Origin of the sequence: Quyinboa sediminis (assembly GCF_042219855.1) — a bacterium.
GTDB lineage: Bacteria > Bacteroidota > Bacteroidia > Bacteroidales > UBA5342 > JBHJHP01.
This window is the reverse complement of the sequence record NZ_JBHJHP010000007.1, coordinates 1-57,671: the sequence shown is the minus strand read 5'-3', so window position 1 is coordinate 57,671 and position 57,671 is coordinate 1. Positions and strand designations below refer to the sequence as shown.

The following is a 57,671-nucleotide window of genomic DNA, read 5'->3' as shown; positions in this document are numbered from 1 at the left end:
ATCAGTTACTGCAACTGTTGTCCACCCAATACCATTCGTACGGTGGCTGAGATCAGTAATTATATGTACAGCATATCAGATGATGGCTTGTGGATTAACTTCTATGGGGGCAATGAACTACATAAGAAATTGGGTAAAAAGCAGGTTCTGGAAATTGATCAGGTAACAGATTATCCATGGAACGGAGATGTAACGCTAAACATTAGAAACGCTCCTAAAGGTCAGTTTCCTGTTCATGTAAGAATCCCGGGTTGGTGCGATAAGGCAACCATAAAAGTTAATGGTGAATCTTTGGAGAAAGAAATCATAAGTGGTACATATGTCAGTATTGACCGAAAATGGAAAAAGGGAGATAAAATTGAACTCACTTTCCCCATGGAAGTCGATTTGATTGCTGCCAATCCACTGGTGGAGGAAAACCGGAATCAGATAGCTGTAAAACGTGGACCAGTAGTGTATTGTCTGGAATCTATGGATTTACCAAAAGACGTAAATTTGTTTCAGGTTGGTATTCCGGTTAAAAACGATCTGAAGCCCGAAATGATTGAAATAGATGGGGCGAAGATCATGGCTTTGCAGGGAGACGGTGTATTGATAAACGATAGAAAGTGGGATCAAAACAATCTTTACAGGAAGGTGAAAGCAGTTGAAGAAAAGAAAGTGCCATTGAAACTGATTCCGTATTATGCCTGGGATAACCGGGGAGTAGGCGATATGTCGGTTTGGTTGCCGGTAGTATACTAAGATAAGGGCCAGGATATAGAATACAAGTTGTCCTCCTTTTTCAAAAGGAGGTGTCCGTCAATTGACGGACGGAGGATTTAGTTTTAATAAAGCTTGATGGTATTTAGTTTGTAGCGATTAGCGCTAATAGATTTGAGGTAAAAGCAAATCATGGCTTCAATTCTATATCTACAGTTGATAATTAGACAGAATACAAAAGCGGAAAAATAAAAATTATGCAATACCTGAAAACGTTTATATTACCGGTTCTACTCATTTTTATTCTGGCATCGTGCGGTAAAAAGAACCCGGTCCGGCATGAAATTTCACTGAATACTAACTGGCAAACCATTGCCAATGATACTAATATTCATGCTTACGATGGATTTGAGGCTGCCGGTTTTGAAACAGATCGTTGGATCAGGGTTGATGTTCCACACAACTGGGATGATTACGGAGGATACCGTCGTTTGATGCATGGCAACCGCCATGGATATGCCTGGTACCGAAAAACATTTACTGTAGAACATAAAAAAGACAAACAGTATTTCCTTTTCTTTGAGGGAGTTGGGTCATATGCATCTGTTTGGTTAAATGGTGTTTTCGTGGGATATCATGCCGGCGGACGAACCACATTCACCCTTGATGTAACGGATCATGTCCGTTTTGATGGTGAAAATATTCTGGCGGTTCGTGCTGATCATCCGGCAGATATACGCGATCTGCCCTGGGTTTGCGGAGGCTGTAGCCCTGAATGGGGATTTTCTGAAGGCTCACAACCCATGGGGATTTTCAGGCCGGTTTCCTTAATTATTACTGATCCGGTTCGAATTGAACCATTCGGAGTGCATATATGGAACGATACAACCATTTCAGAAGATCTGGCAAAACTGAGTCTGACAACCGAAATAAAGAATTACGGTGATAAAGAGGAACGAATAGAATTGAGATCACTCCTGCTTGACGAAGATGGCAGAGAAATCAAACGGGACATCAAGTCTGTTTTACTGAAACCGGGAGTACCTGATACTGTAACACAGTATTTTGTGAATATAGATCATCCAAAATTATGGTCCATTGATGATCCGTATCTCTATACCATTCAAAGCAGTGTCATTATCAACGGAAAGGTTGTGGATGAGATAAATACACCTTATGGCATTCACTGGACTAAGTGGGATATCAAGGGTGATAATCCTACAAATCGTTTTTACCTGAATGGTAAACCTGTATTCATCAACGGAACCGCAGAATATGAGCATATGATGGGGCAAAGTCATGCGTTTTCAAAGCAACAGATCCTGTCCCGGGTAGATCAGATCAGGGATGCCGGTTTTAATGCGTTTCGTGATGCACATCAGCCACATAACCTAAGATACCAGAGCCAGTGGGACAGCTTGGGCATATTATGGTGGCCTCAGATGAGTGCTCATATCTGGTATAATGAGCCGGGTTTTAAAGAAAACTTCAGGACGCTATTGCGTGACTGGGTGAAAGAACGCCGCAACAGTCCGAGCATTATTTTATGGGGATTGCAGAACGAATGTACCATGAGTCCGGAATTTACAAGGGAATGCACCGATATTATTCGTGAAATGGATCCTGGAGCATCAACGCAACGCCTGGTGACAACCTGTAACGGAGGAACCGGAACAGACTGGGATGTGATCCAAAACTGGTCAGGTACCTACGGTGGTGATCCCGATAATTATGACAAGGAACTATCAGAACAACTGTTGAATGGCGAATATGGTGCATGGCGAAGCATTGACTGGCATTCAGAAGGTGGTTTTGATGCACGGGGACCATTGACAGAAGACCGGATGTGGCAACTGATGGAATCGAAAATCCGGCTGGGAGAAGCAGCTTCGGACAGGGCTTGCGGTCAGTTCCACTGGTTGTTTAACTCACACGATAATCCGGGACGTACACAAGCTGGTGAGGGTTACCGTGATATTGACAGGGTAGGTCCGGTAAATTATAAGGGATCCTTTACTATCTGGGGAGAACCGCTCGATGTGTACTATATGTACAGAGCGAATTATGCACCTGAAGAAACTGACCCGATGGTTTACATTGTATCCCATACATGGCCGAACCGTTGGGAAAAACCAGGCATTAAAGATGGCATCAATGTGTTCTCTAACTGTGATGAGGTTGAACTATTTAACGGGGTCAGAAAAAATTCACTGGGTAAAAAGAGAAAAGGGCCGGTTGGAACCCATTTTACCTGGAATAATGTCAATATTCGGACCAATGTGTTATACGCAGTTGCTTATGTGGATGGGAAAGAAGTGGCATCAGACGTTGTAATACTGAACCTGTTGCCGGTAGATCCGGATTTGCAAAAGCTTTCAGGTGATACGCAACCCCTGACGGATCAGGGTAAAAATTACCTCTATCGTGTTAATTGTGGCGGACCTGATTATATAGATCAGGAAGGTAGTCTGTGGATGGCTGATGTACATAAAGACTCTACTGGCTGGGGCTCGGTTTCATGGACGGATAATTATGATAATCTTCCGGCTTTTTATGGCAGTCAGCGGCAGACATGGGATCCAATCCAGGGCACCAGTGATTGGGATTTAATCCGGACATTCAGATACGGACGTCACAGACTGGCATACGAATTTCCGGTGGATGATGGTAGCTACCGGGTGGATCTGTTTTTTGTGGAGCCCTGGTACGGCACCGGTGGTGGACTGGAATGCGAGAATTGGCGACTGTTCGACGTTGCCATTAATGATGAGGTGATGATTAAAGACCTGGATATCTGGAAAGAGTCTGGTCATGACAGGTTATTGAAAAAAACGTTGCAGGTTCATGTAGCAGGTGAGTTACTGAAGATATCATTTCCCGAAGTTAAATCGGCTCAGGCCTTAATTTCAGCGATAGCTATTTCTACTGATGACAAGGACGTAAAACCGGCACCGTCGTCAATGCGTTTGATAACAATTGAAAATGGTACAGATTGGAGATCAAATACCTGGATGAATATAGGAGACAGGGTATATTCAGATCGCGGTGTAAAGTTTGTTTCGTTGCCGTCGGTACTTTATAGTGCAGAATGGGTTCAGACTCCGGTTCATCCTGATACAAAAGGCAGCATCAGGTTCAGGGAGGATGCGGACCTGTACATTGGGTTCAGACAAGACGTTCAATGGCCTGAATGGCTTGGTGATTTTCGAAAATTGAAAGATACCATCCGGACCTCACTGAATGGAGGAACAACATATAGTGTTTACAGAAAACGCATTTTGAAAGAATCAAGCGTTGCATTGCCATCGTCCGGTTCTGAAGAAATGTACATTATTGCTGCACTTCCGGTGACTAACCTGGATGTGCCCATCGATCGACGCCCAACAGTGAAGTATGAAGCTGAAGAAGCCTCGAAGGGAGGGAAAACGGTTAATACCGTAATTCTTGATGAACCCTGCACACTGGTTCCCGGAAAAAATGATTTGATTGAATGGCGGTTCTCAGTTGGCCTGGCTTCTAAATATGGGTTGCAGTTCAGATACATGAATAAAGGGAAAGAAGATGTGCCGGTAGAAGCAGAAATTCGGGCCGCAGACGGTCGCTTAATCTGGAAGGGAGAATATGTCTTCCCCGTCGCTGATGTGAAATGGAGAGGTATGCGAACCGATACACAAACCACGATAAACGCAGGAACCTATACACTTCGTCTTAAAGCTTTAAAGCAGGGACCCCTTTATTTTGATTACCTTAGGGTTCAGTGATGGAAGGCTCTAAATGGTATGAAAACGTTTTCATATTATGATAAATGATTATCTTTGTCATAAATGAAACGGTAATTGCTGATTGACAGGATTTTATTGGTGACTTTAATATGAAAAAATATCTCTACGTGGAAGGCGGACTTTGGTCGTCTTTGTTTCTGGCAATATTTCTGATATCCGGTTTTGGTTTAAATGCACAATCCGGTGTCATTATTTCCGAGTTTATGGCGGTCAATGATAATACACTTGCTGATGAGGATGGTGACTATTCCGACTGGATAGAACTGTATAATGTAGGAGAAACTGCGGTAAGCCTTACCGGTTGGTATTTAACCGATAAAGCCGATAACCTGACCAAGTGGAAATTCCCTGTGATTACGATACAACCCGATGAATATCTCGTAGTCTTCGCATCAGAAAAGGATAAAACAGATCCGGCAGGAACACTGCATACCAATTTTAAACTCTCCGGATCGGGTGAGTTTTTAGCATTGGTGAAATCGGATGGAACAAGTATTGCATTTTCCTATGGTGAATTATATCCCGGACAACGTTCTGATGTATCGTATGGCATATATCTGGGGCAGCAAACCTTTTTCAAGGATCCGACTCCCGGTAGTGTAAACGTATTGACAGATCAGGTTCTGGCACCTGAATTCAGCGTAAAACGCGGGTTTTATGATGCCCCCTTTGAGGTTGAGCTTACTGTTGCAGATGATGCCCTACAGATTTATTATTCAACAGACGGAACACGGCCAAATAAAAATGATGGAACATTATATACAGATCCTATTCAGATTACCACAACAACACCTTTGAGTGCTGTAACCGTGAATAGTGAAAATGTAATCAGTGATGTGATCACCAACACCTATTTTTTTATAAGTGATATTGTGAAGCAACCGGCTCAGCCTGTTGGATATCCGGATCACTGGGGGCCTATGAAGTTCTCTTCGGATTTTGCTCCATCGGATTATGAAATGGATCCGGAAATTTGTGAGTCATCCGGATACAAGGATTTAATGGACGATGCCTTGTTGGATATTCCTACAATAAGTATTGTTACCAATACCCGGTATATTTTCGGTCTGGCTACCACCGTTTTTGATCATGATAAGGATGGTATTTATATGTACACCGGAAATACAAGCCTGGGAAGTATAGGTATTGATTGGGAACGTCCTGCATCTGTGGAATTTATTGACCCGAAAACGGGGCAGGAGTTCCAGATTAATTGCGGTTTGCATTTGCACGGTGGCAATAGCAGAGTTCCGGAAAACAGTCCCAAACATAGCTTTCGGATTGCCTTCAGAAGTTCTTATGGTCCTTCCAAACTGAACTTTCGTGTTTTTGATGAAGGATCAGCCACAAATGAATTTAACAACCTGGTTTTCAGAGCAGGGTACAACTATTCATGGCTGAAAAACAATCCGGCGCAACGGTTGAATGCGCAATATTTGCAGGATCCTTTTGCGAAAAATATTCAGCTTGAGATGAATCAGGAGGCTGCTCACGAGCGGTTTGCTCACCTTTATATTAATGGACTGTATTGGGGACTTTACAATATTTCAGAAAAAATTAATAATGACTTCATGGAGGCTTATCTGGGTGGAAAAGAGGAAGATTATGATGTCGTGAAGGACCATAATGGAGTAGTAGATGGCAGCCGTTCCGTATTTAACCAGCTGATGAGTTTGGCTGGATCCGGTTTTGGATCAGATGCAAACTATCAGAAGCTGATGGATGATGAACTTCTGGATCTGAAAAACTTTACGGATTACATGCTCATGAATTATTACATTGGCAATGGTGACTGGGATGGTAATAACTGGCTGGCGGGCAGGAGTAAGGTCAATCCTAAAAAAGGATTCCGGTTTTTCGCCTGGGATGCAGAAACATCAATGACCGATGTAAGCACCAATAAAGTGACGATGGTGGACGGAGAACCCACAAAACTTTTTGATGCGCTTAAAAAAAATGATGAGTTTAAATTGTTGGTGGCTGACAGAATTCATAAGTATTTTTTCAATGGAGGCGCATTGACACCGGAAGCCACTGCTGCAACATATAAAAAACTCACGGATGAAATAGACCTGGCGATTATTGGAGAATCAGCCCGCTGGGGAGATTACCGTAAAGATGTTCAACCCTCTGATAATGCACGAATATTGTACACAAGAGATGACCACTGGCTGGTCAAAAAGAACGAATTTGTGAACGATTATTTCCCGGATCGTTCAACTATTGTATTTAATCAACTGAGAAATGCCGGTTTATATCCCGGTGTTGCTGCACCAGATTTTAATTATTACGACGGGACTTATAATGAAGCAATTGACCTGGAAATGACAGCTCCTTCCGGGAGTATTTACTATACTACGGATGATTCAGATCCAAGGGAAGCCTATACCGGAAATATCGCTGCCACTGCAAAGCTTTACAACAGCAGTGTTCTTGTAAACAGTAAACAGACCGTAAGGGCAAGAGTCAAATCGGGGAATACGTGGTCAGCCTTAACGAAAGCAGATTACAAATTTGATGGTTCAACAGCGACTGCGCATGTTTCTTTTAATGCCATCGAAGATGCCGGAGCATTTCCTAATCCATTCAGGGATCGTACAAGCATTTTTTACAATCTGACCTCTTCTGGAAATGTGTCAGTTCGGATCTTTAGTCTGGATGGCAGAGAAATTGACAATATTTTCAACGGCGTACAATCACCGGGTCTGCATAAAATAAACTGGACAGCTCCGTCTGATAAAAATGGGGTATTTATTTTCAGGATCACCACAGAAAATGGAAGCTTCACGGGCAAAATTGTGAGAGAATAATCATTTAATACTTAGACCATATTATTTTTTCATTAAAAAATGGATTTTTATCCGGATTCATCATGCATTTATATTGAAATCGTTTACATTTGTTGATTGCAATTAAGTGTTGATTACTATTAATTTTAATGTAAAAAAGTGCACTATTTTCATAAATGATTATAGTCTAAGCTTTATTTTTGGAAAAATTTTAAACTCGTTTTATGTCCAGTCTGAGTGATGTTGCCAAAAGAGCAGGTGTATCCATTGCAACTGTATCACGTGTAATCAACAACGGTACCAATGTGAATGAAGTAACTAGAGCAAAGGTACATAAGGCCATTAAGGATCTCAGGTATCAACCCAGCAGGGTGGCCAAACGATTGCGTTCAAAAAGCGTTTCCAGTAATCTTATCGGCGTGCTTATTCCCGATATACAAAACCCGTTTTACGTTGATGTATTACGGGGCATCGAGGATGTAACGTATGAAAATAACTATGCTTTAATCATGTGTAATTTTCAGCAGGATGAGAAAAAGGAGAAGCTTTATCTGGACATATTACAATCAGAATCTGTGGATGGATTAATTGCCGCTCCGGCACATGAAAATGATGCCAAAGTGATTAATCTGGTGAAAGAGGGTCTGCCTATTGTTTGTTTCGACCGTGGCTTGCAGGGTGTGGATGTGGACGTGGTTTTGGTTAACAACAGGGATGGTGCCTATAAAGCAGTAGATCACCTGGCAAAATCAGGTTACAGGCGCATTGCTCATATTTCAGGCCTGGCCCAGTTACCTTCAACACAACTTCGGGACAAAGGTTATCGTGAAGCTTTGGCAGACAACGATATAGCATTCGATCCGGATCTTATAAGAAGAGGGGACTCCAAACATGACAGTGGTGTTTTGTTATGCGAAGAACTCATGAGTTTGCCAAATCCTCCGGATGCCATATTTACAGGCAATAACCTGATTACACTTGGGGCACTTGAAACCATTCATAAAAGAGGACTAAAAGTTCCGGAGGATGTTGCCATTATCGGATTTGACGACATGTACTGGTCCATATCACTGAATCCTCCTCTAACGGCTGTCTACCAGCCAGCCTATGAAATCGGAAGACGGTGCGGGGAGTTGTTGATTCAGCGTATTAAAGATCCCAAACGCCCTACCATACAGATGATCCTGAATACACAACTCATGATCAGGAGTTCGTGTTAGGTGGTACTTTAATTGGTTTATGACACGGATTAACTTAAGTGTTGTCTTTACCACGCATCAAACCAATACATTTTACCTTTTTCAGTTTCCTGTTCAATCAGCTTACTCCCGTATTTAATTCGCAGGGTTTTACCTGCTGTGGATGTCACTTCAACATGATCCAGGGTACCATTATGCCATGAAATATTGAGCAGAAAACCATCACGTGCCCGTAGTCCGTTGATGTCACCATGTTTCCATTCTGCAGGCAGTGCAGGTAAGACCTGAATATAGCCCTGGTGACTCTGCATCAGCATTTCCACGATGCCTGCAGCACCACCAAAGTTGCCGTCAATCTGAAAGGGTGGATGTGCATCAAAAAGGTTTGGATACGAACCACCGGAAGATTCCCTTTCCGGATCAGTAGCTGAACTCAGTAACATTTGGATCATTTTGTAGGCATGTTCGCCATCCATAAACCGTGCCCAGAAGTTTATTTTCCAGGCCAGGCTCCAGCCTGTTCCGTCATCACCGCGGTAGATAAGAGATTGTTTGGCAGCTTCCATAAGTTCCGGAGTCTCATCCATCGTAAACTCTTTGCCGGGATATACGCCCCACAGATGTGAAACATGGCGGTGATGGTCGCTAGTGTCATCTATATCTTCCATCCATTCCTGCAACTGACCATACTTTCCGATTTTATATGGATAAATACGGATCAGCCTATCCTGAAGAACTTGCGCAAAATCATGATCCGTATCAAGAATATCAGTACACTGAATGGCAATTTTAAAGAGGGAGCGAATAATTTCATGATCCATAGTCGGCCCGGCCACCAGACCTCCATGTTCAGGCGAGTTGGAAGGTGTGCTGATAAGGTATCCGGATTTCGGATCATTAATCAGAAAATCCACAAAAAACTGTGACGCGCTTTTTATAAGTGGCCAGGCTTCCTCGCGTAGAAATACAGTGTCCTGTGCGTATCTGTAATGTTCCCACAGATGATGGCACAGCCATGCGCCACCGGTCACCCAGATGCCGTGGTTGGGATTATTGATCGGTGCTGTTCCCCGCCATTGATCTGTGTTATGATGCAAAACCCATCCTCCTGCGCCATAGTGATGTTCGGCTGTTTTGCTGCCTTTAACGGCAACCTCATTAATCAGCTTAAACAGTGAGTTATGGCACTCTGCTATGTTGAGCGGCTCTGTAGGCCAGAAATTCATTTCGCAATTGATGTTCGTCGTATATTTGCTGCCCCATGCCGGATACATCTTGTCATTCCAGATGCCCTGCAGATTTGGTGGATTGGTTCCTTCCCTTCCTGAAGATAACATCAGGTACCGGGCATATTGTACATAGGTGGCAGCAAGGTCATCGTCGGGTTCGTTTTTAACCATAATGATGCGTTCATCCGTTGGCATTAGTCTTTTTTCCTCACCACCAAGATTGATGGAAAACCGGTCAAAGAGTGGTTTAAAGTCTTTCAGATGAGATGTTCTGATGGTTTCATAATCCTTGTCAGAAACAGAATTCAGATAAGCATTACATGATGCAATCGGATCAGCGGAAATGTCGTTATACGTTATATAGTTTGTTGCAGCTACCAATTTCAATACTGCTTCGTCAGCATTTTCAACCACAATTCCACTATCACTGACAAGAGCCTGACCACCGGAAGTTGAGACCTGTAAATAAGCTGTTCCTTTCATGTCACCATCTTCCACTTTAAGATCCAGACCAAGTGTATTGTCATTGACGTTGTATATCCTGCGAATTTCATGCGGTGTGCTAAAAGTGGCGTTAAAGCTGATCATCCCCTTTTTATCCGCACTGAACCTCATGCCAATCACGTCGTCAGGGTGGCTGGCCAGATATTCGCGTTTATATTTTACATTATCAACAGTATATGAAACTCCGGTCAATGCATTGTTCAGATCGAGGTAGCGGTTGAATCCGGAATAATTTTCATGTCCCGGGAATGTGATCATTACATCACCAAAAGGCTGATAATCGGCTTCATATTGTGGATAGAAAGGTGGCTTTGTGTCGATAACCCTGTATTTCCAGTCGCCTTCAATAAAAATATAATCTTCCTTTGCACTTTTAGGTAAAAGATACATTTTTTTGGGTCTGTTTCTTACGGCATTAAAACCTCCTGTTGATACATAGTTGTTAATGAGAACCGCTATTACATTTTTTCCGGGATGAACCAGCCGGCCCGGAATGGTGTACGTGCGGTTGGTATTGTATTCATCAGTCGTTCCGACCAGTTCACCGTTTATCCAGGTATAATCCTGATCTTTTACATGACCCAGGTTTATGATAACATCCTTTCCTTTCCATGATGCCGGAATATTCACCGTTTTACGAAAAAGTACAGCTCCGTTCATATCAGGAAGCCCCTTTCTCTCCCAGACGCTTTTGTATTCGATAAACATGACTGGCCAGCTCTGGTCATTAAAATCAGGTGTTATTGCCGCTTTTACTTTTTTAAGTTTAAGCAGGCTGTCGGCCCATATTTTTTTCTTTACAGGAAATTCTTCCTCATAAGCCATTCTACCCATGAATGTTTTGCCGGCCAGGGTTTCCGCTTCAGCCTGTTTACCTTCAAAAAGTAATTGTCGGATGTCATTCAGATATTTATAAGCATTCTCCCTGTAATACTGTCTTGGAGCGCAATCCCATAATGTTTCCTCATTAAACTGTAGGTGTTCAGTTTCAGGTATGCCGTAAACCATAGCACCTAAGCGGCCGTTACCGATCGGGAGTGCTTCCTCCCATATTACGGCAGGTTTATTGTACCACAGTTTAATCGTATCCGGTGCCGTCCCTGAGTTGCAGGCCTGTAACATAACGATTAATATGAGAATAACAGAATAGGAAATATAATAGCGCTTCATAACCTATGTATTAGCGATTCAGCTCAACAGCGGCAAGAATAAATGGCCCTACACCTTTGCAGTCATTTTTAACAATCGTTTCTGTTGTGTAGTATTCATAGCTGCCATCACGATACGGATTTCCTCCCAAACCGCAACTGCCACATATATTCACCATGCTTATCAGTCCGTCATCATCGGTAATTATAAAGGTCTTTACCATGTCATCGAAAGCATCATTTGCGATATCATGGTATTTTTTGTCCAGGTAGCCTTTATTTGTTCCTTTGGCAAAGGCATAAATGTACATGGCTGTACCTGATCCTTCCAGGTAATTACCTTGCCTGTTGCCCTGATCCAGCACCTGCCACCAGACACCACTTTCAGGATCACGTACTTTAACAAGGGCATCTGCTGTTTCCTGTAGGATGGTGATGATTGAATCTCTTTTTGGATGATCCTGAGGAAGGTAGTCCAGCACATCCACTATAGCCATCATGTACCAGCCCATGGCGCGGCTCCAGAAATGAGGAGAATGGCCGGTTTCAGGATCTGCCCATTTTTGTTCCCGACTCTCGTCCCAGGCATGATAGAGTAAACCGGTTTTCGGATCAACCGTTTTTTCATGAGCCAGTATAATTTCGTGTGCAGCCACATCAAACCATCTTGGATCATCAAAATCCCTTGCGTATTCAGTAAGGAAAGGCATTCCCATATAAACGCCATCCAGCCAGATCTGCCAGGGATACCGTTTTTTATGCCAGAATCCACCCGATTTCGTTTTTGGGTGGTTTTCCATCTGTTCGATGAACTGAGGCAAAGCCTTTTTGTATTTTGGTGTGCTGTCCCGTTCATACAGAATCAGAAGATTACGGGCAGGGTTTATCAGGTCAATATTGTATTTATCCATTTCGTACCGTTTTACGGTTCCGTCATCTTCCACCATAGCATCCATATAATCTGCCATATATGCGGAATATTTAGGATCAATATTTCCCAGTTTATCAATGGCCATTCCCAGCAAAGCCACATCATAGGACCATCCCATGCGGGTTCTCCCGTTATACAATCCAAGTGTGTCGTTCCGTTCCATTACGGCGTCAGCCATTTTCTGACTCCACTTAATATCATCTGCGTTTTTCTTTGGTGTATTACATCCAAAAAGCAACACTAAAAGGGCGAAAAGCAGTGTTTGCTTCATAACAAAATTTTTTGTTTTAATCATTAAGTTTTACGTTATCAGTTTTTATAATTTTAGTTTTAACATTCGCAAAGTTGTTTTGATCCGAATAAATTGCTTTTGTATGCTCTCCTGCCAGTTTCAGAAACAGATCTGTTTCTTTTGTCTGGAAGCAATTGTAAATAAATGCATTCTGAACATTGACCAGTTCTATAACAGCAACGCCTATTTCAGGGGTGTCAGTTCTGACGCCTTCAATTATGAGGTTTTCTGAATCTTTGGCATAAATGGGAGATCCTTTACGGGTATCTATTTTTACATTGTGAAATTCAATATCCGATGCATCTTCCAAAGTAAAGCCGACCTTACTATCCAGTTGAATATCGTTAAACGTAATATTACTTATTTTCATTTCATCCAACCCTAAAAGAAATCCGGCCTGATATGCATTGCCAGTCAGATTGCTGAAATGAATATTCCTAAAAACGGGCGTTCGTTCTGATACCGGTTCAGGCTCAGTTTTGGAATAGAACATATTTAATTTAATAGCTTCTTTACGGATATCTTTCATAATAATATTGCTCACCCGAATATCCTCTACTACACCGCCACGTCCCCTTGTAGATTTAATCCGGATTCCACGATCCGTACCTTCAAAAACACAATTGGAAATCGTTACTTTTTTCACGTCGCCTGACATTTCGCTGCCAATAACCACACCACCATGCCCTCTGAGCATGGTGCAGTTGGCGATGGTAATATTTTCACAGGGAGCAGCCATGTTGCGTCCGGCCCCGTCCTTTCCTGATTTTATGGTAATGCAGTCATCCCCAACAGAAATATGGCAGTTCGAGATGTGAACATAGCGGCACGACTCCGGATTAATCCCGTCTGTATTTGGCGACTCGGGATTATTAATGGTTACATTTGTAACGGTTACGTTTTCGCAGAATTCAGGGTTAATGGTCCAGAAAGGTGAATTGGTTATGGTAATACCTTCAATTCTGACATTTTTACAATACATAGGCTGAATAAAAGGAGGCCGTAAAAATCCCCGTTCAACCATTCCGGGCTGGTCCGGTAAGATGATAGCTTTGTTTTGCTTCGCAAATTCTTTCTGCCATTTGGATTTAAAATCTTTTGGCTGTGAGTAGAGCCAATGGTGATAGTCCCACCACTTTTTACCCTGTCCGTCAATTCTTCCTCTTCCGGTTATGGTTATATTGGAATCCCGAAATGCGTAAAACAGGGGTGAAAAATTCATCACATCCGTTCCTTCCCATCTGGACTGAACCATAGGCAGATAATCATCGAAGTCGTCAGAAAAGGTTAAAACAGCACCGGCATCCAGAAAAATTGTGATGTTACTCTTTAATACAATGGGACCTGTAAGATACTTTCCGGCCGGAAAGAAGATGGTTCCGCCACCTTTCTCAGAAGCACTGCCAATAGCCTTTGCAATGGCTTTTGTTGCTTTGGTTTGTCCGTCACTGACTGCGCCGAAAGATGTTACGTCATAGAATCCATTCGCAGCTAACATAGTACTGCCGAAAAACAGAATAGCAATCAGGATTATATATGTCCTGATAGGTGTATGATGCATGGTCTTGTTCATAATAATTGTTTTGTATTTTCTTACATTCGAATGATTCCCAAATTTAACAATTGATGAAAAAGAAACAAAGACTTTTAACCGGGGGAATTTTTTAATCCATACGGGGATTAAACGATATTAAAATAGTTCCTTAAGCCTGAATAAAACCGGCATCAGCAAATATAAAATTTATTCGGGTAAAAACAATGAAAACGATTACATAAATTATTGGTTTTTTGCTGTTTAAAAATAAAAATTATTTGGTCTTAGGTCAGGCTTTTTATTTTCTGCTCAATTCAAAAATAAGTAGAATCCTTTTTAGGGTTATGTTGTTCGTATTATTTGTAATACAGGCTGAGTGTTCCGCCCTTCGTGAATGAGATTAACAGCTAAATTGAAAGTTTTTAAATGCTTGCCTGATAATCTGAGGAAATCATTATAAATTAACATGTAAGTAACGAATTTAAAGTGCAGTAATACAGGCAGATGTAGTTTGAATGATTCCGATTGAACAGATATGAATTTGCATAAAATCAAAAAAAGGCATAAATTGCGCTGTAAACGTTTACATATTTAGCCTTTTAGTACTGTGGAATATGTAAGTTATATCAGGGTGTTTTTGTGTTCAGATGTCGACGGTGTGGGCTGGGTTATGCTTTCTGAAAACATTCTGCTCAAAATTGATATTTAAAAGAATGGATAAAATAATAATTCAACAACCCCCGCGTGTCGTTTTTGGAGATGGTGCCTTAACGCAATTTTCTGAAGATTTCCTGTCCCTGGGATTAAAGAGGCTATATCTGTTGACTATTACTCCGGTTCTTTCCGGTTTGGAAGCTGTTACAACAGCGTTTGGGAAGAATGGGGTGGATGTTAGGATTAATACAGAGATAGAAGGTGAACCTACTTTTAATGACTTTCTTAACGTGTTGGAAGATGCCAGACGCTTTGGGGCAGATAGTGTTGCCGGGATTGGTGGGGGAAGTGTATTGGATGTAGCTAAATTCCTTGCCGCAATGCTGAAAAATGATCAGGATGTGACATCGGTTGTGGGGATTGGTTTATTGAAAGAACGAAAGACTTATCTGGCATGTTTGCCAACGACCAGTGGGACAGGAAGTGAAGTATCACCCAACGCCATTTTTCTGGATGAAAGTGATGGAGGGAAAAAAGGTGTTATCAGTCCCTTTTTAGTGCCTGACGCGGCCTATGTTGATCCAGCCTTAACAGTTGGTGTCCCGTCTCTCGTTACAGCTGCAACAGGAATTGATGCCTTGACACATTGCATAGAAGCCTACATGAACAGATATGCGCACCCTGTTGTCGATGTTTGGGCTTTGGAAGGCATAAAGTTGATCAGTAAAAATCTGGAGGAGGCCTGTCGCAATGGTGAAAACCTGGAGGCCAGAACTGCGGTTGCTTTGGGAAGTATGTATGGTGGATTGTGTCTGGGACCTGTAAATACTGCGGCTGTTCATGCATTAGCCTATCCGTTGGGGAGTCAATACAAGGTAACTCATGGATTGTCAAATGCATTATTATTGTCTTATGTGTTAGAATATAACAGACCCGAAGGCGACGACAGATTAGCACACATCGCTATTGCAATGGGAATTTATAATCATGGTTCTCTCGAAAAACAGGCAGATGCAGCTATCGGGAGGATAAGGGAAATCATAGAAACATGTAATCTCCCATCCGGATTATCAGAAATTAATATCAAACCATCAGATATTGAAATAATGGCTGATGGAGCGATTAAGGTTCAGCGACTGTTGAAAAATAATATTAAAACCCTAAACAGGGATGATATTATAAAGATTTATCAAAATGCCATGTAATAAATGAACGAAGTAAAACAATATAACGGCGTTATTGTGCCGATGGTTACACCGTTTAAAGATGACGGATCAGTGGACGGGAAGGCGATAAACCGTATTGTTGATTTGTTTAAAAGTAACGGTGTGCATCCTTTTGTACTGGGCACAACTGGTGAGGGGCCATCGGTGTCTTATGAACAGCGGATTAAAGTGCTGGAAGAAACTGTTGCAGCAGCAGATGGAGGTTGCATAGTATATGCCGGTATATCATCCAATTCTCTGTTTGATTCGGTGGATATGGCAAAACGCTTTTGTAATCTTGGGGCTGATGTTATGGTTGCTACGCTCCCTTCTTTTTATCCAATGGATGACATGCAAATGCTGCATTATTTCAGGGATCTCGCAGACGCTGTAACCTGTCCTTTGATTATTTACAACATGCCGGCTACGGTAAAAATGTCCATTCCGCTTGAAGTGCTTAATGAGCTGAGTTTTCATCCGAATATCGTTGGGGTTAAGGATTCTGAAAGGGATATTTCACGGCTCGATAAATCCCTTGATCTTTGGAGGGACAGACCGGACTTTGTTCACCTGATTGGTTGGGCGGCACAGTCTTCCTATGCATTACAAAACGGTTCGGCAGGAATTGTTCCCAGCACCGGTAATTTTGCTCCCGGGCATTACGCAAAAATGGTGGAGGCGGTTAATGAAGGTCAGTTTGATAACGCCGGTGAGTTGCAGGAAATAACCAATCAACTGGGGCTCTTGTATCAGAAAGACAAATCACTGAGCCAGTCTGTTCCTGCCTTAAAATATATCATGTCTGTCATGGGTATCTGCGGACCTGACGTATTACCACCAATGTACAGAATGAGTGAGAAGGACGAAAACAACTATGGTGTTTATATCAGGGAAGCGTTGAAAAAATATGAATTAATCTGAAATGAATAACAAAAAAAATATACCGGTTCTGGCTATTACCATGGGTGATCCGGCAGGGATAGGACCTGAGATTGCAGCTAAAACATTTGCTGATCCGGAGCTGTATTCCATCTGTAATCCGGTGCTCGTTGGCAATGAACAGATTATGGCCAAAGCCATAAAGCTAGTAGATGCGAAGCTCAGGATAAACAATATCAGGAATATCGCGGAAGCCCGGTTTGATCCGGGTATAATGGATCTGTATCATCTGGATAGTGCACATTTACATGACATTAATTTTGGTAAAGTATCTGCTGCGGCAGGTGACCTGGCTTTCAGAGCTGTGAAGAAAGCTATTGATCTGGCGCTGGATAAGGAAGTGGATGGCACTGTTACAGGACCGATCCATAAGGGGGCCATAAATGCTGCAGGACATCATTTTTCGGGTCATACCGAAATATATGCCCATTACACCAATACCGCAAAATATGCCATGTTACTGGCTGAAGAAGATTTAAGGGTCATTCATGTAAGTACCCACGTATCACTTCGTGAAGCCTGCGACAGGGTTAAGAAGGACAGGATAACAGAGGTGATTCAGCTTTTGGATGACAGCCTTAAAAAACTTGGAATAGATGAGCCTAAAATTGGAGTGGCCGGGTTAAATCCGCATTCGAGCGATAACGGATTATTTGGGTGGGAGGAAAAAGAGGAGATAGAACCAGCACTGGAGTATGCCAGAAGCATAGGAATCAATGCTGTGGGACCAGTACCTCCGGATACATTGTTTGCCATGGCCAAAGGAGGTAAATTCGATGGTTGTGTAGCTATGTATCACGATCAGGGACATATACCATTCAAGGTCGTTGGGTTCAACTGGGATAAGGAGAAGAATGTGATGAAAAGTGTAAAGGGCGTGAATATTACACTTGGATTGCCCATTATACGTACATCGGTGGATCACGGTACCGCTTTTGAGGTAGCCGGAACAGGGGTGGCAAGTTCTGATGCTTTACGTCTGGCAATTGAATATGCCACCAGATTATATCAATCAGAAAAACAGAGGTAGGATAGATGATAGCTGTAATTGCAGATGATTTTACGGGTGCTGCTGAAATTGGCGGAATAGGATTGCGACATGGTCTTCGGGTTATGATAGAGACCAGGGTAGAGAAGGTGCGTGATGTCGATCTGCTGATCATTGCTACCAATACCCGCGCACTGAGTAAAACAGACGCTGCAAAGGAAATCGATAAAATCACACGGAAACTTTTACAACTCAAGCCGGAATTTATATTTAAAAAACTTGATTCAGTTTTAAGGGGTAATGTTGCGGCTGAGTTATATGCTCAGATGAAAGCTTCTGAAAAGGATGTTGCTGTAATCGTAGCTGGAAATCCTTATTTTAAGCGCATCATTGAAAATGGTGTATATTTTGTGGAAGGCACACCCTTAGCCAGCACTTCATTCGGAAATGATCCGGAGTATGCTATCAACTCATCCAGGGTGACAGAATTAATCAGTAATGAGTTTTGCGATGTAAAATCTGTTTCTGTTAATGATCCCATGCCGGCTTCAGGCCTGGTTGTAGGCGATATAATGAGCGATGAGGATATGAAACACTGGACCATGAGGCTAAGTAAAAATATGGTGATAGCGGGTGGTGCCGGCTTTTTTAATGCCATTCTGTTCAGCCTGAAAAACGGACAGATTCATAATGGGGTTAAAAAAGAGTACACCTTTGGTTCAAAAACATTGTTTATTTTTGGTAGTGCTTTCCCAAAATCTCCCGATATGGATAAACTGACCACGAACCATAATATTTCCGTGATTAATATGCCGGCAGAAATATTTAATAATGCCGATTTCGATAAGAATGTTATGCAGAACTGGGTCAGTGAAGTTACGGCGCAGCTTAATGCCAACAAAAATGTTTTTGTCTCCATAAAGCATAAATACAAAAAGGAAACTGGCCTGTCTGTTCGTCTCAGTAAAAATATGGGTGAATTTGTTGCAAGGGTCAGCAAATCTGTTGCTCTGGAGGATCTTTTTATTGAAGGTGGTGCTACTGCATCAGCAGTTTTTAAAAGTTTGGAAATAAATCGATTGATGCCATTTTGTGAATTGGATGCCGGCATTATTCAGATGAAAGTGGATAAGTTTCCCAACATGAAAATTACAACAAAACCAGGAAGTTATAAATGGCCTAAAGATACCGTTCGAATTAAAACCCACGCCTGATGCAAACAACGAACTCCATTCATCTCATTGATTATATCATTATTATTCTCACCCTGTTGGTATCACTGGGCGTAGGATTCAGGTTTGCAAGACAACAGAAAAGTACCGGAAAGTATTTCACGGGTGGGGGAAACCTGCCTTCTTGGGCTATTGGCATATCAATTCTTGCCACACTGATCAGCAGTGTGACTTTCCTGGCTTATCCGGGTGAGGGATTCTCGACCAATTGGATAAGGCTTGTGCAGGGATTAATGGTGCCCATTGTTTTAATATTTGCCATTGGATTTATTGTGCCATTGTTTCGGCATGTCATAAAGCTGAGCGCTTATGAGTATTTTGAAAAACGCTTTGGCTTTGGAGCCCGCTTATACAGTTCTCTTGCTTTCGTGTTGACCCATTTTTCAAAGATGGGAACCGTATTTTATCTTATTGCCCTGGCCATCGGTAAGATGATGGGACTTGATACGGTCACTGTCATTTGGGTGATTGGTGCAGCTGTCATAATTCTGACCATGCTTGGTGGAATTGAAGCGGTTATATGGTTAGATGTGATCCAGGGTTTTATGTTGATCGTGGGCGGTATAATTACACTGGCAATCCTGTTGTTCAGTACACCAGGCGGACCGGCTGAAATATGGACCGTAGCAAAAGAAAATGGTAGAATAGGTTTTGGCCCCTTTGATATGGAATTTGTTAACCTCACATTCTGGGTCATGGCCTTAAACGGAATATTTTATGCAATTCAGAAGTATGGTACAGATCAGACCATAGTACAGCGTTACCTTACCGCTAAATCAGATAAGGAAGCAATTAAAGCTTCTCTGATTGGTGTATTGCTAAGTGTACCGGTTTGGGCCCTTTTTATGTTCATTGGTACAGCCTTATTTTCATACTATCATGTCACGGGTGATGTTTTACCGGAAGGCATAAAAAACGATGCTGTGTTTCCCTTCTTTATCATGACCAAACTTCCGGTAGGTGTGGTTGGTATCATAATATCAGCCTTAATAGCAGCTGCCGTTTCCAGTCTCGACTCCGATCTTAACTGCCTCTCGGCTATCGCCCTGGAAGATTACTATTTAAGATTCCGACCGAAAAGTTCAGAACGCGAGCAGGTCATGCTGAGTAAGCTTTTTATTGTTCTTGCGGGTTTAGGTGCAATTGCAGTGGCTATGTTTTATGTGAAGGCCGGCGGAAAAGGTGTTCTGAGTATTGTATTCACACTATATGCCATCTTTTCAGGTGGTATTGCGGGAATGTTTCTTCTGGGCATTGTATCCAAGCGTCCCGGTAAAAAAGGCCTGTATTTCGGTATTGCCGCCAGTGTAATATTCACTGCATGGGCATTGCTGACCTCGACTCCAATAGGGAACAGCAGCAAGGAAGTTTTGTTGCTTGATTTCGGTAAGTATAATTTTAACCAACATAAATATATGATCGGGGTTTACAGCCATATCATACTTTTTGTTGTTGGTTTTATTGCGAGTTACTTCTTTAAAGCCAGGGAAATTGACGATCGTCTGACCTACAAGGGTTGGTTAAAATACAAAAAGAATAATTTCTGATAATCTGATGTGAATCAGTAAATTTGTATGAAGTGTGGCATGATTCATGTTTTGTCACAACACAAACAACATTAATGAATACCCAAAATGATTGAAAAAACGAAGGTAGAATACAGTTCATTTTTTAAAATATTTTTGACGTTTATCCTGCTGATGTCTTCTGTTACTGGTTTTACGCAGGATGCTAAACGACCACTCATTATTGGAAGAGACGGAAAACTGCAATATCAGCCTGACGAAAAAGGTGACAGGATTCCTGACTTTTCGTATGCCGGGTATAAAGCATCAGAAGAAGAAATTCCATTGGTTAATGCAAAAGTTCTTGTGCCGAACATTAATGCAGATGCTACAGCAGATATCCAGAAAGCGATTGATTATATTGCCACATTGCCACCGGATCAGGATGGATTCAAAGGAGCAGTCTTACTGGATACAGGGACCTTTCATGTGAATGGAAGGCTGGTAATCAAATCTTCAGGCATTGTGATTCGGGGCAGTGGAACCGGCCGGAACGGAACTACACTTATTGCAGGAGGAAAGGAGAGACAAAATCTTATACGTGTTTTAGGACCGAACAATGTGGTATACTCCAAGCCGGTAAATATAACCAGTCAATATGTACCTGTAAATGCATTTGAACTTCAACTTGAATCTACAAAGGGATTGAGTATCGGAGACCAGATCTTTATCCGCCGGCCTTCAACCAAAACCTGGATCCAGGAACTAAATATGAGAGAGTTTGGAGGAGAAGAAACCGGTTGGATTGGATGGAAAGAAGGGACCAGAGATATTATATGGGACAGAACAATAACAGCAATCAATGGGAATACAATTTTAGTAGATGCACCTTTAACAACAGCCCTGGACCAGCACTGGGGGATAAGTACAGTCACCAAATATAACTGGCCTGGACGAATAAAAAATATTGGGATTGAGCATATGAATCTGAAATCAGATTTTGATGCTTCCAATCCAAAAGATGAAGACCACTGCTGGTCCGCAATTACCATAGAAAATTCTCAGGATGTATGGGTAAGACAGGTTAAGTTTACCCATTTTGCCGGTTCGGCGGTCGCCGTATATGAAACTGCCCGACGGGTAACAGTTCAGGATTGTGTATCGAAGGAACCGGTTTCAGAAATAGGTGGTCAACGCAGATATACCTTTTTTACCATGGGCCAACAAACCCTGTTTCAGCGCTTGTATTCAGAATATGGATACCATGATTTTGCGGTGGGATTTTGTGCGGCTGGACCAAATGCCTTTGTACAGTGCGAGGCGCATCTGCCATATGAATTCAGCGGAACCATCGACAGCTGGGCTTCCGGTGTATTATTTGATATTGTGAATGTGGATGGGAATATGATCTCATTCAGTAACCAGGGACTTGATAATCAGGGATCAGGTTGGACCGCGGCCAATTCCATGCTGTGGCAGTGCTCTGCAGCCAGAATCAATAATTATGCGCCACCTACAGCCATGAACTGGGCATACGGTGCCTGGAGTCAGTTCTCAGGCAATGGGATTTGGGTCGATCAGAACAACCATGTTAAACCACGCAGTCTGTTTTATGCTCAACTGGCAGAACGGCTCAAAAAGGATGCGGCTGCATATGAAAAAGAGGTGATGCCCTACAGTAGTAATTCAACCAGCAGTCCGACTGCTGATGAAGCCAAGACATATTCGGAACAATCTTTTCAGCCAGCCTTACGGCTCGAGGACTGGATAAGGGAAGCCCCTTCGCGTGATCCGGTTTTGGTAGATAATTCCGGCATTAAAACAGTTGAGAAAATAAAAGAGGCTTCCGGCGCTTTGGCAGAAGAAAAGCATCTTATGTCGGTTCAAAACGGGAAACTGGTTGTTGATGGCAAACTGGTGACCGGAATGCGGTTTACAGTGCCCTGGTGGCGTGGGGTGGCTAGACCTTACGCCACTGCAAAAGCCACACCGGCTGTAACACGGTATGTGCCCGGAAGAAACGGATACGGTTATACCGATAATCTGAACGAGGTGGTCGATTGGATGAATAAATATAACATGGTTGGACTGGAACAGAATTATGGCTTATGGTACGATCGTCGCCGCGATGATCATGAACGCGTAAGGCGCATGGATGGTCAGGTATGGGCCCCCTTTTATGAACAACCTTTTGCCCGCAGCGGAAAGGGTACGGCCTGGGATGGACTCAGTAAATATGATCTGACTAAATATGACTATTTCTACTGGAACCGGTTGAAGCAGTTTGCTGATCTGGCAGATCAAAATGGTAAGCTTTTGGTGCATCATAATTATTTTCAGCACAATATTCTGGAGGCTGGCGCTCATTGGGTGGATTGTCCATGGAGGCCGGTGAATAATATCAACGATACCGGTTTTCCTGAACCGGTGCCCTTTGCCGGCGACAAAAGAATTTATATGGCCGAGCAGTTTTACGATGAAACAGATCCGGTAAGACGTCCGTTGCATCAGGCATTTATTAAGCAGTGCATGAATAATTTTGACGGTAACTCCAATGTGTTACAGTTAACCAGCGCCGAGTATACCGGTCCGTATCACTTTACAGCGTTCTGGCTTGAAACCATACATGATTGGGAAAATGAAACAGGTAAAGATCAGTTGATCGGGCTCTCCGCGACAAAGGATGTGCAGGATTCAGTCTTAGAGAATCAGGATCTGGCAAAACTGGTTGATGTGATCGATATCCGGTACTGGGCATACCGTGAAGACGGTTCATTATATGCCCCGCTGGGAGATCAGCAACTGGCACCACGTCAGCATGCAAGGAAGATAAATGTTGGAAAACGTTCTTTCAATTCAGTGTATCACTCGGTTTATACATATACTTCAAAATATCCGGATAAGGCTGTTATTTTTTCGGAGGGAAGATACAATGTATACGGCTGGGCAGTATTGATGGCAGGAGGTTCACTGACTGTTTTGCCGGAAGGTGTTCCTGATCAGTTTTTGGCTGATGCAGCCAGGATGCATCCTGAAGATCCCGGATCAACACCGGACAGAACCTGTATTCTGGAAGGCGATGACGGCATGATCGTATATTGTAATGATAAGCGAAGACTATCTGTCGATTTATCAAATAAAAAAGGAAAGTTCCAGGTTCAGTTTATCAGGCCATCTGATGGATCGGTTTTAGCTGAATCATTGATCATTAAAGCCGGAGAGGTCACAACAATTGACCTTCCTCATAACGGAACCAATATAGTTTGGATCAGAAAAAAATAATACGAATGATACGATTTAATTTATTAATGCTTTTAGCCGGTGTTTTATGTTTCAGTTGTGCTCCGCATAAGAAAACCTCGGAGGAGTTGCCATTATTAAAAGTTTCTGAAAACGGGCACTACATGGTAAAATCTGGTGGTGATCCGTTTTTCTGGCTGGGTGACACGGGCTGGTTGTTGTTTACCAAACTGAACCGGGAGGAGGCTGAAAAATATCTTGAAGACCGACGGGAAAAAGGATTCAATGTGATCCAGGTCATGGTTCTGCATTCTTTGGGCGCCGTGAATGTATACGGCGACTCAGCACTGATTAATGATGATGCTTCCAGACCGCTTGTTACGGAAGGCAGTTCCTTTTCTGATCCTGAACAGTACGATTACTGGGACAACATAGATTATGTGATAGACAAAGCTGCTGAAAAGGGATTATATATGGCATTGGTGCCGGTTTGGGGTGGAAACGTACGTGGAGGTTATGTATCCCGTGAGCAGGGAAAATTATATGGTGAATGGCTGGCCAAACGTTACAGGGATCGGTCTAACATTATCTGGCTCAACGGCGGTGATACCTTTGGAAGTGATTCCACTGCCACCTGGAATGCCATTGGAAATGCTTTAAAAAATAATGATCCCAACCATTTAATCACCTTTCATCCACGGGGACGGATGCAGTCATCCGATTGGTTTGAGAATGAGTCATGGTTGGATTTTAATATGGTCCAGTCAGGACACAGAAGGTATGATCAGGATGATACGGAACGGAATTATGGAGAGGATAACTGGCGTTATATTCAGGCAGATTTTAATTTGAAACCAGCCAAACCAACCATCGACGGTGAACCGTCGTATGAAGGCATTCCTCAGGGCTTGCATGATACGACTCAGCCTTACTGGAAGGCTGAGGATGTTCGCCGCTATGCCTACTGGTCAGTTTTTGCAGGTGCCTGTGGGTTTACGTACGGACACAGTGCCATAATGCAGTTTTACAAACCCTCGGATGAAGAACCGGCCTATGGTGCACGTGAATACTGGACACAGGCTCTGGAAGCTCCCGGTGCCAAACAGATGGGATATCTGAAAGACCTGATGTTGTCACGTCCATATCTGGATCGCGTTCCGGATCAAAGTTTGATCGCCGGTGAGAACGGTGAAAAGTACGATCATCTTCAGGCGACACGAGGCACAGGATATGCATATATCTATACATACACCGGGAGAAATATTCCCGTAAACATGACGAAATTCAAATCAGGTGTAAAAGCGTTATGGTTTGATCCGAAATCAGGAGAGATTACTGAAATCAGGAAGGTGGAAAATAGTGGAACCCATGAATTTGATCCTCCGGGAGAAAAGGAAAACGGAAACGACTGGGTTTTGGTGCTGGAAGAAATGAAGGAGTAAGTGGAATAAAAATTGGAGCAGATGTTGTTTAGAAATCAAATCAGATTCATAATTACTGTTTGTTTATCACTTATTGTTTTTGTGGTAAATGCACAGGACATAGACATACCACATTATACGGGAGAAACGCTCAACAATCCGGATTATCATCACGGACAATTGCCGCCTGCCATGGGTGTGCACAACATACAGGTAATGCGGGCAAACCGTGAATTTCCGGACATAGCTGATGGATACGGCTGGACATACAACCATGCACCAATGCTGGCTTACTGGAACAATACATTTTTTCTTGAATACCTGAGCGATCCGGTTGGTGAACATATTGCACCGGGACAAACGTTTTTAGTAAGCTCACAGGATGGGTATACCTGGTCTGAACCGGATGTGGTTTTTCCGCCATATCCGATACCGGATGGAACCAAAAAAGATAACGGAACAGATGTGGCTAAGGATCTGATGTCGGTCAATCACCAGCGCATGGGATTTTATGTATCAACCGACAACAGGTTGTTTGTGCTGGCATATATTGCCATTTCCATGAATGCAAAGGATAGTCCGAATGATGGGAATGGAATTGGTCGTGTCGTCAGGGAAATTTATAAAGACGGTACTTGGGGACCAATCTATTTTATCCGTTATAACCATGGATGGAATAAAAAGAATACAAATTATCCGTTTTATACAAAGAGTAAAGACAAGGGGCTGAGGAAGGCCTGTGAGGAAATGTTGTCGAACCCGCTGGTCCAGCAGCAGTGGAATGAAGAAGCAGACCGTAATGATCCCTTGATCCCGATACAAAAAGATTACAAGGCATTTTGTTATTATCACCTGCCGGATGGAAAGGTTGTCGGCTTGTGGAAACACGCCCTTACAGCCATTAGTGATGATCAGGGGCATACATGGACACAACCTGTGAGAGCCCCCGGATTTGTAAACAGCAATGCCAAAATCTGGGGACAGCTTACCTCTGATGGGCGGTATGCTACGGTCTATAATCCGTCAGATTTTCGCTGGCCACTGGCCGTTTCTGTAAGTGATGACGGACTGAAATATACGAACCTGTTGCTGGTCAACGGAGAGATATCCACCATGCGTTATGGTGGTAATTATAAATCGTACGGGCCACAGTATGTGCGCGGAATTCAGGAAACAAACGGAACGCCTCCGGATGGAAATCTGTGGGTTACGTACAGCATGAATAAGGAAGATATCTGGGTGTCTGAAATACCTGTTCCGATAAGGTCAGAAGCAACAGAGCAGGCTGATGATGAGTTTACAGCAACAGGATCCGGATCAGCTTTTGAAAAGTGGAATATTTACAGTCCGGTTTGGGCACGCGTTAAAGTTGAAAACGACGTAGAAGGGAAGCAGTGTCTGACACTGCATGACAAAGATCCGTTTGACTATGCCAAAGCCACCCGCTTGTTCCCTCAACAGAAAAATGTGAGCGTGGAATTTGCGATCAAACCGGAACAGAATAATCATGGTGTTCTGCAGGTAGAATTGCAGGATAATAAAAACACCGGAACACTCCGATTGATTTTTGACAGTGACGGTTATTTAAAACATAAAGCCGGTTATCGCTTACGAAATATCATGCCATATGAACCTGTAAAAATTTATGACATTCGTATTGAGGCTACTGTGGATAATCGCTTTTACGATATTTATGTCAATGGGAAGCACAAAGCAAAAGGCCTTTGTTTTGAACCTGTTCACGAGGTGCAAAGTATTGTGTTCAGAACAGGTGAAATAAGACGTTTTCCCAATGTGGATACGCCAACTGACCAGGATTTTGATGTAAAGCAGGACGGGAAACCGGATAAAGAAGCCGTTTACAGGATTTATTCCCTTAAAACAAAAACACTGCCTGTTGATCATCAGGGCTATGTGCTAAATGCGGATGATTTTAAACATTACGTGGACTATTTCAACCGCATGGAAGATGAAAACATTGTACAGTTGATCCCGAATTCCGAATCGTGGGAATGGATGAAGGCCAATATTCCCTTGTTTGAATGTCCGCAGGATAACTTCGAAGAGATGTTTTATTACCGATGGTGGACCCTTAGAAAACATATTGAACAAACGCCGGTAGGTTATGCCATTACTGAATTTCTGGTGCAGCGATCCTATGCAGATAAATACAACCTGATTGCCTGTGCCATAGGCCATCATACCTATGAATCACGCTGGTTGCATAATTCAGAATATCTTAAGCAAAATCTGGAGGTCTGGTATCGTGGCAATGATGGAAAACCCATGAGTAAACTGCATAAATTCAGCAGCTGGACACCCGATGCAGTTTATAACTATTACCTTCTGACAAAAGACAGTGCGTTTATTGTAAATATGCTGCCCGACCTGGAAGCGGATTATCGCCGGTGGGAAGCAGAACGCCGTAAACCGTCCGGCATGTTCTGGCAGGAAGATGTGAAAGATGGAATGGAGGAACAGATCTCGGGTGGACGGCGCGTAAAAAATGACCGTCCAACCATTAACAGTTACATGTACGGTAATGCGGTTGCCATTTCAAAAATGGCAGAACTAGCCGGAAATAAAGCATGGGAAACCTTGTATGCTGCTAAAGCAGATACCTTAAGACAGCTGGTGGAGGAGAATCTATGGAACCCTGAAGCCGATTTCTTTGAGACCGTGAAGGAGGAGGGGGGATTTGCAAATGTCAGGGAAGAGATTGGTTTTATTCCATGGTACTTTAATTTGCCGGAAAAAGGTTATGAGAAAGCATGGACTCAGATAACTGATCCGGGAGGATTTCTGGCTCCCTTTGGTATTACAACAGCAGAACAGCGGCATCCTGATTTCCGTACCCACGGTTGTTGCAAATGTGAGTGGGATGGTGCTGTATGGCCGTTTGCCACTTCACAGACCTTAACTGGCATGGCGAACCTGTTGAATAATTATGACCAGAGCGAGGTGAATGACTCGGTATATTTTGACCTGCTTGAAACCTACGTGGAATCTCAGTATTATCGCGGCCGGCCGTACATCGGCGAATATCTGGATGAAATAACCGGTTACTGGCTGAAAGGAGATCAGGAGCGAAGCAGGTATTACAACCATTCCACGTTCAATGATCTGCTTATTACCGGATTGGCTGGACTCCGCCCCAGGGCAGACGATAAAGTGGAGTTGAACCCGCTGATCCCGAAGGATAAATGGGACTGGTTCTGCCTGGACAGGGTCAATTATCACGGCAAAAATCTCACCATTATCTGGGATAAAACAGGTGACAAATATAAGCTTGGAAAAGGATTAATTGTGCTGATTGATGGAAAGGAAATTGGCAGAAGAACTGATCTGGGACGCTTAATATGTGATATGAATAAGTAATTCTAAAATACAAACGAAATGAAAAGTACACGTTTAAGAGTGATTTTTTTTATGGGATTATTTTTAATTCTGGGGCTTAGCACAAAAGGCCAGACAGAGAAGGAAATGACAGACCAGGAAAAAAAGGCAACAGAGTGGGTTCAGTCACTTGAACTGAATGATAAAGCCAAAGAAGACCGGGTTATAAAAGTTGTGGCTGAACATCTGACAGCAATCCGGACCTGGCATAATGAACATCCGTTCACTACAGTTCCGGCCGGTGTCAATCCCCGAACCGGTGATAAACTGACTGATCAGGACAGGCAAATGATAGCCGATTCAGCGCAGCCTTCGTCATATCATGAAGATCTGATGAATGGTTTGCGTAAAGATCTGACTGAGGAACAGGTTGAGGCTATTCTGGATAAGTATACCGTCGGTAAAGTTGCTTTTACCATGAAGGGTTATCGTGCTATTGTACCGGATCTCACCGATGAAGAAGCAGCCAGATTGCTGAGCTATCTTAAAGAAGCCCGCGAAATGGCAGTGGATTATAAAAACATGAAAGAGATCTCTGCCGTGTTCGAGATTTATAAAACGAAGTGTGAGCAGTATCTGATCAGCAATGGTCGCGACTGGCGTGCATTGTATAAGGCTTTCGTGAAGAGAATAAGGGAAGAGAAAAAGAAGCAGCAGTAAGATATCAGACAAGACATTAGATACAAGACACAAGAATCAAGACATATGATACGTCCTACTTTGTAAGAAGCTGGTCACGATATTTATCGGGACGGAGGTTTTAAAAACGTGAAGAAGGCGTGCAGTCAGAAGTGTCAGTACGGAGTGTTTATATTAGTAATAATCTTTTGTTGAAATCTTTATAGAAATAAAATTATAGAATCGCCCCGGCCCCCTCCTGATCCAGGAGGGGGAATAAATGGGGGAGGTATAAAATGGAAAAGCTTAAAAAATGTTGAAGATGAATAGCGAAATACTGACCGTTACATTATTATCAATTGTGACGATTAGTTTACAGGCCATGGAAGGAAGATGGAAGAAAGGCATCGTGGATGCCCAGTTTTTATACGAGAAGGATGTGTATCCGTCCTGTCATGCCGGTACGTTGGCCGAAACACCGGATGGTCTGGTTGCAGCCTGGTTTGGTGGTACATACGAACGGCATCCTGATGTTACCATTCGGTTCAGCAAATTTAAGAATGGAAAATGGAGCAAATCCGTGGAGGTGGCTAATGGTGTCATCAACGATACCTTGCGCTATCCAACCTGGAATCCGGTATTGTATCAGGTGCCTGGCGGTGATTTGCTGTTGTTTTACAAAGTGGGTCCTAAGCCATCGGAGTGGTGGGGTGTAATGAAGCGTTCTTCCGATAACGGTGAAACGTGGAGTGAGGCTCAGAAATTACCGGATGGTTATATCGGTCCGGTAAAAAACAAGCCGGTATTGCTGGAAGACGGAACCCTGATATGTCCCTCCAGTACAGAAGGAAATGGATGGAATGTTCATTTCGAATTTACAAAGGATTGGGGAAAAACCTGGGATAAGACCGATGCCATTAATAATTATAAGGTGCACAGTATTATTCAGCCAAGCGTTCTGACATACCCGGATGGCCGGTTGCAGATTCTTTGTCGCAGCAAAAATGCGGTACTTGTCACGTCGTGGTCAGATGATAACGGGAAAACATGGTCATTGACGCAGCCTTCAGGCTTGCCAAATAATAATTCGGGTACCGATGCAGTAACACTGGCTGATGGACGACAACTGGTAGTATACAATCATGTTGCAACGCCAATCAATGCTTCAAAAGGGCATCGTACGCCCTTGAATGTGGCCGTGTCCAAAGATGGAAAAACCTGGTATGCCGCACTGGTGCTTGAAGATTCCGAGATAAGTCAGTATTCGTATCCGGCGGTGATCCAGACTTCAGACGGACTCGTACACATCATTTATACATGGCGACGGGAAAAGATGAAACATGTGGTAGTGGATCCGGATAAACTGAAACTGTCAAAAATTGTGGATGAAAAATGGCCTGAGAAATAAACGAAGTATGAAAAATTTAGCATCTATACTTGCATTTTTAGTTGTATTGCTTACGGCAACGGCTCAGAATTCTGATTCCAGATATGCAGAATCCCTTGACCGTGTTTTACAGGAGATTTCCAAACAATACCATGTTGAACTGAGTTATGCAGGAAGTAAGGTAAAAGGTAAAACACTCACCTATGCAGAATGGCGGTTTCGTCCTTCTCTTGAAGAAACTTTAATACGGGTGCTTTCTCCGTTTGATCTGACCTTTGAGAAACAAAACGATAGCTTATACCGGATCACCGATTATAAATATTACAGGACCAGCCTGGAGGATGGGGTTGAAAAGCTGGACTACCTGAAAAAATTGTATGACAACAAGGATGAATGGGAAACCCGAAAAGCAGAATTGCGGCAGTGTTTCCTTGAAGCCTTAAGAATATCGCACAAACCAGATTGGCCGGATTCAAAGCCGGTAATCGTCAACAAGCGAAAATATAAGAACTACCGCGTGGAGAATTTTGCATTGGAAGTTTTGCCGGGCGCTTATGTCATGGGATCCCTATATAAACCTGTGAAAATATCGGGAAAAGTTCCGGTGATATTAAGTCCCAACGGACATTTTTCAAAAGGTCGATATAATAAAGATATGCAAACCAGGGCCGCGATGCTGGCACAGATGGGCGCAATTGTAGCGACTTACGATCTGTTTGCCTGGGGAGAAAGTGCGTTGCAATATGGCGATGAAAGCCATCGGCGCAGTCTGGCGCAAACCATGCAGGTGCTCAACAGCCTGAGAATTTTGGATTATTTATTGTCCATGAAAGAAGCTGATCCAACGAGGGTAGGTATTACCGGTGGATCCGGAGGAGGCAGCCACACCATGCTGATGGGCGCCATTGATGACCGGTTTACGGTGAGTGTTCCTGTAGTGATGCTCTCCTGTTATTTCTACGGTGGCTGTCCCTGTGAAAGCGGACAACCGGTTCATCTGTGCGGAGGCGGAACCAATAATGTGGAGATGGCTGCCATGTTTGCACCGAAGCCCATGCTGATCATAAGCGATGGAGGTGACTGGTCGAACCATGTACCTGAGTATGAATATCCTTTCGTTCAGAGGATTTACGGATTTTATGGAAAAACGGATAATGTGAAGAACGTGCACCTACCGGATGAAGGTCATGATTATGGCATTTCAAAACGTCTGGCCATGTACAGTTTTATGGCAAAGCATCTGAATCTTGATACATCTAAAGTGAAGAACGCAGACGGTAGTTTTGATGAATCCCGTATTGTAGTGGAAGATGAGAAGGAGTTGTATGTTTTTGATAATAAGGTAGAAAAACTACCGCATGACGCACTGAAAAGCTTCGAAACTCTTGAGAAAGTGGCTAATCGGGTTTTAGGTTCTCATGAAAAGAGTGAAAAATAAATATCGTTATTTTACCCGAAGTCCTCTTGCTCCTCCGCTATAGCTTCGGCGACACGCGGAAAGAGGAAGTTGCGTGGGCAGATCCCTTCAGGGAAAAGAAGGGTGAGTGGGGAGATTTATAAAAGCTGTAAAATATTATAAAATGATGCGTGTAAAAAAGCCAATACTGTTGACTCACATTTTCCTGTTATGCATTCTGATAAACTCAGTAGCGCAGGAAACAGAGCAGAAGTACCTGTCCGGAACAGGTGTTGATAATACGGTGGACTGGCAGTTTTTTTGCACAGAAGGGCAGAATTCAGGGGAATGGACAACCATTCCGGTGCCATCTAACTGGGAACAGGAGGGTTTTGGGAACTATAATTATGGCAGAGATAAAGTTCAAAGTTCGGAAAAGGGACTGTATAAATACACATTCACTGTACCGGCAGACTGGAAGAAAAAGCACGTAGAGATTGTTTTTGAAGGTTCCATGACGGATACAGAAGTTAAGATTAACGGCAGATCAGCCGGACCGGTGCATCAGGGCGCATTTTATGCGTTCCGCTATAATATTGGTAAATTGTTGAAATACGGACAGGCTAATCTGCTTGAAGTAAAAGTGTCAAAACAATCTGCCAATGAATCCGTAAATAAAGCTGAACGCAAAGGAGACTACTGGATTTTCGGCGGTATTTTTCGACCGGTATACCTCGAAGCCAAGCCATTGCAAAACATTGAACGCGTTGCAATAGATGCCAAAGCGGATGGAGCACTTAAAGCAGATGTTTTTCTGAATAATGCAACAAAGGCTGATAAAATTTCAGCCAGTGTTTATACGCTCGATGGCAAAGCGGTGGGAGAGCCTTTTTCTTCAGAACTAACCAAAGGGATTAATAAGGTTCAACTGCATACGCTTTTAAAAGACATTAAACGCTGGAATCCGGAAGATCCAAATTTGTATAACCTGAAAATTGAACTGAAATCCAATGGAAAAACCATTCATGAGATAATGACCCGGTTCGGTTTCCGGACTATAGACATCCGGCCAAGAGACGGGATTTATGTGAACGGGGTTAAAGTGAAATTTAAGGGTGTAAACCGGCATACGTTTCGCTCACAATACGGAAGAGCATCCGGTAAAGCTATTAGTATTGAAGATGTGGAGCTGATGAAATCCATGAACATGAACGCAGTCCGGATGTCGCACTATCCACCGGATGGTCATTTTCTTGATGTGTGTGATTCCCTGGGGCTTTTTGTGCTGGATGAAATTGCAGGATGGCACGCGGCCTACGATAATGAAGTTGGCGGCGAACTGCTGAAGGAAATGGTCGTGCATGATGTGAATCATCCTTCCATTGTGATGTGGGATAATGGCAACGAGGGCGGCCATAATCCTTCTTTTGATGCTTTGTTTGCCAGATATGATATACAAAACAGACTGGTGATTTATCCCTGGATGGAACACAATGGCATAGCCACGCAACACTACCGCGGATACGACTACGGCGCTGATACGTACTGGAACGGACGACTGATCACCTTTCCAACCGAATTTCTGCATGGCCTGTATGATGGCGGACACGGTGCCGGGTTGTACGATTTTTGGGAATATATATGGAAAAAGCCAAAAGCCGCAGGAGGGTTTCTCTGGGATCTTTTCGACCAGGGTATTTTGCGGACCGATAAGGAAGGTGAGGTGTATGATACGGATGTAGAGCACGGTGCTGATGGTATTCTGGGACCTAAACTTGAGAAAGAGGCCAGTTATTATGCCATTAAGGAGATTTGGTCGCCGGTTCTGTTGGAACCGTTGGAAATTACACCGTTATGGAATAAAAAGATAGGCATTGAAAACCGGTATCTTTACACCAACCTGAATAAATGTACCTTTAACTGGAAACTGGAGACTTTGCCAGACCCCAAAGGAAAGGATACCCACATAGAACGTTCGGGAAGCATTCCATCTCCTGATCTTGAGCCAAATGAGAAGGGCATCCTTGAAATCCCTGTTCCGGAAAACTGGAAGGAATTTGATGTGCTCGGGATTACGGCAACTGACTCACGAGGCAAAACATTGTATACATGGAATTACCCCTTGGTTATTGCTGCAGATGTTGCTGAAAAACTTATAAATAAAACGCCTGTATCGGATCATCTGAAACTTACAGAAACCGGTAATGCCTATGTGATTAATGCTGCTGAGATTGAGTTTACTATTGGTAAAGCGGATGGTCTCCTTAAAAAAGTGGAAAACGGGAAGGGTGAAATTCCTTTTAAACAGGGGCCGGAACTGAGCGCCGGAATAGCTGTATTCAAGCATATTACCGTTGAAACGTTCCGGGATAGTATCCTTTTACAGGTAAATTTTGACGAAAAACAATCGCGCATAAAGCAGTTTACCTGGACCTTTTACCCGAATGGCTGGGCAAAGGTGCATATTTATTATATGCCTGAAAAATACGATGTCCATTTCGATATGATGGGCGTGAATTTTTCATATCCTGAAGATTTGATACAAGGTGTTAAGTGGCTTGGGAACGGGCCATACCGTGTTTGGAAAAACCGGACACAGGGTGTGGAATTTGGTGTCTGGCAAAAGGATTATAATAATACCATTACATCGGTTGAGCCCATTGTGTATCCCGAATTTAAAGGCTATCACGCAAATATGTACTGGGCAGAAATTCAATCGAAAGAGCAGTCGTTTACTGTGGCAACTTCTACCGATGATGTTTACCTGAGGTTATATACACCGGCTAATCCGGATCCGGTTGTTGAGCGGGTGACACCGGTATTCCCCGGAGGTGATATCTCATTTATGCAGGCTATTCCACCGATAGGTACCAAAACAAATGCCCCGTCAAACCTCGGGCCTTCAGGACAAAAGAATAAATTCTTTGATTACGGACCTTTTGATGACTGGCGAACCAGAAGTCAGCAGATGACCCTGTATTTTAATTTTTCGTCTAACCAGTAAACGTACAACATGAAAACCATTCATTTCAAATTAGCCACTTTATGTTTTGCAGCGCTGTTCTTTTTTTCGGCTTCGGCGCAGAAGATCTGGGTGTCGCCAAATGGAAGCGAAACTGGTGCTGGGACTGAAAATAATCCGCTGAAATCTATCTCATTGGCGTTGGAAAAAGCACAGGAACTCAGAACATCAAATGTTGAAACCATAAAAGACGGAATACAGATTATATTAAAAGCCGGTGATTACTGTCTGGAAAAGCCGCTTGAAATCAAGCCCGAAGATTCCGGAACAGAAGCATCCCCGACAATTATTATGGCTGAAAAAGATTACTGCGTCAGAATTAATGGCGGCGTAAAGGTAGTAGGCTGGCAAAAAGTAAAAGACCATATTTACAGGGCTAAACTGGATAGGGATGAAAAGTTGCGTACCTTATTTATTGATGGTAAACGGATGCACATGGCCGGAACAGATATTCCTGTGCCTGGTATGGGAGAATGGGGTAAATTTGAAATTAAGGGTAATGAACCCTGGGCATTTGGACCCGGTTCAGCCATTGACGGAATAAAATTCAGTGCCGATGAGGTAGTACCATATAAGAATCCTGAAGATATTGAATTGGTTCAGTTTAATGTGTGGACGGAAAAAATACTCTGCGTCAGAGATATGGAAAGATCCGGAGATACTACGATTGTTAAATTTCAACAACCCTATGGAGCCATTGCCACTTCTATGGCCTGGGCCGGAAATATAAATTTTGAAAAGGACTTTGTGATTCGGAATGCATACGAATTACTGGACGCACCGGGAGAATTTTATTTCAATACAAAAAGCAAACAGCTCTATTGCTACTACGATAAAGGAGATATTAATGGTGCTGAAGTCATAGCACCAGTGTCGGAGGGTTTGGTTACCATAAAGGGTAATTCAACCGATAAAAGGGTCAGCCATATTCAGTTTAAAGGCATTGTATTTTCTTATGACCACTGGCCATTAATGGAGGTTGCAGGTTCTCATGGATTTGCCGGAATACAGAGTCTGGGGTTGGCTGTAAAATATATTCCTGATGGCAACTGGCATCCAACAAAATACAACAGTACCGACGTTCCGACGGGTGCTGTTCAGATTGAGAATGCAGCATATATTTCCTTCATCCGGAACCGGTTTCAGGGAATCAGTTCAGCTATAGGTATAAATCTGGTTAACGATGTGAAGCACTGCACTGTTGAAGGGAACTTTTTTAACGACCTTCTTGGGAATGCTGTTAATATTGGTCACCCGCAACACTACGAAATTGGAGATGGTGCTCTATATAAAAAAGGTGTGGAAGGACTTTGTGAATACAACATGGTTTCCAACAACTACATCCGCAATATTAGTCTCGATTTCAGACAGGTAGAGGCCATTACCTCATTTTTTGTCGCCAATACCAGGATAGAACACAACGACATATCGGGCACGCCATACGGCGCCATAACCTGCGGATGGTGGTGGGGAAACGCCAATATTCCACCATCCAAAGTAGCCAAAAATAATAGTATAAGCTATAATAAGGTTGGCAATACCCACCAGGTGCTTGACGATGGCGGTGTCATATATTTACTGGGAGAACAACCGGGTACTAAGGTTGAAGAAAACTATATATTTAACGGACCAAGGTGTATCTATCCTGACGATGGATCTGCATATCTTACCATTGCAAGAAACGTGGTAGATAATCCCAGTTATACACAGTTGTGGTTGCATTTCTGGACGAAGCGCTGTCACGATAATTTCATCACAGGAAACTATGTTAAGAATAATCTTTTCATGGATAACGGTACCAATAACACAATTAAAGATACCCATTCATTCAGGGAAGATGAGTTTTCGGGTGAGGCATTGGAGATTATAAATGAAGCCGGCATTGAAGATGAGTTTAAAGACATTGTTCCCGGTATCGAACCGGAAATGAAAGGTGTAACAGAGTTAGAACCGGTAAAAATTAATATTCACCCCAAAGATTTTAAAGAAAGAGATGTATTCCATTAGTGCATATTTAAAACAGAGGAAGGTAGGTTCAATTAAATTCAATTCTTTGTTTCTGCTATTGATTCTGTTAATGGTGGCCTGCCGTAATTCAGGCAATAAAGTAAGTGAAAAGGGTAACGGAGCGTCTGATCAGTATCGAATGGCCGTGGAGGTTGTTCTGGAAGATGAAGCCGATATGAACCGCCTGTTAGATCAGTTTGCAGAGATTAAATTAGAAAAATTTGCATGGAAGAATCATGTGGTTCTGTTTGGTGATAAAAGCGATACAGCCGGTATTGGGGAAAAAATACGAACATCTGATATTCCGTATGAAGTAAAGTGGTATTTGCATCCTTTTTATGTATTTGATAAGCTAAGCTGTTGTGCTGATACAACGGTAAGTCCTTCCTGGAACGACTATATTTTAACAGCAAATTTAGTAGAGGACACTGTTTTGCAAAACGAATACATGGCCTATCATAAAACACAGTTCACGAAATGGCCGGAGGTGGCACAGGGGTTTTGTCATGCAGGTTTTCAGCAGCTTCTGGTTTTTAGAAGTGGTCGGCAGTTGTTGTTGGTTATATCGGTTCCTTCAGATAAAACCCTGGACGAACTGGATCCCAAAACAGTTGAAAATAATCCGCGCATGGTTGATTGGAACAACCTGATGTCCCGGTATCAGGAAGGCATTGAAGGAACTTCAGATGATGAAACATGGGTTTTTCTGGATAAAGTCAGAAAAGAAAAGAGTTAAAACGTTAACATAAATGTTTTAATAATTATTTATGAAATACTTTGTTTATAAAGTTTTAAACAATGTAAACGATTACATATATTTGCGTTTTATACAAAATTAATGTTCTTATGAGGCTGTTTTCAAATATATTTCTGTTTTTGCTTTCACTGCTGATTTTAGCCACATGCCAATCCGGCGAAAAAATTACAATTTTCACTCAACAGGATTCAAAAAGAGAGGCTTATGCTGTGGAAAAATTGAAGTCCGTCCTTTCTGAAAACGGTTACGCCGTCACTGTAACCTCTGATACCACAGGAGTAAAAAGCAGGATCATTGTTATTCAGAAATTGTCTGAGGGTACTTTGAGTTCTACAGATCCTGAAAAGCAAATTGCTGTACCCATTTCAGATGAAGGTTTTATCATTGATTCGAAGGCTAAGAATATAACCATCAGTGCCAACGGGAGCAGTGGAATATTGTATGGCTGTCTGGAACTGGCAGAGCGGGTTAAGGCTCAGAAGGAACTGCCGGATCTGATCCACGTGGAAGATCAGCCGGAGATGGTCATGCGTGGAACCTGCATCGGTTTACAGAAAACATCGTATTTACCGGGAAGAACGGTATATGAGTATCCGTACACGCCGGAAAGCTTTCCCTGGTTTTATGACAGGGAGCTTTGGATTAAATACCTGGATATGATGGTGGAGAACCGCTATAATTCACTTTACCTGTGGAATGGTCATCCGTTTGCATCCCTGGTTAAGTTAAAGGACTATCCATATGCCGTGGAGGTAGATGACGAAACGTTTAAAAAGAACGAAGAAATATTTGCTTTTCTTACAGAAGAAGCGGATAAACGTGGTATCTGGGTGATCCAGATGTTTTACAATATCATCGTTTCCAAACCTTTCGCTGAGGAAAATGGCATTAAAACACAGGAACGGAGTCGGCCAATCACTCCGCTGATTGCGGATTATACACGAAAATCCATCGCGGCATTCATCGAGAAATATCCTCATGTGGGCCTGTTGGTCACCCTGGGAGAAGCCATGAATACAATTGATGATGATGTGGAATGGTTTACCAATACCATCATCCCCGGGGTTAAAGACGGTCTGGATTCATTAGGCATCACCGAAGAACCACCCATTGTTTTACGCGGACATGATACCGATGCCAAACGGGTGATGGAAGCAGCACTTCCTTTATACAGGAATCTTTACACCATGTATAAATACAATGGAGAATCTCTTACGACATACAGACCCCGTAATTCATGGGATTCCATTCCAACGGCATTAAGCAGACTGGGTTCAGTTCATATTTCCAATGTACACATATTAGCGAACCTGGAACCATTCCGTTATGGTGATCCGAACTTCATACAAAAGTCAGTGATTGCCATGCATGAACGACAGGGGGCAAATGGCTTACATCTCTATCCACAGGCATCATACTGGGACTGGCCTTATACCGCGGATAAAACGGAACCACGATTGTTGGAGATGGACCGGGACTGGATATGGTATAAGGCATGGGCCCGCTATGCCTGGAATACAGAGCGCGACAGCTTGAAAGAAGCCATGTACTGGTCTGATCAGCTGTCCGGTTTTTATGGATCAGGCGGAGAGGATATTCTGCAGGCTTACGAGGAAACCGGCGAAATTGCGCCAAAATTGCTCCGTACATTTGGGATATCTGACGGTAACAGGCAGACATTATTGTTGGGTATGTTTATGGGGCAACTGGTGAATCCGTTTAAATACAATGTATATCAGAGCTTTTTAAATTCCAACGGACCGGAAGGTGAGATTCTGGTGGATTACGCCCGCAAGAATTGGGAAGGCGAACCTCATGTTGGCGAAACACCCCCACAAATCGCCCGGGAAGTGGTTGGGCATGGTGAAAAAGCAGTCAAAGCCATAGATAAGGCAGAGTTATCGGTCACAAAAAATAAGGCAGAGTTCGAACGCCTGAAAAATGATGTCTATTGTTATCAGGCCATCGCCAATTGTTTTGCAGAAAAAGAAAAAGCGGCGGAACTGGTTCTGAGATATAAATATTCAAACGAAGTATCTGATCTGGATAAAGCCTTACCCCATCTGGAAAAAAGTCTCGATTTTTACCGTAACCTCGTCAAGCTTACAGAAAATGCATATCTCTATGCCAACAGCATGCAGACGGCGCAAAGGCGCATACCGATAACTGGCCGTGATGGCACCAATAAAACATGGAAAGAGCTGCTGCCTCACTATGAGGCTGAACTGGATAATTTCAAACGTAACCTGCAGATGTTGAAATCCAAGGGCGAAAAAGGTAAAACATTTGAAGTGCTGCAACCGCTTAAGGTAGATATTTTAACTAGTGGCGTTCAGCGATATCCTCTGGTACCGGGAGAACGGGTGTTTAGCGACAATAGGGCGAAGATAAAAGCTGTAGCACCGGAGCTGAAGAACCTTTCAGGTGTGCAGTTTTCGGATAACGGACAACGGCAAAACGGAACAGTCTTAAAGTTTAAAACTGATCAACCGGTTAAAATTCTGGTAGGCTATTTCAATACCAACTCATACACCACACTTCGTCCGCCAACACTTGAAACCAATGCACAGGCTAATGATCGGGGTCAGGCCGATATTAAGATTGCCAATGCGTTGGATATTCCCGGGTTATATCCGGTTAATATTTACACCTACCAATATGATGCCGGTGAGCATGAGCTGGTATTGGGCAAAGGCCGGGTACTTATTCTGGGATTTATTGACGGAAATGCAACCATTCCCATTCATGATGCAGGAATAGGAGCTGAAGATGGCGCTTCAGTGGATTGGTTGTTTTATTAGTGAGACCCGGATTTCAGAAACGAAGTGAACTGAAATCTGATGGACGAACTAATCCCGATCGTGTATCGGGATAGTGAGACGTGAGGTTATAAGTATTGTTAACATGAGAAACGAACTCATCCCGATCGTGCATCGGGATAATGAGAATTAAGTCTATCCGTATGGTCAGGAGTGAGAAACGAACTGATCTCGATTATACATTGGGATAGTGAATTAAGAAAGACTTGAAATACAAGTAGGAAATAGTAACGAAAGGCATTTAATGAAACAAACCAATTATCAGTTGTTTGATTTTCTGGATTTCGATCCGGCTTTAAATGGTGAGGAAGTCCTTTGGAAAGCCTGTGCCCCAACAAAAATTATAGCGGAAGGAACAGATGTGGTGCTGACAGTTCCCTTTCAAAAGCAACTGATAAGCAATGATATTACACCTGATACAAGTGGAGAACGGATCAATACTCAACTTAGATTAAGGGCTTATGGTGATAACATCCTTCGGGTAGCCTTTGGAACGAATGTGGCAGAGATGAATGATTCAGTGATGCTGCAGGTGAGAGAAGGACTGGAAATAACACCACTTCGAATACAGCAAAATACAGATGAGTGGTTTGTTCTGGATCAAAAAGGATCAGTTCGTGCAAGTCTGAACCGCAAAGCACATTCTACAGACTACTGGAGTAACTTGCTGCCGGCACCACAGGAATCCCTGGAGCTCACCTTTTTCCCTGAAGCGGACAAGGAAATCAAAATCAGTGCCTTTGATCAGTTTTTTCCGGCCAGGCATGATGCTTTTGCTTTAGCACTGGCTGAAAAAAGCGGCAAATTCAATCGTACGACAGTATCCTTTCACATTGATCCCGATGAAAAGTTTGTGGGTACAGGTGAACGATTTACCAAAATGGATTTATCCGGGCATACTTTTCAACTGAAAAACCAGGACGGACAGGGCATCAATAACAGGCGTACCTATAAGAATATTCCGTTTTACCTGTCCAGTAGGATGTATGGTGTATTCATGCATACATCAGCTTATGGTAAATTTTCCCTGGGAGATCATTCCACACGATCGGCACAATTGCTGGTGGAAGAACCGGAACTGGATCTGTTTCTGCTTGGCGGTCAGACACCGGAAGAAATTCTGTATAATTACCGCAGTCTGACAGGTTTCCCTAAGATGTTGCCCCTGTGGAGTTTTGGTACATGGATGAGCCGGATGACTTACTTCTCTGAGGATGAAGTCAATGGAATCTGTCAGCGTTTGAGGGATGAAGATTATCCCTGTGATGTGATTCACCTGGATACCGGTTGGTTCAGAACAGACTGGCTCTGTGAGTGGAAATTTAATCCGGAGCGGTTCCCTGATCCAAAACGGTTCATTGGAAACCTGCGGGAAAAAGGATTTAAAGTCAGCCTTTGGCAAATGCCATATATTGCAAAAGATGCGGAGCAACACGATGAAGCGAAAGCCAACCGATACATGTGCGAATTGAAAGAGGCTAAACAACAGGGTGGCTCTAACTTCAGTGCACTCGATTATGCCGGAACCATCGATTTTACCTATCCCAAAGCAGTGGATTGGTATAAAGGATTGTTGAAGGAATTGCTGGAGATGGGCGTTGTTTGCATCAAAACAGACTTTGGTGAAGACATTCACATGGAAGCAGAATACCATGCCATGGAGCCGGAGAAACTGAATAATCTGTATGCCCTGCTTTACCAGAAGGCTGTATTTGAGATTACCAAAGAAATGACTGGTGATGGTATTGTCTGGGCACGTGCCGGTTGGGCGGGCTGTCAGCGGTATCCTTTACATTGGGGAGGTGATTCCGCCTGCTCCTGGGATGGGCTTGCGGGATCATTAAAGGGAGGTCTTCATATAGGACTTTCAGGATTTGGATTCTGGAGCCACGATGTACCGGGCTTTCACGGAGTTCCTGATTTTATGAATTCCATGATACCCGATGATCTGTATGTCCGCTGGACGCAATTCGGGGTATTCTCGTCGCATTTGCGTTACCATGGCACCTCAAAGCGGGAGCCTTATGAATATCCTAAAATCAGCGGCATTGTGCGTCAGTGGCTCAAACTGCGCTATGCTTTGATTCCATATATTCTGGAACAAAGCGAAAAGACAACACAAACAGGCTTTCCTGTCTTAAGGGCTTTGATCTTTTACCATCCGGAGGATAAGATGTGCTGGCACATTGATGATCAGTATTATTTTGGTGAGGATTTTCTGGTGGCACCGGTCATGAACAGTGAAAACAAACGGGATATTTACCTGCCGGAAGGATTATGGATCAATCTTTTTAACGGTGAAAAATACACTGGTCAACAATGGTTAAACGGTTTTGAATGCCCGTTGGATGAAATGCCGGTATGGGTCAGAGAAAATGCAGAAATTCCGGTGTATCCATATGCTGTCAGCAATACAGATGAAATTGATTTAGAGAAAACTATAAGACTTAAGTTTAACAAAACATATAACGGTTTAAGTAAAACAATAATAGGAAAATTGACGGGATTTAAATGAATTGGATATAACCACAAAGGACACAAAGATATCACAAGGAGCACAGAGAGACATTAAAACTTTGTGACCTTGGTACCTTCTTCGTGAACTTGGTGGTTAAGAAAAAAATGAGAGATATAACCACAAAGGACACAAAGGAATTGCAAAGAGTGCGGAGAAAAACAAATCATTGTGACCTTGGAGCCTTCTTAGTGAACTTCGGGGTTAAAATGGAAGAAGTAAAGTTTAGGACTGCAAAGGGCACAAAAGAAATTAATAAGGAAGTAGAGTAAACATAGTATAAATTATGACTGAAAATCAAATTGCTACAAAAATAGTTAATGAAGCTTTAGCAGTTCATAAAGCACTTGGTCCGGGTCTGCTTGAGAGTGCCTATCAGGAATGTTTGGCCTATAAACTTTCAGAGGCAGGCTTATATGTCCAGAAGGAGAAACCTATGCCCCTTGTATTTGAAAATGTAAAACTGGAAATTGGATATAGAATTGATATTCTTGTGGAAAATAAAGTTGTTATAGAAATTAAAAGTGTTGAAGCGCTTAATGATGTTCATCTTGCACAAACATTAACGTATATGAAACTAGGTGATTATAAGCTTGGTTTACTAATTAATTTTAACGTGGCATTACTTAAAAATGGAATTAAAAGAGTAATTAATGGAGAATTATCCCATTTATAGTGAAGGAGATAAACGTATCAGACTTGGTGACCTTGGTGCCTTCTTTGTGAACTTGGTGGTTACGAAAAAAATAAAGGATTTAACCACAAAGTACACAAGGTAATCGAAAAGAGCACGGAGGGAGTAAAAAACTTAGTGAGCTTACTGTCTTCTTCGTGATCTTGGTGGTAAAAATAAAAGAAGTAAAGTGTATAACCACAAAGGGCACAAAGGAATCACAAAGAGCACGAAGAGAGTAAAAAACCTTGGTGACCTTGGTGCCTGCTCGGTGACCTTGTTGGTTAAGAAAAAATAAGAGATTTAACCACAAAGAACACAAAGATATCACAAGGAGCACAGAGAGACATTAAAACTTAGTGACCTAAGTGCCTTCTTCGTGAACTTAGTGGTTAAGAAGAAAGAAGTAAAGTGTATAACCACAAAGGACACAAAGGAATCGCAAAGAGCACGGAGAAAAACAAATCATTGTGACCTTGGTGCCTTCTTAGTGAACTTCGTGGTTAAGAAGAAAGAAGTAAAGTGTATAACCACAAAGGACACAAAGGAATCGCAAAAAGCACAGAGAAAAGTAAATCATTGTGACCTTGGTGGTAAAAACAAAGAAATATGAATACCTGGAAAAATAATATGGAGGAATCAAAGCAGCGGTATCTGGACTGGTGGAACGGTAAGGGTATCGTGCTGAGCATGTGGGAACATCTGTACAAGGATGGGAAACCGCATGATGATATAATCAAACCTCCTGAACCAAAGGATATAAAACAGTACTGGTTCGATCCGGAATGGCGGGCCGATAATCTGAATTACCAATTGTCGCGGAGTTCGTTTAAAGCTGATATTCTTCCCGTTGCCAATACACACCTGGGGCCCGGTTCACTGGCAGCTATGATGGGAGCTGAACTGGACGGTGGTGAAGATACCATCTGGATCAAACATAAGGAAGGAACACCGTTAAAACTGGAGCTGGATGAGAATGATCCCGCCTGGCAACTGCATCTCGATTTGTTGAAAGCCTGCAAAGCCAGGGCAAACGGCAACTATTATGTAGGCTGTCCCGACCTGGTGGAAGGGCTTGACGTGCTGGCCAGTATCCGTGGAACGCAGGACACCTTGATGGAGATGATCATGGACCCCGAAGGTCTGGAACAGCAACTGCAGAAAATTAATGATGTGTATTTCCAGGTTTTCGACCGGATTTATGACATCATCAATGAGGATGGCGAAATGGCCTTTTGTTATTTTTCTTTGTGGGCACCCGGAAAAGTTTCCAAGCTGCAATCCGATATTTCCATCATGTTTTCCGAAGACGACTATATCCGTTTTGTGCTGCCATTCATAAAAGAACAGTGTCAGAAAATCGATTATACCTTGTATCATCTGGACGGTGTGGATGCTCAACGCCATCTGGATGCCATTCTGAGCATTGAAGAACTGAATGCTGTACAGTGGACACCGGGAGTCGGAGAACCGCAGGGAGGTGATCCGCGCTGGTACGATTTGTATAAAAAGATTCTGGCTTCGGGAAAATCCATCATGGCTAACTGGGTCACCCTCGATGAGCTGGAGCCCCTGATTGATAACATTGGCACGCAGGGTTTGCACATTAATGTGGACTTTAAGACAGAAAAAGAAATTGATGCAGCATTAAAAATTGTAGATAAATACAGGTAATTGAAAGGCGTATGATAACGTTAGGCATTTTGGGACTGGGAGAAGGCAGAAGCACGATTTCTGCAGCGCTGAACAGTAAGAATATCAGGTTAAAAACCATTTGTGATATCAATGAGTCGCTTTGTCAACAGCGTGCCAAAGAGTTTGATTTTCATTATTACACTACGGATTATTCCGACATGCTGAACGATCTGGAGATTGACGTGATTGGCATTTATACTCCGGATCATTTGCATGCAGAACACATAAAGCTGGCTTTGAGTCATCATAAGCACGTAGTGTGTACCAAGCCTTTGCTGGATGATCTTTCAGTTGCAGTGGATTTGCTTGAATTGAGCCGAAAAACCGGTAAGAAGCTTTTCGTGGGGCAGAGTTCCCGGTTTTTTGAGCCCATGAAAAAGCAGCGGCTCGATTTTGAAAACGGTGAGATCGGTGAACTGATTACCATAGAGGCCAACTACAATGCTGATCACCGGTGGTTCCTGGGGAAAGGCTGGTCGTTGCAGGACAGTTTTAAATGGCTTTTTGGCGGTCTGAGCCATCCGGTGGATTTTATTCGCTGGTACCTGCCGGAGATAGATGAGGTGATGGGTTACGGCATGCTGAGTCCGAATGGTAAAGCCGGCGGACTGAAAAACGAAGATACCATGCATTTTATTTTTAAGGCTATGGATGGTCGCATTGCCAGTGTGAGCGGATCATATTCGGGTCCGGTTCAACCCTTTATTCGCGAAAGCGAGATGACCTGTATTTTGCGTGGAACTCAGGGATGCAGTCAGGCAGATTACATGGATTTACGCTATACCATCTCGAACAAGGATGGTGAGGACAAACAAATTACCTTTGATCACATGCTGAAATATTACTTCCGGTTTGAAGGAAAATCACATCATGCCGGAGAATATAACAACTACCTGGAGCATTTTGCAGAAAGCATTATTCATGATTTTACAGCCTATCCAGATCTTAAAGAGGGTATCGGCACCATTGTGCTGTTAAAAACAATGGAAAAATCGTTGAAGTCGGGAAAGCCGGAAAAGGTGGCAAATACTATAAAAGAATACGGACTGGAAGACTATTTGAATGGATGAAAAGAAGCGAATAGTAATTCACCAATGATACAGGTTTTCGACAGGGAATTTGTAGGTGCAAAAACGAAATATTATGAAAACACCCATAACAAAAGAACAAATTGAGCAGTACAAACGGGACGGCTTTGTCATATTGCGCAATGTTATTTCACCTGAAATGATTGAAAAAATTCAGGACGAATGTGAACGGTTCATTATGGAGAAAGATGCCGAAATGGATGCCAAAGGCGTGGAAGTGGATGAGATTAACCACAAAGGCAAACGTTATTTTATTGCCATGCGCAGCGGCGATAGTAAGCCGATGCAGGATTTGATCTTCGGAAACGAAATGGAGCAGATAACCCGCAGTATTTTGGGTGACGATGTTTACCTTTTTCTGGAACAGTATGTGGTAAAAGCTGCAGATAAGGGCATGACCTTTTCCTGGCATCAGGATTCGGGATATGTCACGGAAAAGCATGAACCATACCTGTCGTGCTGGATGCCACTGGATGATGTAACTGAGGAGAATGGAACGGTGTATTTGTTGCCGTATGATGACGCCGGTACAAGAACGCGGATCGATCATACCCTGCAGGAAGGCACGAATGACATGGTCGGTTATTTTGGCGATAACCCGGGTATTCCTGCCATTCTGAAAAAAGGGGATATTGCCTTGTTTTCCAGCGTTTGTTTTCATCGCAGCGGATCAAACAAAACCAATAAATCACGCCGGGTATTGTTGATGCAATATTCAAAACAACCCATTAAAAAGGATAACGGAGAGGTGTTGTATATGGCCGAACCTTTTATTGTTAACGGCAAACGAATGAAATAAATCCCAATATAACCACTGATACGCATGGAACAAATTCACGAATTTTTAAAAGCTCCCGATTTTATTATAGTAGGCATTTACCTGCTGGTGCTTGTTGGCATTGGCTATTGGGTTAGTTTTGTAAAAAAGGACAAGAATCAAAAGGAAGAAAACCTGTTTCTGGCAGGGAGGTCGCTGGGTTGGTCCAGCATCGGCCTGACCATGTGGGGAACCAATGTAGGGCCGTCCATGCTGATTGCTTCTGCCAGCATCGGTTACACCACGGGTATTGTAGCCGGAAACTTTGGCTGGTATGCCTTTGTGTTTATCTTTCTGCTGGCTGTAGTATTTGCCCCACGTTATCTGGGCGCCAATGTGCAGACCCTTCCCGAATTTATGGGGAAACGGTTCGGGCAGTCCACCAGAACAATCTTAGCCTGGTATACACTGGCTACGATCCTAATCTCATGGCTGGCACTTACACTGTTTGCCGGCGGTATTCTGGTGAGCCAGATCCTTAATCTGCCACTCTGGATGTCGGTGATCATTCTGGTAATCATCGCTGCTTTTTTTACCATCGCGGGCGGACTAAAAGCCATTGCCTACACCAATGTGTTTCAGATGATATTGTTGATTGTTGTTTCGCTGGCTTTAACAGTAATCGGCGTGATAAAAGCCGGCGGGCCCATGGAGATTTTTCATGCCACACCGGGTGAATACTGGAACCTGCTTCTGCCGCGTGATAATGCCAGCTATCCATGGCTGGCAATTGTACTGGGCTATCCCGTAATGGGCGTGTGGTTCTGGTGTACGGACCAGTCCATGGTGCAATCTGTACTGGGTGCTAAAAACCTGCAGCAGGGACAGCTTGGTGCTAATTTTACAGGTTGGCTGAAAATTCTGGATGTGGCGCTGTTCATCATACCGGGAATCACCTGTTTTGTATTGTTTCCGAACTTAAGTGACCCCGATGAGGCCTACATGACCATGGTAACACGCCTGCTGCCAACCGGCATGGTGGGCATGGTGATGGCCGTTTTGATTGCGGCGCTCGTCAGCACCATCGATTCTGCTTTGAATTCACTGAGTACTGTTTTTACTATGGATATTTACATTAAAAAATTCAGGCCCGAAGCCTCACAAAAGGAGATTGTAAATATCGGTCGTGTGGTGACGGTAGTTGGCGCTGTCATCGCAGTTTTTCTGGCCATTGCTTTTGAAAGCGTCAGCGGACTGAACCTGTTCGATAAGTTCCAGGCGGTACTTGGCTTTATCGCACCGCCCATGTCTGTGGTCTTTTTATTTGGTGTACTCTGGAAAAAGACAACACGGCGGGCTGCTAATTTTACCTTATCAGTCGGAACCATCATCAGTATTGGCATAGGAATCATCTACATTTTCATAAAGCCGGAGATGCTGGCAGGACTTAATCCATCGTTTATTTTTACACCGATACATTCCTTTGTGACCTTTCTGCTCTCCATTCATTTTCTGCTGTTATCCTTTTACATCTTTGTCCTTTTGGCAGTTTTAGCTTTTTTAATTACCATGTTGGATCCAAAATCAGAAAGCCAGAATGAACTGGATTACGGAAAGCTGCCTACTCCAACAAGAAAAGTATGGATCATGTGGGGCGCATTGATTTTGGTGATGGTCAGCATGTATATAATTTTTAACGGCCACTGAAACAGATCGATTCAATGAATGAAAAACGTAAAATTGGTATTTGGTTTGCACTGGTTTTGATTGTTGGAATAACAGCGTGTCAACCGGTCCAAAAAGAACAACTTTATAAGGTTGGAGTAGTGGATTTGATGATTCTGAAACGTCAGAAACTGAGCGCACTGCCCTTAGCTAAAGAACTTGGTGCCGATGGTGTGGAGGTGGATATGGGAGGCCTTGGCAGCCGCCCCACGTTTAATAATAAACTGGTTGATCCGTTAATAAGAAAGCAGTACCTTGATACGGCCAGGCAACTGGGTATTGAAATAAGCTCGCTGGCCATGTCAGGTTTTTATGCCCAGTCTTTTCCAACCCGTGAAGGTGCAGTGGAAACTGTTCAGGATTGCATCAATACTATGGTGCTGATGGGCGTTAAAGTAGGATTTCTGCCACTGGGAGTGGAGGGTGATTTGATCCGTTATCCGGAACGTCGTGATGAGATTGTGGAACGCTTAAAGGAAGTAGGCAGGAAAGCTGAAGCAGCAGACGTGGTCATTGGCATAGAAACTGCATTGGATGCAAAAGGTGAAGTGGAACTGCTGAATGATATCGGTTCACCAGCCATTCAGATATGTTTTAACTTTTCAAATCCCATCAAAGCAGGTCGGGATGTAAGTGAGGAATTAATGATTTTAGGAAAAGACCGGATATGTGAAATCCATGCCACCAATAAGGATGGTGTCCTACTGGAAAACGATCCGCAGGTGGATATGCAAAAAATAAAAGCCACGCTTGACGACATGGGCTGGAGTGGCTGGCTGCTCGTGGAGCGTTCACGGGATGCCAGTAACCCAAGGGATGTACGGGGCAACTTCGGAGCCAATGTTCGGTATCTGAAGTCAGTCTTTCAGGAGTGATGTTTCCCGCTGATTACGCAGATCACCGCAGAAAAAATTAATAAAATCTGCGAAAATCAACGCTATCTGCGGGAGAATATAACGAAAGTATCATATTAATCGCATGATCAACGTATTATGAATAATAAAAAAATCCGCGAGAATCTGCGCTTTCTGCGGGAGAAAATAAAGAAAGCATCACATTAATTGCGCGATCAACGTAGTAGGTATAATAAAAAATTCCGCGAGAATCAGCGACATCTGCGGGAACTATAAAGTAAAATTTAATGACAGAAAATGAAATTTCATATAAGATAAGAGGAGCCATTTATAATGTTTATAATGCTTTTGGTCCTGGTTTGCTTGAATCGGTTTATGTCGCTGCATTAAATCAGGAATTATCAAATATGGGATTTGATGTTAAGCGGGAAGTAGCGGTTCCTGTTTATTATAATGAGCAGAAACTTGAAGTAGGTTTTCGTTTGGATTTATTAGTGAATGATAAAGTTATTATAGAAGTTAAATCTATAGAAAATCTTGCAGAAGTACATCATAAGCAGGTTATCACTTATTTAAAGTTAACTGATTTGAGACTTGCAATTTTAGTCAATTTTAATGTTGATAATATCAATGATGGTATATTTAGAAAGGTAAATGGGCTGTAGAATATAATGTTTCCCGCTGATTACGCAGATCACCGCAGAAAAAATTAATAAAATCTGCAAAAATCAGCGCTTTCTGCGGGAAAAGGTATTGAATGGTAACATAAAAACATATAACAATGAAACAGAAATTAAGTATTTTGCTGGTATTAATTTTCGGTCTGGGAATGTTTGGTTCAGCTAATGCAAAAAAACACAAAGATCAGGAATATTGGGGTGTTGTCAGCCAGCGGGCAGAAAAGATCGTTAAAACACTGAATATTAAAGAGCAGGAAAAGTTTGACAGGATCAGGGACATGATTGCGCAGCAGTATTACGATCTGAATAAGACCTACGACAAACGTGATGCATCAATTAAAGCGATCAAAGAAAATGTTAAGAACGAGGAAAAAGTGGATGCAAAGATTGGCAAACTAAAGAAAAAGACAGAGAAAAAGATTGCTAAGTATCACGAAGCCTACATAGAAAATCTGTCCGGAGAGTTAACACCTGAACAAGTGGATGCAGTTAAAAACGGGATGACCTACAGCGTACTGGTTCACACTTATAATGGATATCTCGACATGTTACCTGATTTGACGGAGGATCAGAAGGAATATATTATGGATGCCCTGGTTGAAGCGCGTGAAAAGGCAATGGATGCCGGATCATCTGATGAAAAGCATGCCTGGTTTGGCAAATATAAAGGCCGGATCAATAATTACCTTTCAAAAGAGGGATATGATCTGAATAAAGCCAGCAAGGAGTGGCATGAACGTTTGAAAAAGGAACAGGAGAAATAATCACAACATTACGGATAACTATGAATGAACTATTGACAAAACTGGCCGAGTGTGTGGAATTCGGGAAAATAAATAAAACCTCGCCATATCCGCCGCAGATGAAGGATCAGGATGGTGCAGATGAGTTGGCGAAACAGGCCCTCGATGCCGGTATTGGTGCACAGGAGATCTTATCGGATGGACTAATGCCGGGCATGGAAAAAGTAGGTATAAAATTTCGCGAGAATAAAATATTTGTACCGCAGGTATTGATGTCGGCAAAAGCCATGAGTACAGCCATGGTTCACCTGAAGCCTTATTTTATTTCGGGAGCTGCCAAACAGAAAGGTACATTCATCATTGGCACAGTCCTTGGCGATTTACACGATATTGGTAAAAACATGGTATCCATGATGGTGGAAGGAAACGGCTACAAGGTGGTGGATATTGGAACAGATGCCAATACAGATAAATTTCTGGCCGCATTGGAAGAAAATCCGGGAGCATTTGTGGGTCTGTCTGCATTGCTGACCACAACCATGGCCAACATGGAACGGATTACAAAAGAGATTAAGGAAGCACATCCTGATACATTGATTGCTATTGGTGGTGCGCCGGTAAATGATGACTTTTGCAAAAAGATTGGTGCCGACAATTATTCTCCTGATCCTCAGGCATTGGTAGAGTTTTTAAACAGCAAAGTAGCTTAGCATGAACGGATTAAAGTTACTGGAGCAGGCGTTTAAACTCCAGGAAGTCGAACGCATTCCATGGGTGCCTTTTGTGGGTGTTCACGGCGGAAACCTGATCGAAGTGGATGCTGAAGCGTATCTGAAAAATACGGATCACATTGTGAATGGGATCAGTAAGGCTATTGAATTATATAAACCGGATGGCATTCCTGTGGCTTTCGATTTGCAGATAGAAGCTGAGATACTGGGATGTAAACTGGCCTGGAGTAAAGATAATCCGCCTGCTGTGGTTTCACATCCATTGAATGAGGGCGTTGCACTGAGCGATCTGAAGCTTCCGAATGCAACGGATGGCCGTATTCCTGTGGTATTGGAGGCTGCACAACAGTTGAAAAGCAAACATCCTGATCTGGCCATATACGGCCTTATTACCGGACCGTTTACCCTGGCCCTGCATCTGTTGGGAACCGATATCTTTATGAAACTTTTTGAAGATCCGGACTATGTGAACGAACTGATGGAATTTTGTGCACAGGTTGGAATCTGGCATGCTGAACTGCTTATGGACGCAGGCTGTGACGTGATTGCCGTGGTTGATCCGATGACCAGCCAGATCGATCCTATGTCCTTCGAAAACTTCGTGAGTCCCTTTGCGACGAAAGTATTTGAGGCCATACGGGCCAAGGGAAAATACAGTTCCTTTTTTGTTTGTGGTCACGCACAGCAAAACATTGAAGTCATGTGCGACTGCAAACCGGATAATGTTTCCATAGATGAGAATATTCCACTGGATTTTGTAAAGGATATTGCGCTGAAAAAGGGCATTAGCTTTGGTGGTAATATGAAACTGACCAGCGTGCTGTTGCTTGGTAATGAGATGGATTCCAAAAAGGAAGCCGTAACCTGTCTCGATCAGGGCGGGACAAAAGGTTTTATTCTGGCGCCTGGATGTGATTTGCCGATGGATACCCCGGTTGAAAATCTTAAGGCTGTCATTGAGGTGGTTTATGACGATTATGTCCGCCAGGTGACCCGGGAGATGGAACACAGCTCATCCTTACAGCCTTTGAGCCTGGATGGCCATTTTGTGGATGGTAAAGTTATAGTGGATGTCATCACACTCGATTCATCCTCATGTGCGCCATGCCAGTATATGGTTGAAGCCGTAAAGCATGCAGCTACTGAGTTTGGTGATAAAGTAGAAGTAATTGAACACAAAATAAAAGACAAGGAAGGTATTCAGATGATGCTGGCGCTGGGTGTGCAAAACGTACCCACGACCTGCATCAACGGGAAGGTGGAATTCATCAGCCAGATTCCGCCGCGAACCGCTATAGTTGAAGCCATAAAGAAACAGTTCTGATGAGCATTCCCCTGCATTTGGTTACCGGATTTCTGGGAAGCGGTAAAACATCGTTTCTTACGCACTACCTGAAAAAGGCCGGTGCAGGCCAGCATATTGCCATCATTCAGAATGAGTTTTCACCGGTTAATATCGATGGCCGGCAATTTACACGGCATGGTGAATATCATGTTCTGGAGATCAATAACGGATCGGTGTTTTGTGTCTGTTTACTGGGTTCATTTGTTGGTTCATTGCTTAAATTTATTGAAAAATATAACCCGGATTTATTGTTAATGGAGACCTCCGGACTTTCGGATACCATTGGTGTGGGTCAGATTTTTCAGTCGAGAGAACTGGCGGGGAAAGTATTTCTGGATCATGTGTGGTGTATGGTTGACGCCAAACATTTTGACAAAATTCCTGCTCTTAAGTTGCGTTTGGATCACCAGTTGAGAAGTGCAGATACCATTATTCTGAATAAGGTGGATCTGGTGGAAAACACGGATGAACTGATGGAGCAAATCAGGACCGTAAATCCCTTTGCAAGAATCATGAAAGGGACCTTTGGACAGATCAGTCTGGATACGCAGAAAAAAGCATTAAACCTGTTCCCTTCGGATCAGAATGAAGCTCTGGGCAGGCCGGATATTGGATCCTATGTAATACGGAGTAATCAAGCCATCAACAGGGAGAAGCTGAAGGCTTTTTTTGACCGGTTCAAAACAGATTGTATGCGGTGTAAGGGTTACGTGAAAATGGATGATGGAAATACGCTTATGATGCAGGGTGTGATGGGAGATTTGAATACAGAACCGATCCGTGACTATAGTGGAAATACCGAATTTGTAATTATCGGGCATTTCAGGAAAGATGAGAATCTTCAGGTGGTGTTTGACGAATATTGTAAAGCATGATAACAGAACGACAGTATACATTTGAGGAACTGGAAATCGATCGGTTATCCATCATAAAGGATTTGGGATACGATGAAGCTTCTTTTTATGAACCATTTCCCACATATCTGGATCAGGCCCTGACGGATTGTTTTATGCTGAAGGATATTAAGGGTGCTTTTGTTATTGCTGATGCTCCGGATTTTGAAAGCAGCCGGACATCCGTTGGCATAAACGGTGAAGTATTTAAATTGGGGAAAACCATAAAAAAGGAACTGGAAGGATCAGACAGACTTGCATTTTTTGTATGTACAGCCGGAAAAACGATCAGTCACAAATCGGACAGCCTGCTGAAGGGTGTTGATCCGGTTCTGGGTTATATATACGATGTGATTGGCAGTGCCATTGCAGAAGCCGTGGGCGATAAGTTGCAGGAAGAGGTCAGAGCGAGAGTTGAGAGTGATGGTGAGAAGATCACCAACCGCTACAGTCCGGGTTATTGCCACTGGAATGTGAAGGATCAGCATCAGTTGTTTGATCTGTTTGGCGGTACGGTTTGTGGCGTGTCTCTGACACCATCGGCATTAATGATGCCGGTAAAATCCATCAGCGGTGTATTTGGCATTGGAAGGAATGTGGAGTTTCATGACTACCAGTGCAGTCTGTGTAATCTGGAGAATTGTGTATACAGGGATAAACACTGATAATCATAAGCTTGCGATAGATATAAGTGTTTATCGATTACGTCCCGGACGGGACTCGTGAAAATAGGTGTAGATCTGGTTTTACCAACATAAAGTCCCTACGGGACTGTCCCATTAGGGACTGGATATAGGCAGAAAGATGAGACCAACAAAAATTATTGTCCTGTAAGGACAGGATATAATAATATAAATTTCAGTTGTCCGGTTAAAGCTTCAGAGATTCCTCCCTTCACTCGGAATGACAGGCAGTTGCTGGTTGTTAGGCTGGAGGATGGGTTGGTTTGCTACAGATTCGAAGACCAACCCATCCTCCAGCCCCATATGAACCTAAGAGACTGTCGTTCTGAGCGTAATAAAATGAAGCGAAGAATCTTTAATTAATATTGGTTTTTTAACCGGACAAGAATGAATATAAATTAAATTTTTAATAAAAACTGTAAATACCATCATGAAAAACACCGTATTGCTATCGTTGTTGTTGCTGCTGATGTTTGCATCCTGCAAACCCGAAAAAGAATACTACATGTTTAGCACCTTTCGTGAACCGGCTACCGAAGGCTTGTATCTGGCGTATAGCGAGGATGGCTACCACTGGAACGACCTGGGCGGACCATGGTTGAAGCCGGAAGTGGGTACGCAGAAAGTCATGCGGGATCCGTCGGTGGTAAAAGGGCCGGATGGCACTTTTCATATGGTGTGGACGTCTTCATGGCGCGGGGATTATGGTTTTGGCTATGCCAGCTCAAAAGACCTGATCAACTGGTCGCCTGAAAAACACATTATGGTGATGGATTACGATACATCCACGGTAAATGTGTGGGCGCCGGAATTGTTTTACGACAGTGACAGTGACCGGTATATCATTGTGTGGGCTTCCACCATTCCTTATAAATTTGAAAAGGGGATAGAGGAGGAGCGCAATAATCACCGCATGTATTATGTGACCACCAAAGATTTTGAAACCTTCTCGGATACCAAACTATTTATCGATCCGGGCTTTAGTTGCATAGATGGTACCATTGTAAAGCGTGGTAAGCAAGACTATGTACTTGTATTTAAAGATAACACCCGTCCAAACCGGAATATTCTGGTGGGCTTTGCCAAAAATCCACTGGGGCCATATTCTGATTTCTCGGAACGCTTTACGGCTTTTAAAACCGAAGGTCCCACTGTGGCTAAAGTAGGCGATAAATATCTCATCTATTTCGATCAGTATGGTGACTATAAATACGGAGCAGTTAGTACAACCGACTTTAAAACCTTCACCAATATATCAGATCAGGTATCCTTACCCAAAGGCCATAAGCACGGCACTATTTTTAAGGTGAGAGAGAAAGTGCTTGATGGGTTGAAAGCAAACGTAAAGACGGTACATTCAGAAGAAACAATGCAGTAGAGACGCGATTAATCGCGTCTCAATAACATTTCAATAATTTTATTCTTTCAATCGAATGGCGAGCATTTCTGCAGTAGCACAAATTTCTCCATTGGCGGATAAGGTCATATCCACCCAAACCTTTCTGCCTTCCATTTTTTTAAGATGCCCTTTTAATTCCAGTTCAGTACCCATCGGTGTCATGGCTTTAAAGTCCACTTTTAAGGAAGCAGTCACGCAACGCACAGGGATGGGCAATTCAAACGGAATACCTTCAATCTGGCAGATGAAAGCTGCAGCTTATCCCGTGCCATGGCAGTCCAGTAATGAGGCGACCAATCCACCGTACACACTGCCCGGAATGGCTGTATATTGGGGGTCAGGTGTAAAATGTGCAATTGTTTCATTGCCCACCAGGTAGGTTTTCAGGTGCAATCCCTGTGGGTTATTTTTTCCGCATCCGTAACAATGGGCAAGGTTTTCCGGGTATAAATCCTGTATGGCTTTTGGCATGGCTGTAAAGTTTGAGGTAAAAATACAATAATCCTGAAAGAAGGAACTGATTCGATGATTTCAAGTCTTCAGATTGGCCTATTAATCAGATGTCTTTTTTATTAAAAAGAAAATACTTGAGTGATAGTTTGTATCCTAACTTAAAACTCATATCTTCTCTGAAACCCCAAAGATCCTGCCACGGACCAACACCAAAGCTGGTATTGATACCGATAGCAAAGTTTGGTTTTATATAATATTCTAAACCAGTGCCAATATTTACATGGTAGTGATGTGATGCAACATATGAAACAGGGGTGTAATGATCTGTTACCCAGCGGTAACTTAAAAATGACTGGTAGAATACTTTTAACTTTCTTTTATTTTGATGGGGATACAAATAAATACCGCTGGAAAGACCATTACTGGATGAGAACTTATATTCGTCATATTCGAATCCTGCAAAGAATATAACCTTGCCGGTTTTATAACCAGCAATTGAAGCCAACTGAACCTCATTTTTCAGTCTCATGGCCTGTCCGCTAAAAACATAGCCTTTTTGCTCATTAAAGGAAACATCCTGACAGTAAGCTTTTACCGGAAAAATGAATATGAAAACTGAAAGCACAGTTAATAATCGCTTTGTCATAATTAACGTGAGTTCGATCTAAGCAGTTTTTGTAATTCTATGTTCATCAATAACTTCCGTATTAATTGATGGCTTTTTAGGTAAGAACTGATAGG

Annotated in this window: 40 protein-coding genes (1 of these 40 running past the window's edge); 34 read left to right on the top strand and 6 right to left on the bottom strand. The window is 42.9% G+C overall.

The genetic code is table 11. From position 1 onward, the window contains the following. The 4 genes from ACE1EF_RS15905 to ACE1EF_RS15890 form a co-directional block, all read left to right on the top strand. Nucleotides 1-744, top strand: partial view of an aceric acid hydrolase gene (locus ACE1EF_RS15905; RefSeq protein ID WP_375721677.1) — the 3' portion only. Its footprint begins 1,293 nt before the window's first position; only the last 744 of its 2,037 coding nucleotides appear in the window; the start codon falls outside the window, past its left edge; the stop codon is at nucleotides 742-744. Nucleotides 745-959: 215 nt separating this feature from the next. Beyond that, nucleotides 960-4,463, top strand: a complete 3,504-nt coding sequence (locus ACE1EF_RS15900) for a malectin domain-containing carbohydrate-binding protein (protein WP_375721676.1) — start codon at nucleotides 960-962, stop codon at nucleotides 4,461-4,463. Nucleotides 4,464-4,573: 110 nt separating this feature from the next. After that, on the top strand, nucleotides 4,574-7,294 hold the full coding sequence (locus ACE1EF_RS15895) for an FN3 associated domain-containing protein (RefSeq protein WP_375721675.1): 2,721 nt from the start codon (nucleotides 4,574-4,576) through the stop codon (nucleotides 7,292-7,294). A gap of 203 nt (nucleotides 7,295-7,497) precedes the next feature. Beyond that, the gene (locus ACE1EF_RS15890) at nucleotides 7,498-8,493 is read left to right on the top strand and encodes a LacI family DNA-binding transcriptional regulator (RefSeq protein ID WP_375721674.1); all 996 of its coding nucleotides are present in this window, start codon (nucleotides 7,498-7,500) and stop codon (nucleotides 8,491-8,493) included. A 47-nt stretch (nucleotides 8,494-8,540) separates the two neighbouring features. Here the strand turns inward: ACE1EF_RS15890 and ACE1EF_RS15885 are convergent, their stop codons facing one another. From ACE1EF_RS15885 to ACE1EF_RS15875, 3 genes are read right to left on the bottom strand one after another with little or no spacing between them, the layout of a single operon-like run. After that, on the bottom strand, nucleotides 8,541-11,375 hold the full coding sequence (locus tag ACE1EF_RS15885; protein WP_375721673.1) for a glycoside hydrolase family 95 protein: 2,835 nt from the start codon (nucleotides 11,373-11,375) through the stop codon (nucleotides 8,541-8,543). 10 nt (nucleotides 11,376-11,385) lie between these two features. Then, complete coding sequence (locus tag ACE1EF_RS15880; protein WP_375721672.1) at nucleotides 11,386-12,555, bottom strand: glycoside hydrolase family 88/105 protein; 1,170 nt, start codon at nucleotides 12,553-12,555, stop codon at nucleotides 11,386-11,388. A gap of 16 nt (nucleotides 12,556-12,571) precedes the next feature. Beyond that, entirely contained in the window at nucleotides 12,572-14,149 is a 1,578-nt protein-coding gene (locus ACE1EF_RS15875; protein WP_375721671.1) for a glycoside hydrolase family 28 protein, read from the bottom strand. A gap of 674 nt (nucleotides 14,150-14,823) precedes the next feature. On the opposite strand from ACE1EF_RS15875, the gene ACE1EF_RS15870 reads away from it, so the two are divergent. From ACE1EF_RS15870 to ACE1EF_RS15725, 30 genes are all read left to right on the top strand, one after another. Beyond that, on the top strand, nucleotides 14,824-15,969 hold the full coding sequence (locus ACE1EF_RS15870; RefSeq protein ID WP_375721670.1) for an iron-containing alcohol dehydrogenase: 1,146 nt from the start codon (nucleotides 14,824-14,826) through the stop codon (nucleotides 15,967-15,969). Nucleotides 15,970-15,972: 3 nt separating this feature from the next. After that, the gene (locus ACE1EF_RS15865; protein ID WP_375721669.1) at nucleotides 15,973-16,890 is read left to right on the top strand and encodes a dihydrodipicolinate synthase family protein; all 918 of its coding nucleotides are present in this window, start codon (nucleotides 15,973-15,975) and stop codon (nucleotides 16,888-16,890) included. Between the two features lies 1 nt (nucleotide 16,891). Continuing rightward, nucleotides 16,892-17,938 (top strand): 4-hydroxythreonine-4-phosphate dehydrogenase PdxA, encoded by a 1,047-nt coding sequence (pdxA, locus tag ACE1EF_RS15860; RefSeq protein WP_375721668.1) that lies wholly within the window; start codon nucleotides 16,892-16,894, stop codon nucleotides 17,936-17,938. 5 nt (nucleotides 17,939-17,943) lie between these two features. Continuing rightward, nucleotides 17,944-19,110 (top strand): four-carbon acid sugar kinase family protein, encoded by a 1,167-nt coding sequence (locus tag ACE1EF_RS15855; protein WP_375721667.1) that lies wholly within the window; start codon nucleotides 17,944-17,946, stop codon nucleotides 19,108-19,110. Continuing rightward, the gene (locus ACE1EF_RS15850) at nucleotides 19,110-20,675 is read left to right on the top strand and encodes a sodium:solute symporter family protein (RefSeq protein ID WP_375721666.1); all 1,566 of its coding nucleotides are present in this window, start codon (nucleotides 19,110-19,112) and stop codon (nucleotides 20,673-20,675) included. The genes ACE1EF_RS15855 and ACE1EF_RS15850 overlap by 1 nt, the downstream gene beginning before the upstream one ends. 87 nt (nucleotides 20,676-20,762) lie before the next feature. Next, entirely contained in the window at nucleotides 20,763-23,915 is a 3,153-nt protein-coding gene (locus tag ACE1EF_RS15845) for a DUF6298 domain-containing protein (protein ID WP_375721665.1), read from the top strand. 5 nt (nucleotides 23,916-23,920) lie between these two features. Beyond that, nucleotides 23,921-25,315, top strand: coding sequence for a glycoside hydrolase family 140 protein (locus tag ACE1EF_RS15840; RefSeq protein WP_375721664.1), 1,395 nt, complete (start codon nucleotides 23,921-23,923; stop codon nucleotides 25,313-25,315). A gap of 21 nt (nucleotides 25,316-25,336) precedes the next feature. After that, nucleotides 25,337-28,672, top strand: a complete 3,336-nt coding sequence (locus ACE1EF_RS15835; RefSeq protein ID WP_375721663.1) for an MGH1-like glycoside hydrolase domain-containing protein — start codon at nucleotides 25,337-25,339, stop codon at nucleotides 28,670-28,672. Between the two features lie 18 nt (nucleotides 28,673-28,690). Further along, complete coding sequence (locus ACE1EF_RS15830) at nucleotides 28,691-29,350, top strand: DUF3826 domain-containing protein (RefSeq protein WP_375721662.1); 660 nt, start codon at nucleotides 28,691-28,693, stop codon at nucleotides 29,348-29,350. A 280-nt stretch (nucleotides 29,351-29,630) separates the two neighbouring features. Next, the gene (locus ACE1EF_RS15825) at nucleotides 29,631-30,716 is read left to right on the top strand and encodes a sialidase family protein (RefSeq protein WP_375721661.1); all 1,086 of its coding nucleotides are present in this window, start codon (nucleotides 29,631-29,633) and stop codon (nucleotides 30,714-30,716) included. A gap of 7 nt (nucleotides 30,717-30,723) precedes the next feature. Next, nucleotides 30,724-32,133 carry an alpha/beta hydrolase family protein gene (locus ACE1EF_RS15820; RefSeq protein ID WP_375721660.1) on the top strand — a complete coding sequence of 470 codons (1,410 nt, stop codon included), beginning with the start codon at nucleotides 30,724-30,726 and terminating at the stop codon, nucleotides 32,131-32,133. A 142-nt stretch (nucleotides 32,134-32,275) separates the two neighbouring features. Continuing rightward, on the top strand, nucleotides 32,276-35,095 hold the full coding sequence (locus ACE1EF_RS15815; RefSeq protein ID WP_375721659.1) for a glycoside hydrolase family 2 TIM barrel-domain containing protein: 2,820 nt from the start codon (nucleotides 32,276-32,278) through the stop codon (nucleotides 35,093-35,095). 9 nt (nucleotides 35,096-35,104) lie between these two features. After that, nucleotides 35,105-37,120 carry a right-handed parallel beta-helix repeat-containing protein gene (locus ACE1EF_RS15810; RefSeq protein WP_375721658.1) on the top strand — a complete coding sequence of 672 codons (2,016 nt, stop codon included), beginning with the start codon at nucleotides 35,105-35,107 and terminating at the stop codon, nucleotides 37,118-37,120. Nucleotides 37,121-37,166: 46 nt separating this feature from the next. Continuing rightward, nucleotides 37,167-37,856, top strand: coding sequence for an L-rhamnose mutarotase (locus ACE1EF_RS15805; RefSeq protein WP_375721657.1), 690 nt, complete (start codon nucleotides 37,167-37,169; stop codon nucleotides 37,854-37,856). A gap of 110 nt (nucleotides 37,857-37,966) precedes the next feature. After that, entirely contained in the window at nucleotides 37,967-40,678 is a 2,712-nt protein-coding gene (locus tag ACE1EF_RS15800) for an alpha-d-galacturonidase (protein ID WP_375721656.1), read from the top strand. 262 nt (nucleotides 40,679-40,940) lie between these two features. Further along, entirely contained in the window at nucleotides 40,941-43,211 is a 2,271-nt protein-coding gene (locus ACE1EF_RS15795) for a glycoside hydrolase family 31 protein (protein ID WP_375721655.1), read from the top strand. A 107-nt stretch (nucleotides 43,212-43,318) separates the two neighbouring features. Next, entirely contained in the window at nucleotides 43,319-43,483 is a 165-nt protein-coding gene (locus tag ACE1EF_RS15790; protein ID WP_375721654.1) for a hypothetical protein, read from the top strand. A 14-nt stretch (nucleotides 43,484-43,497) separates the two neighbouring features. Further along, nucleotides 43,498-43,887, top strand: coding sequence for a GxxExxY protein (locus ACE1EF_RS15785; protein WP_375721653.1), 390 nt, complete (start codon nucleotides 43,498-43,500; stop codon nucleotides 43,885-43,887). 606 nt (nucleotides 43,888-44,493) lie between these two features. Beyond that, nucleotides 44,494-45,558, top strand: coding sequence for a uroporphyrinogen decarboxylase/cobalamine-independent methonine synthase family protein (locus ACE1EF_RS15780; protein ID WP_375721652.1), 1,065 nt, complete (start codon nucleotides 44,494-44,496; stop codon nucleotides 45,556-45,558). Between the two features lie 11 nt (nucleotides 45,559-45,569). Further along, a complete protein-coding gene (locus ACE1EF_RS15775) occupies nucleotides 45,570-46,649 on the top strand; it encodes a Gfo/Idh/MocA family protein (protein WP_375721651.1) in 1,080 nt (359 codons plus the stop codon). Between the two features lie 73 nt (nucleotides 46,650-46,722). Next, nucleotides 46,723-47,466, top strand: a complete 744-nt coding sequence (locus ACE1EF_RS15770; RefSeq protein WP_375721650.1) for a phytanoyl-CoA dioxygenase family protein — start codon at nucleotides 46,723-46,725, stop codon at nucleotides 47,464-47,466. A 24-nt stretch (nucleotides 47,467-47,490) separates the two neighbouring features. Next, nucleotides 47,491-49,131: a sodium:solute symporter gene (locus tag ACE1EF_RS15765; protein WP_375721649.1), complete on the top strand. Its 1,641-nt coding sequence runs from the start codon at nucleotides 47,491-47,493 to the stop codon at nucleotides 49,129-49,131. A 14-nt stretch (nucleotides 49,132-49,145) separates the two neighbouring features. Next, the gene (locus tag ACE1EF_RS15760; RefSeq protein ID WP_375721648.1) at nucleotides 49,146-50,024 is read left to right on the top strand and encodes a sugar phosphate isomerase/epimerase family protein; all 879 of its coding nucleotides are present in this window, start codon (nucleotides 49,146-49,148) and stop codon (nucleotides 50,022-50,024) included. 266 nt (nucleotides 50,025-50,290) lie between these two features. After that, nucleotides 50,291-50,668 (top strand): GxxExxY protein, encoded by a 378-nt coding sequence (locus tag ACE1EF_RS15755; RefSeq protein ID WP_375721647.1) that lies wholly within the window; start codon nucleotides 50,291-50,293, stop codon nucleotides 50,666-50,668. A 116-nt stretch (nucleotides 50,669-50,784) separates the two neighbouring features. Further along, a complete protein-coding gene (locus ACE1EF_RS15750; protein WP_375721646.1) occupies nucleotides 50,785-51,447 on the top strand; it encodes a DUF3826 domain-containing protein in 663 nt (220 codons plus the stop codon). Nucleotides 51,448-51,467: 20 nt separating this feature from the next. Continuing rightward, entirely contained in the window at nucleotides 51,468-52,136 is a 669-nt protein-coding gene (locus ACE1EF_RS15745) for a cobalamin B12-binding domain-containing protein (protein WP_375721645.1), read from the top strand. 1 nt (nucleotide 52,137) lies between these two features. Then, nucleotides 52,138-53,481, top strand: a complete 1,344-nt coding sequence (locus ACE1EF_RS15740; protein WP_375721644.1) for a uroporphyrinogen decarboxylase family protein — start codon at nucleotides 52,138-52,140, stop codon at nucleotides 53,479-53,481. Further along, complete coding sequence (locus ACE1EF_RS15735; protein ID WP_375721643.1) at nucleotides 53,481-54,377, top strand: CobW family GTP-binding protein; 897 nt, start codon at nucleotides 53,481-53,483, stop codon at nucleotides 54,375-54,377. Before ACE1EF_RS15740 ends, ACE1EF_RS15735 begins: the two co-directional genes overlap by 1 nt. After that, nucleotides 54,374-55,060, top strand: coding sequence for a vitamin B12 dependent-methionine synthase activation domain-containing protein (locus tag ACE1EF_RS15730; protein WP_375721642.1), 687 nt, complete (start codon nucleotides 54,374-54,376; stop codon nucleotides 55,058-55,060). Before ACE1EF_RS15735 ends, ACE1EF_RS15730 begins: the two co-directional genes overlap by 4 nt. Before the next feature lie 448 nt (nucleotides 55,061-55,508). Beyond that, nucleotides 55,509-56,456 (top strand): glycoside hydrolase family 43 protein, encoded by a 948-nt coding sequence (locus tag ACE1EF_RS15725; protein ID WP_375721641.1) that lies wholly within the window; start codon nucleotides 55,509-55,511, stop codon nucleotides 56,454-56,456. Nucleotides 56,457-56,495: 39 nt separating this feature from the next. Here the strand turns inward: ACE1EF_RS15725 and ACE1EF_RS15720 are convergent, their stop codons facing one another. The 3 genes from ACE1EF_RS15720 to ACE1EF_RS15710 all read right to left on the bottom strand — a co-directional run bounded on the left by ACE1EF_RS15720 (nucleotide 56,496) and on the right by ACE1EF_RS15710 (nucleotide 57,576). Further along, nucleotides 56,496-56,654: a hypothetical protein gene (locus ACE1EF_RS15720; RefSeq protein WP_375721640.1), complete on the bottom strand. Its 159-nt coding sequence runs from the start codon at nucleotides 56,652-56,654 to the stop codon at nucleotides 56,496-56,498. An 81-nt stretch (nucleotides 56,655-56,735) separates the two neighbouring features. After that, nucleotides 56,736-56,948, bottom strand: a complete 213-nt coding sequence (locus ACE1EF_RS15715) for a hypothetical protein (RefSeq protein ID WP_375721639.1) — start codon at nucleotides 56,946-56,948, stop codon at nucleotides 56,736-56,738. Nucleotides 56,949-57,033: 85 nt separating this feature from the next. After that, a complete protein-coding gene (locus ACE1EF_RS15710; protein ID WP_375721638.1) occupies nucleotides 57,034-57,576 on the bottom strand; it encodes a hypothetical protein in 543 nt (180 codons plus the stop codon). Nucleotides 57,577-57,671: the final 95 nt, after the last annotated feature.

What these genes read in the sequence shown, in the direction of transcription:
- ACE1EF_RS15725 (WP_375721641.1), top strand. Translation starts at nt 55,509, where the DNA reads ATGAAAAACACCGTATTGCTATCGTTGTTGTTGCTGCTGATGTTTGCA.
- ACE1EF_RS15825 (WP_375721661.1), top strand. Translation starts at nt 29,631, where the DNA reads ATGAATAGCGAAATACTGACCGTTACATTATTATCAATTGTGACGATT.
- ACE1EF_RS15785 (WP_375721653.1), top strand. Translation starts at nt 43,498, where the DNA reads ATGACTGAAAATCAAATTGCTACAAAAATAGTTAATGAAGCTTTAGCA.
- ACE1EF_RS15755 (WP_375721647.1), top strand. Translation starts at nt 50,291, where the DNA reads ATGACAGAAAATGAAATTTCATATAAGATAAGAGGAGCCATTTATAAT.
- ACE1EF_RS15840 (WP_375721664.1), top strand. Translation starts at nt 23,921, where the DNA reads ATGATACGATTTAATTTATTAATGCTTTTAGCCGGTGTTTTATGTTTC.
- ACE1EF_RS15815 (WP_375721659.1), top strand. Translation starts at nt 32,276, where the DNA reads ATGATGCGTGTAAAAAAGCCAATACTGTTGACTCACATTTTCCTGTTA.
- ACE1EF_RS15770 (WP_375721650.1), top strand. Translation starts at nt 46,723, where the DNA reads ATGAAAACACCCATAACAAAAGAACAAATTGAGCAGTACAAACGGGAC.
- ACE1EF_RS15885 (WP_375721673.1), bottom strand. Translation starts at nt 11,375, where the DNA reads ATGAAGCGCTATTATATTTCCTATTCTGTTATTCTCATATTAATCGTT.
- ACE1EF_RS15900 (WP_375721676.1), top strand. Translation starts at nt 960, where the DNA reads ATGCAATACCTGAAAACGTTTATATTACCGGTTCTACTCATTTTTATT.
- ACE1EF_RS15870 (WP_375721670.1), top strand. Translation starts at nt 14,824, where the DNA reads ATGGATAAAATAATAATTCAACAACCCCCGCGTGTCGTTTTTGGAGAT.
- ACE1EF_RS15810 (WP_375721658.1), top strand. Translation starts at nt 35,105, where the DNA reads ATGAAAACCATTCATTTCAAATTAGCCACTTTATGTTTTGCAGCGCTG.
- ACE1EF_RS15865 (WP_375721669.1), top strand. Translation starts at nt 15,973, where the DNA reads ATGAACGAAGTAAAACAATATAACGGCGTTATTGTGCCGATGGTTACA.
- ACE1EF_RS15890 (WP_375721674.1), top strand. Translation starts at nt 7,498, where the DNA reads ATGTCCAGTCTGAGTGATGTTGCCAAAAGAGCAGGTGTATCCATTGCA.
- ACE1EF_RS15780 (WP_375721652.1), top strand. Translation starts at nt 44,494, where the DNA reads ATGAATACCTGGAAAAATAATATGGAGGAATCAAAGCAGCGGTATCTG.
- ACE1EF_RS15740 (WP_375721644.1), top strand. Translation starts at nt 52,138, where the DNA reads ATGAACGGATTAAAGTTACTGGAGCAGGCGTTTAAACTCCAGGAAGTC.
- ACE1EF_RS15830 (WP_375721662.1), top strand. Translation starts at nt 28,691, where the DNA reads ATGAAAAGTACACGTTTAAGAGTGATTTTTTTTATGGGATTATTTTTA.
- ACE1EF_RS15845 (WP_375721665.1), top strand. Translation starts at nt 20,763, where the DNA reads ATGATTGAAAAAACGAAGGTAGAATACAGTTCATTTTTTAAAATATTT.
- ACE1EF_RS15710 (WP_375721638.1), bottom strand. Translation starts at nt 57,576, where the DNA reads ATGACAAAGCGATTATTAACTGTGCTTTCAGTTTTCATATTCATTTTT.
- ACE1EF_RS15750 (WP_375721646.1), top strand. Translation starts at nt 50,785, where the DNA reads ATGAAACAGAAATTAAGTATTTTGCTGGTATTAATTTTCGGTCTGGGA.
- ACE1EF_RS15765 (WP_375721649.1), top strand. Translation starts at nt 47,491, where the DNA reads ATGGAACAAATTCACGAATTTTTAAAAGCTCCCGATTTTATTATAGTA.
- ACE1EF_RS15850 (WP_375721666.1), top strand. Translation starts at nt 19,110, where the DNA reads ATGCAAACAACGAACTCCATTCATCTCATTGATTATATCATTATTATT.
- ACE1EF_RS15790 (WP_375721654.1), top strand. Translation starts at nt 43,319, where the DNA reads ATGAGAGATATAACCACAAAGGACACAAAGGAATTGCAAAGAGTGCGG.
- ACE1EF_RS15775 (WP_375721651.1), top strand. Translation starts at nt 45,570, where the DNA reads ATGATAACGTTAGGCATTTTGGGACTGGGAGAAGGCAGAAGCACGATT.
- ACE1EF_RS15800 (WP_375721656.1), top strand. Translation starts at nt 37,967, where the DNA reads ATGAGGCTGTTTTCAAATATATTTCTGTTTTTGCTTTCACTGCTGATT.
- ACE1EF_RS15820 (WP_375721660.1), top strand. Translation starts at nt 30,724, where the DNA reads ATGAAAAATTTAGCATCTATACTTGCATTTTTAGTTGTATTGCTTACG.
- ACE1EF_RS15735 (WP_375721643.1), top strand. Translation starts at nt 53,481, where the DNA reads ATGAGCATTCCCCTGCATTTGGTTACCGGATTTCTGGGAAGCGGTAAA.
- ACE1EF_RS15880 (WP_375721672.1), bottom strand. Translation starts at nt 12,555, where the DNA reads ATGAAGCAAACACTGCTTTTCGCCCTTTTAGTGTTGCTTTTTGGATGT.
- ACE1EF_RS15715 (WP_375721639.1), bottom strand. Translation starts at nt 56,948, where the DNA reads ATGCCAAAAGCCATACAGGATTTATACCCGGAAAACCTTGCCCATTGT.
- ACE1EF_RS15875 (WP_375721671.1), bottom strand. Translation starts at nt 14,149, where the DNA reads ATGAACAAGACCATGCATCATACACCTATCAGGACATATATAATCCTG.
- ACE1EF_RS15760 (WP_375721648.1), top strand. Translation starts at nt 49,146, where the DNA reads ATGAATGAAAAACGTAAAATTGGTATTTGGTTTGCACTGGTTTTGATT.
- ACE1EF_RS15730 (WP_375721642.1), top strand. Translation starts at nt 54,374, where the DNA reads ATGATAACAGAACGACAGTATACATTTGAGGAACTGGAAATCGATCGG.
- pdxA (WP_375721668.1), top strand. Translation starts at nt 16,892, where the DNA reads ATGAATAACAAAAAAAATATACCGGTTCTGGCTATTACCATGGGTGAT.
- ACE1EF_RS15855 (WP_375721667.1), top strand. Translation starts at nt 17,944, where the DNA reads ATGATAGCTGTAATTGCAGATGATTTTACGGGTGCTGCTGAAATTGGC.
- ACE1EF_RS15835 (WP_375721663.1), top strand. Translation starts at nt 25,337, where the DNA reads ATGTTGTTTAGAAATCAAATCAGATTCATAATTACTGTTTGTTTATCA.
- ACE1EF_RS15895 (WP_375721675.1), top strand. Translation starts at nt 4,574, where the DNA reads ATGAAAAAATATCTCTACGTGGAAGGCGGACTTTGGTCGTCTTTGTTT.
- ACE1EF_RS15745 (WP_375721645.1), top strand. Translation starts at nt 51,468, where the DNA reads ATGAATGAACTATTGACAAAACTGGCCGAGTGTGTGGAATTCGGGAAA.
- ACE1EF_RS15795 (WP_375721655.1), top strand. Translation starts at nt 40,941, where the DNA reads ATGAAACAAACCAATTATCAGTTGTTTGATTTTCTGGATTTCGATCCG.